Origin of the sequence: Microbispora sp. H10830 (genome assembly GCF_014161375.1) — a bacterium.
Lineage (GTDB): Bacteria > Actinomycetota > Actinomycetes > Streptosporangiales > Streptosporangiaceae > Microbispora > Microbispora catharanthi.
The window spans coordinates 57,672-114,849 of sequence record NZ_JABBWX010000019.1 but is presented as its reverse complement, the minus strand read 5'-3'; the positions used below and the strand labels follow the sequence as shown (position 1 = coordinate 114,849).

50 protein-coding genes (2 of these 50 only partly in view) are annotated in these 57,178 nt (G+C 71.2%); 26 read left to right on the top strand and 24 right to left on the bottom strand.

Going from position 1 to position 57,178, the window contains the following annotated elements; translation table 11 throughout:
- The 4 genes from HHX35_RS35975 to HHX35_RS35960 all read left to right on the top strand — a co-directional run.
- Positions 1-898 carry the 3' portion of a fumarate reductase/succinate dehydrogenase flavoprotein subunit gene (locus HHX35_RS35975; protein ID WP_182903082.1) on the top strand. It extends 1,940 nt beyond the left edge of the window, so only the last 898 of its 2,838 coding nucleotides appear in the window; its start codon lies beyond the left edge, outside the window; the stop codon is at positions 896-898.
- Positions 895-1,071: a hypothetical protein gene (locus HHX35_RS35970; RefSeq protein WP_182903081.1), complete on the top strand. Its 177-nt coding sequence runs from the start codon at positions 895-897 to the stop codon at positions 1,069-1,071. The genes HHX35_RS35975 and HHX35_RS35970 overlap by 4 nt, the downstream gene beginning before the upstream one ends.
- Before the next feature lie 79 nt (positions 1,072-1,150).
- Positions 1,151-2,497 (top strand): lanthionine synthetase LanC family protein, encoded by a 1,347-nt coding sequence (locus HHX35_RS35965; protein ID WP_182903080.1) that lies wholly within the window; start codon positions 1,151-1,153, stop codon positions 2,495-2,497.
- Between the two features lie 21 nt (positions 2,498-2,518).
- The gene (locus HHX35_RS35960) at positions 2,519-3,655 is read left to right on the top strand and encodes a sulfite oxidase (RefSeq protein WP_182903079.1); all 1,137 of its coding nucleotides are present in this window, start codon (positions 2,519-2,521) and stop codon (positions 3,653-3,655) included.
- 64 nt (positions 3,656-3,719) lie between these two features.
- Here HHX35_RS35960 and HHX35_RS35955 read toward each other — a convergent pair whose 3' ends face one another.
- A complete protein-coding gene (locus HHX35_RS35955; RefSeq protein WP_182903078.1) occupies positions 3,720-4,706 on the bottom strand; it encodes a hypothetical protein in 987 nt (328 codons plus the stop codon).
- A gap of 121 nt (positions 4,707-4,827) precedes the next feature.
- Between HHX35_RS35955 and HHX35_RS35950 the strand changes: the two genes are divergently transcribed.
- The 7 genes from HHX35_RS35950 (at position 4,828) to HHX35_RS35920 (ending at position 11,812) form a co-directional block, all read left to right on the top strand.
- The gene (locus tag HHX35_RS35950; protein WP_182903077.1) at positions 4,828-5,892 is read left to right on the top strand and encodes a sensor histidine kinase; all 1,065 of its coding nucleotides are present in this window, start codon (positions 4,828-4,830) and stop codon (positions 5,890-5,892) included.
- The gene (locus tag HHX35_RS35945) at positions 5,874-6,503 is read left to right on the top strand and encodes a response regulator transcription factor (protein WP_182903076.1); all 630 of its coding nucleotides are present in this window, start codon (positions 5,874-5,876) and stop codon (positions 6,501-6,503) included. The genes HHX35_RS35950 and HHX35_RS35945 overlap by 19 nt, the downstream gene beginning before the upstream one ends.
- Positions 6,504-6,843: 340 nt before the next feature.
- Positions 6,844-7,377 (top strand): flavin reductase family protein, encoded by a 534-nt coding sequence (locus HHX35_RS35940; RefSeq protein ID WP_182903075.1) that lies wholly within the window; start codon positions 6,844-6,846, stop codon positions 7,375-7,377.
- Positions 7,378-7,492: 115 nt separating this feature from the next.
- Positions 7,493-8,017, top strand: a complete 525-nt coding sequence (locus tag HHX35_RS35935) for an NADPH-dependent FMN reductase (protein ID WP_182903074.1) — start codon at positions 7,493-7,495, stop codon at positions 8,015-8,017.
- Positions 8,017-8,814 (top strand): glutathione S-transferase C-terminal domain-containing protein, encoded by a 798-nt coding sequence (locus HHX35_RS35930; protein WP_259405698.1) that lies wholly within the window; start codon positions 8,017-8,019, stop codon positions 8,812-8,814. Before HHX35_RS35935 ends, HHX35_RS35930 begins: the two co-directional genes overlap by 1 nt.
- 88 nt (positions 8,815-8,902) lie before the next feature.
- Positions 8,903-9,964, top strand: coding sequence for an AAA family ATPase (locus HHX35_RS35925; protein WP_182903073.1), 1,062 nt, complete (start codon positions 8,903-8,905; stop codon positions 9,962-9,964).
- Positions 9,965-9,997: 33 nt separating this feature from the next.
- Positions 9,998-11,812, top strand: a complete 1,815-nt coding sequence (locus HHX35_RS35920; RefSeq protein ID WP_310739533.1) for a DUF2201 family putative metallopeptidase — start codon at positions 9,998-10,000, stop codon at positions 11,810-11,812.
- Between the two features lie 95 nt (positions 11,813-11,907).
- Here the strand turns inward: HHX35_RS35920 and HHX35_RS35915 are convergent, their stop codons facing one another.
- From HHX35_RS35915 to HHX35_RS35900, 4 genes are all read right to left on the bottom strand, one after another.
- A complete protein-coding gene (locus HHX35_RS35915; protein ID WP_182903072.1) occupies positions 11,908-12,438 on the bottom strand; it encodes a hypothetical protein in 531 nt (176 codons plus the stop codon).
- A 31-nt stretch (positions 12,439-12,469) separates the two neighbouring features.
- Complete coding sequence (locus HHX35_RS35910; protein WP_220506273.1) at positions 12,470-18,820, bottom strand: RHS repeat-associated core domain-containing protein; 6,351 nt, start codon at positions 18,818-18,820, stop codon at positions 12,470-12,472.
- A 97-nt stretch (positions 18,821-18,917) separates the two neighbouring features.
- Positions 18,918-22,640, bottom strand: coding sequence for a LamG domain-containing protein (locus tag HHX35_RS44870; RefSeq protein ID WP_220506272.1), 3,723 nt, complete (start codon positions 22,638-22,640; stop codon positions 18,918-18,920).
- A gap of 453 nt (positions 22,641-23,093) precedes the next feature.
- Entirely contained in the window at positions 23,094-25,739 is a 2,646-nt protein-coding gene (locus tag HHX35_RS35900) for a LuxR C-terminal-related transcriptional regulator (RefSeq protein WP_182903071.1), read from the bottom strand.
- Between the two features lie 42 nt (positions 25,740-25,781).
- Here HHX35_RS35900 and HHX35_RS35895 point away from each other — a divergent pair, with 42 nt between their 5' ends.
- Positions 25,782-26,384: a dihydrofolate reductase family protein gene (locus HHX35_RS35895; protein WP_182903070.1), complete on the top strand. Its 603-nt coding sequence runs from the start codon at positions 25,782-25,784 to the stop codon at positions 26,382-26,384.
- A 101-nt stretch (positions 26,385-26,485) separates the two neighbouring features.
- Here HHX35_RS35895 and HHX35_RS35890 read toward each other — a convergent pair whose 3' ends face one another.
- Positions 26,486-27,601, bottom strand: a complete 1,116-nt coding sequence (locus HHX35_RS35890; protein WP_182903069.1) for a HAMP domain-containing sensor histidine kinase — start codon at positions 27,599-27,601, stop codon at positions 26,486-26,488.
- Positions 27,598-28,263 carry a response regulator transcription factor gene (locus HHX35_RS35885; RefSeq protein WP_182903068.1) on the bottom strand — a complete coding sequence of 222 codons (666 nt, stop codon included), beginning with the start codon at positions 28,261-28,263 and terminating at the stop codon, positions 27,598-27,600. The genes HHX35_RS35890 and HHX35_RS35885 overlap by 4 nt, the downstream gene beginning before the upstream one ends.
- A gap of 216 nt (positions 28,264-28,479) precedes the next feature.
- Here HHX35_RS35885 and HHX35_RS35880 point away from each other — a divergent pair, with 216 nt between their 5' ends.
- The 3 genes from HHX35_RS35880 to HHX35_RS35870 all read left to right on the top strand — a co-directional run bounded on the left by HHX35_RS35880 (position 28,480) and on the right by HHX35_RS35870 (position 31,141).
- Positions 28,480-29,571: a hypothetical protein gene (locus HHX35_RS35880; RefSeq protein WP_182903067.1), complete on the top strand. Its 1,092-nt coding sequence runs from the start codon at positions 28,480-28,482 to the stop codon at positions 29,569-29,571.
- 199 nt (positions 29,572-29,770) lie between these two features.
- A complete protein-coding gene (locus HHX35_RS35875; protein ID WP_182903066.1) occupies positions 29,771-30,142 on the top strand; it encodes a hypothetical protein in 372 nt (123 codons plus the stop codon).
- Between the two features lie 162 nt (positions 30,143-30,304).
- Positions 30,305-31,141 (top strand): SDR family oxidoreductase, encoded by an 837-nt coding sequence (locus HHX35_RS35870; RefSeq protein ID WP_182903065.1) that lies wholly within the window; start codon positions 30,305-30,307, stop codon positions 31,139-31,141.
- 30 nt (positions 31,142-31,171) lie between these two features.
- Here HHX35_RS35870 and HHX35_RS35865 read toward each other — a convergent pair whose 3' ends face one another.
- Positions 31,172-32,155: a hypothetical protein gene (locus HHX35_RS35865; protein ID WP_182903064.1), complete on the bottom strand. Its 984-nt coding sequence runs from the start codon at positions 32,153-32,155 to the stop codon at positions 31,172-31,174.
- Between the two features lie 185 nt (positions 32,156-32,340).
- Between HHX35_RS35865 and HHX35_RS35860 the strand changes: the two genes are divergently transcribed.
- Positions 32,341-33,063 carry a maltokinase N-terminal cap-like domain-containing protein gene (locus HHX35_RS35860; RefSeq protein ID WP_182903063.1) on the top strand — a complete coding sequence of 241 codons (723 nt, stop codon included), beginning with the start codon at positions 32,341-32,343 and terminating at the stop codon, positions 33,061-33,063.
- Between the two features lie 94 nt (positions 33,064-33,157).
- On the opposite strand, the gene HHX35_RS35855 is transcribed toward HHX35_RS35860, so the two are convergent.
- The 5 genes from HHX35_RS35855 to HHX35_RS35835 form a co-directional block, all read right to left on the bottom strand.
- Complete coding sequence (locus HHX35_RS35855; protein ID WP_259405709.1) at positions 33,158-34,786, bottom strand: FAD-dependent monooxygenase; 1,629 nt, start codon at positions 34,784-34,786, stop codon at positions 33,158-33,160.
- Between the two features lie 15 nt (positions 34,787-34,801).
- Positions 34,802-36,841: a beta-galactosidase gene (locus HHX35_RS35850; RefSeq protein WP_310739532.1), complete on the bottom strand. Its 2,040-nt coding sequence runs from the start codon at positions 36,839-36,841 to the stop codon at positions 34,802-34,804.
- A gap of 284 nt (positions 36,842-37,125) precedes the next feature.
- Positions 37,126-38,490 (bottom strand): sugar ABC transporter substrate-binding protein, encoded by a 1,365-nt coding sequence (locus HHX35_RS35845; protein ID WP_182903061.1) that lies wholly within the window; start codon positions 38,488-38,490, stop codon positions 37,126-37,128.
- Between the two features lie 93 nt (positions 38,491-38,583).
- A complete protein-coding gene (locus tag HHX35_RS35840) occupies positions 38,584-39,519 on the bottom strand; it encodes a carbohydrate ABC transporter permease (protein ID WP_182903060.1) in 936 nt (311 codons plus the stop codon).
- Between the two features lie 3 nt (positions 39,520-39,522).
- Positions 39,523-40,395 (bottom strand): carbohydrate ABC transporter permease, encoded by an 873-nt coding sequence (locus HHX35_RS35835; protein WP_240809340.1) that lies wholly within the window; start codon positions 40,393-40,395, stop codon positions 39,523-39,525.
- 309 nt (positions 40,396-40,704) lie between these two features.
- Here HHX35_RS35835 and HHX35_RS35830 point away from each other — a divergent pair, with 309 nt between their 5' ends.
- Positions 40,705-41,802, top strand: a complete 1,098-nt coding sequence (locus HHX35_RS35830; RefSeq protein ID WP_259405697.1) for a LacI family DNA-binding transcriptional regulator — start codon at positions 40,705-40,707, stop codon at positions 41,800-41,802.
- Positions 41,803-41,827: 25 nt separating this feature from the next.
- On the opposite strand, the gene HHX35_RS35825 is transcribed toward HHX35_RS35830, so the two are convergent.
- Both HHX35_RS35825 and HHX35_RS35820 read right to left on the bottom strand, forming a co-directional pair.
- Positions 41,828-42,625: a tRNA(His) guanylyltransferase Thg1 family protein gene (locus tag HHX35_RS35825; protein WP_182903059.1), complete on the bottom strand. Its 798-nt coding sequence runs from the start codon at positions 42,623-42,625 to the stop codon at positions 41,828-41,830.
- Positions 42,626-42,798: 173 nt separating this feature from the next.
- Complete coding sequence (locus HHX35_RS35820) at positions 42,799-43,458, bottom strand: TetR/AcrR family transcriptional regulator (protein WP_182903058.1); 660 nt, start codon at positions 43,456-43,458, stop codon at positions 42,799-42,801.
- Positions 43,459-43,641: 183 nt separating this feature from the next.
- Here HHX35_RS35820 and HHX35_RS35815 point away from each other — a divergent pair, with 183 nt between their 5' ends.
- The gene (locus HHX35_RS35815; RefSeq protein ID WP_182903057.1) at positions 43,642-44,901 is read left to right on the top strand and encodes a YncE family protein; all 1,260 of its coding nucleotides are present in this window, start codon (positions 43,642-43,644) and stop codon (positions 44,899-44,901) included.
- A 730-nt stretch (positions 44,902-45,631) separates the two neighbouring features.
- Here the strand turns inward: HHX35_RS35815 and HHX35_RS35810 are convergent.
- Complete coding sequence (locus HHX35_RS35810) at positions 45,632-45,835, bottom strand: ferredoxin (protein ID WP_182903056.1); 204 nt, start codon at positions 45,833-45,835, stop codon at positions 45,632-45,634.
- Positions 45,836-45,875: 40 nt separating this feature from the next.
- Entirely contained in the window at positions 45,876-47,087 is a 1,212-nt protein-coding gene (locus HHX35_RS35805) for a cytochrome P450 (protein ID WP_182903055.1), read from the bottom strand.
- A 158-nt stretch (positions 47,088-47,245) separates the two neighbouring features.
- Here HHX35_RS35805 and HHX35_RS35800 point away from each other — a divergent pair, with 158 nt between their 5' ends.
- From HHX35_RS35800 to HHX35_RS35790, 3 genes are all read left to right on the top strand, one after another.
- On the top strand, positions 47,246-47,662 hold the full coding sequence (locus HHX35_RS35800) for a hypothetical protein (protein WP_182903054.1): 417 nt from the start codon (positions 47,246-47,248) through the stop codon (positions 47,660-47,662).
- Between the two features lie 99 nt (positions 47,663-47,761).
- Positions 47,762-48,391: a DedA family protein gene (locus HHX35_RS35795; protein WP_182903053.1), complete on the top strand. Its 630-nt coding sequence runs from the start codon at positions 47,762-47,764 to the stop codon at positions 48,389-48,391.
- 98 nt (positions 48,392-48,489) lie between these two features.
- Positions 48,490-48,984 (top strand): pyridoxamine 5'-phosphate oxidase family protein, encoded by a 495-nt coding sequence (locus tag HHX35_RS35790; protein ID WP_182903052.1) that lies wholly within the window; start codon positions 48,490-48,492, stop codon positions 48,982-48,984.
- Between the two features lie 167 nt (positions 48,985-49,151).
- Here HHX35_RS35790 and HHX35_RS35785 read toward each other — a convergent pair whose 3' ends face one another.
- A complete protein-coding gene (locus HHX35_RS35785; RefSeq protein ID WP_310739531.1) occupies positions 49,152-49,715 on the bottom strand; it encodes a hemerythrin domain-containing protein in 564 nt (187 codons plus the stop codon).
- A 108-nt stretch (positions 49,716-49,823) separates the two neighbouring features.
- Between HHX35_RS35785 and HHX35_RS35780 the strand changes: the two genes are divergently transcribed.
- Positions 49,824-50,243, top strand: a complete 420-nt coding sequence (locus tag HHX35_RS35780) for a hypothetical protein (protein ID WP_182903050.1) — start codon at positions 49,824-49,826, stop codon at positions 50,241-50,243.
- 10 nt (positions 50,244-50,253) lie between these two features.
- Here the strand turns inward: HHX35_RS35780 and HHX35_RS35775 are convergent, their stop codons facing one another.
- From HHX35_RS35775 to HHX35_RS35760, 4 genes are read right to left on the bottom strand one after another with little or no spacing between them, the layout of a single operon-like run.
- Complete coding sequence (locus HHX35_RS35775) at positions 50,254-51,000, bottom strand: SDR family NAD(P)-dependent oxidoreductase (protein WP_182903049.1); 747 nt, start codon at positions 50,998-51,000, stop codon at positions 50,254-50,256.
- Positions 51,001-51,029: 29 nt separating this feature from the next.
- The gene (locus tag HHX35_RS35770; RefSeq protein WP_182903048.1) at positions 51,030-51,725 is read right to left on the bottom strand and encodes a 3-oxoacid CoA-transferase subunit B; all 696 of its coding nucleotides are present in this window, start codon (positions 51,723-51,725) and stop codon (positions 51,030-51,032) included.
- The gene (locus HHX35_RS35765; RefSeq protein ID WP_182903047.1) at positions 51,722-52,399 is read right to left on the bottom strand and encodes a 3-oxoacid CoA-transferase subunit A; all 678 of its coding nucleotides are present in this window, start codon (positions 52,397-52,399) and stop codon (positions 51,722-51,724) included. The genes HHX35_RS35770 and HHX35_RS35765 overlap by 4 nt, the downstream gene beginning before the upstream one ends.
- The gene (locus HHX35_RS35760; RefSeq protein ID WP_182903046.1) at positions 52,396-53,583 is read right to left on the bottom strand and encodes a thiolase family protein; all 1,188 of its coding nucleotides are present in this window, start codon (positions 53,581-53,583) and stop codon (positions 52,396-52,398) included. Before HHX35_RS35760 ends, HHX35_RS35765 begins: the two co-directional genes overlap by 4 nt.
- Before the next feature lie 493 nt (positions 53,584-54,076).
- Here HHX35_RS35760 and HHX35_RS35755 point away from each other — a divergent pair, with 493 nt between their 5' ends.
- Genes HHX35_RS35755 through HHX35_RS35740 form a run of 4 tightly spaced genes read left to right on the top strand, consistent with a single transcriptional unit; the run spans position 54,077 to position 55,583 of the window.
- Positions 54,077-54,385: a hypothetical protein gene (locus tag HHX35_RS35755; RefSeq protein ID WP_310739538.1), complete on the top strand. Its 309-nt coding sequence runs from the start codon at positions 54,077-54,079 to the stop codon at positions 54,383-54,385.
- Positions 54,386-54,397: 12 nt separating this feature from the next.
- Positions 54,398-54,817, top strand: a complete 420-nt coding sequence (locus HHX35_RS35750) for a hypothetical protein (RefSeq protein ID WP_182903044.1) — start codon at positions 54,398-54,400, stop codon at positions 54,815-54,817.
- Between the two features lie 22 nt (positions 54,818-54,839).
- Positions 54,840-55,025 (top strand): hypothetical protein, encoded by a 186-nt coding sequence (locus HHX35_RS35745; protein WP_182903043.1) that lies wholly within the window; start codon positions 54,840-54,842, stop codon positions 55,023-55,025.
- A gap of 45 nt (positions 55,026-55,070) precedes the next feature.
- Entirely contained in the window at positions 55,071-55,583 is a 513-nt protein-coding gene (locus tag HHX35_RS35740; protein WP_182903042.1) for a tyrosine protein phosphatase, read from the top strand.
- 726 nt (positions 55,584-56,309) lie between these two features.
- On the opposite strand, the gene HHX35_RS35735 is transcribed toward HHX35_RS35740, so the two are convergent.
- On the bottom strand, positions 56,310-56,834 hold the full coding sequence (locus HHX35_RS35735; protein WP_182903041.1) for a hypothetical protein: 525 nt from the start codon (positions 56,832-56,834) through the stop codon (positions 56,310-56,312).
- Between the two features lie 16 nt (positions 56,835-56,850).
- Positions 56,851-57,178: the end of an RHS repeat-associated core domain-containing protein gene (locus tag HHX35_RS35730; protein ID WP_182903040.1), read on the bottom strand. 5,765 nt of this gene lie beyond the right edge of the window; only the last 328 of its 6,093 coding nucleotides appear in the window; its start codon lies off the right edge, out of view; its stop codon occupies positions 56,851-56,853.

Sequence of the window (57,178 nt, the reverse complement as noted above, 5' to 3'; positions counted from 1 at the left end):
CGCGCTGACCCGGGCCCTCGCCGACCCCCACGGCACGGTGCGGCGCGCGGCCGCCACCGGCCTCCGCGAGCTCGTCGAGGTGCTGCCCGCGACCGCCGGGTTCGGCGCCTCGCTCCGCGCCGTCGCCGGCTACACGGGAGCGGGCCAGGGTGCAGCGGGCCAGGCTGGAGTGGGCCAGGGTGCAGCGGGCCAGGGTGCAGTGGGCCAGGGTGCAGCGGGCCAGGGTGGAGTGGGGGATCCGGTCGTCCGCGCGGCCGTCCTGGACGTCCTGCGTGCGCTGCACCTCGGTGACGCCGCGTTGTTCGAGGCGGCGCTCGACGACGCCGACACCCGGGTGCGGATCGAGGCGGTCAGGGGCCTGGTCGCGCTCGATGACGCGGAGCGGGTGGCGCTCGCCGCCGGCGACCGGGACCGCGAGGTACGCGTCTGGGCGGCCAGAGGGCTCGGCGTCATCGGCCTGCCGGGCGGCGCCCCCACCGTCGCGCGACTCGCCGCCGACCCCGACCCGCTCGTCCGGGCGGCGGCCCTGGAGGCGTTCTCCGGACTCGGCCAGGCCCTCCACCGGGAGCCCAGCTTCGCGGAGACGGCCGTACGGGGCCTGGCGGATCAGGCCTGGCAGGTAAGGGTGGGCGCGGCGCGGGGACTGGCCGCCGCCGACCCGGCCCTCGCGGCGGAACCGCTGGTGGCGGCGCTGGCCGACCCGCACCTCGACGTGCGCAAGGCCGCGGTCCTCTCGCTGTCCGGGTGGGCGGCGCGGCCGGAGGTCGCCGCGGCCCTGCACGGCGCTCTCGGCGACTCCGACGCCGACGTCCGTGCCTACGCCCGCAGGGCGCTGGACGCCGTACGAGCCGGGTCGGCCGAAGGTCCGAGCGCGGTCCCGGCGGGGGCCCGGGGATGAGCGCGCCCGGCCGTCTTCCGTCCGGCGCCTCGTCGTTCGCCGCAGGCGAGCCGGGCACGCCCACGGCTCCCTTCCCCGGGGACACCCACTGGTACGACCTGCCGGACGACGACGCGGCGCCGGAGGAGGACGAGGGCGGCGTGTTCGGCCGGTTCGGCCGGTGGCTCAGGTGACGTGAACCCGCACAACAGGACTGAAAGGCCCGGGCAGATAGTTGCTATTACCTACCGGGTTTGTGGGATAATGGGATCCATGGGCCCGGACCCGTTCCGCTCATCCGGTGAGCGCGCAGAGACCCCGCTGACGGCCGCCGTCATGGCGGGACGGTGGATACGTACGGCCGCCGTGGACGACGAGAGCGGCAGACGATGGCGGGCCAACCCCGACCCGCACGGCCGGCCGGCGACGCCCGGCGAGCCCGCGTCCCTTCACGCTGCGTCCCTTCACGCTGCGTCCCTTCACTCTGGGGCGGCCGGGATCGTGCTGTTCTTCCTGGAGCTCGCCGCCGGGACCGGGCACGACGGCTACCTGGAGGACGCCCGCGCCGGCGCCCGCTACCTCGCGTCGACCTGGCGGCGGCAGGCCGACGTGTCGCTCCACCACGGCCTCGCCGGTGTCGTCCTCGCGCTGACCGAGGCCGGCTGGGCGCTCGGCGAGGAGCGTTTCGAGAGCGCTGCGGTCGCGGCGGCCGACAGGATCGTCAGGAGCGCCCGCGCGTTCGACGACGGCGGCATCGGCTGGTCGGGAGATGTCACGCTGCGCGGTGACGGCGGCGTCGTGCTGGGGCTGCTGCGCGCCGCGGCCGCGCTCGGCGTGCCGGCCTACGAGGAGATGGCCGTCGAGGCGGGGCGGCGGATCGCGCGGCTGACCGCCCCCCGCGAGCGGCCCGCGGCGTGCCCCGCCCTGTCCGCGGAGGCGGCCCCGCCCGGCTTCCTGGCCGGGACGGCCGGGACGGCCTTCCTCCTCGCCCGCCTGTACGGCGCGACGGGCGAGGAGGCGTTCCTCGACGCGGCACGCCGGGGCGCGGGCCTCGTCCGGGCCGCCGGCGTCCTGACGGGGGAGAGCGCGACGGTCGGCGATCACCTGGGCTACTGCTCGGGCTCCGCCGGGATCGCGCGCATGTTCTACGAGCTGTATCGGGTCAGCGGCGACGGCGGCGACCTGGAGTGGGTGAAGCGGCTCGCCAGGGGTGTCAGGGAGTCGGGCGCGCCCTTCCGGCAGACCGCGGGGCTGTGGAACGTCGCCTGCCAATGCTGCGGCACCGCCGGGCTGATCGAGCTGTACGTGGGGCTGTGGGCGGCGACGGGGGAGCAGGAGCACCTGGAGTTCGCCCGCAGGCTCGCCGACCACCTGATCGGCCGGGCGACCGGCTACGACGGCAGGGGATACCGCTGGTATCAGGCGTACCGGCGGCACCGCCCCGGAGAGGTGTCGGCCGACACCGGCTACCTGATCGGGGCGGCGGGGATCGGGGCGGCCCTGCTGCACCTGGACGCGGCGGGACAGGCGGACCGGCCGCGCCGCGTGATCCTGCTGCCCGACAACCCCTTCCCGCCCATTCCCATGCCGGCCGTCGCCCTGCGGAGGCCGGCCGGCTGACAGCGGCAGGTGAGGAGGCACATGACTGCCATGAAGGACGGCCCTGGAGCACGGTGTGCGGCTCCGGAAACGGAAACCCCGCCCGGCATCCGCAAGCCGCTGCCGCCCCGCCTGTTCGCCGTGCACGGCACGAACGCGGAGACCCGCTGGGAGGCGCTGCGCGGCGAGGACTACCTGACGCCGGACGGCCTCTTCTTCGTCCGCAACCACACGGCGACACCGCTGATCGACGCGGCCGCCTGGCGGCTCACGATGTGGGGCGACGCCCTGCGCGGCGGGCCGGTCGCGTTCACCTACCGTGACCTCCTCGGCATGCCGGCCGAGACCGTGACCGCGTTCATCGAGTGCGCGGGCAACGGGCGCCGCCTGTACGGCGAGCAGCAGAACCAGGAGGTGTCGGGCACGCCCTGGCGGCTGGGCGCGGTGGGGGTGGCGCGCTGGCGGGGCGTGCGCCTCGCGACGCTCCTGGAGAGGGCGGGGATGAGCGACAGGGCCGTCGCGCTGATGCCGCGCGGGCTCGACGCCGAGTACGTCGAGGCGGGGGAGAACCTGGGGAGGGTGCGGCGCCCGCTTCCCGTGGCCAAGGCGCTGGACGACGTGCTGGTGGCCTACGAGATGAACGGGCGGCCGCTGCCGCCGGACCACGGCCACCCGGCGCGGCTGGTGGTGCCGGGATGGGTCGGCGCCGCCTCGATCAAATGGCTGGGGGACATCGAGGTGTCGGCGGAGCCGCTGGAGTCACCGTGGAGCACGCGGCTGTACCGGATGCACGGCCCCGGCCATCCGCACGGGGGCGGCCCGCCGCTGACGCGGGTGGGGGTGAAGAGCGCCTTCGAACTGCCCTGGCCGGCCCGTCTCGAGGCGGGGCGCGAGCATCTGCTGCACGGCCGTTCGTGGTCGGGCGGCGGACGCGTGGTCCGGGCCGAGGTCAGCGACGACGAGGGCGTGTCATGGCGGCCGGCCCGCCTGCGCGACGACCGCCACCCGCGCGGCTGGGTCCGCTGGACCTTCCCCTGGACCCCGCGCGAGGCGGGGAACCTCCGGCTGCTCGTCCGGGCCGCCGACGAGACGGGCGCCGTGCAGCCCGGCCGTGCGGCCTGCAACGCCCTCGGCTACGGCTTCGACGCGGTGGTGCGCCACCCCGTCGTCGTCACCTGACCCGGTCGCCGGCGGTGATCTGGTAGATCCTCACAGCAGCCGGCGGAGGGGAGGACGCCCGGCGTCAGGGGTGACGTGTGTCCCGCTGCGGATCCTTGCGGCGCCGGTGATAGCAGATGGTGGCGGTGGCCAGCGCGGCGCCCCACACCGGCCAGAAGCACTCCGGCAGCCAGGCGCCCCATTCGTCCGGCCTGAACCGGCCCGCGATGGACCATCGGATGTAGGTGAGCCCGGCCACGACGATGATGATCGAGACGAACCCGGCCGGGATGACCGCCAGCGGCGGCGGCACTCGCCTGCCCCGCAGCCCGGGGATCCAGCGCGGGAAGATCTCGCCCCACCGCTGGGTCAGTCCGAGGGTGAGCACGCCGCCGAACGCCCCGAAGGTCGCCAGGTAGGCGCCCAGCAGCCACAGGCCGTCCTCGCCTTCGGCCAGGAACTCCTTGCTCACGCCGAGAGGGATGCCCAGTGCCCACGCCCACCGGGTGGCGCAGTACACCAGGGGAACCGCGACCGCCACGTACACCGCGACGCGCCCGCGCTCCGGAGTGAACCAGCTCCCGCGCTTCTGGTCACGCGTGTAGGCCAGCGCCGCGACGGCCAGCAGCAGGCCGCCCAGCACGCACACGAGCTGGTTGAGCACCGGCCACGGCCAGGCGTCGGCGAAGGTGGCACCGCCCAGCCCCCAGCCGAAGAGAGGGGCGACCAGCAACAGCGGCGTGTAGGCGACGCCCATCATCAGCCGGGAGTCGGGGATCACCAGGACCAGGAACGCGGCGATCGGCCAGGCCGGCCACAACGGCGCACGGCGGCCGCTCCTGCGGGTCAGCGCCAGCGCCGTCACCGCGGTGAGCAGTGAAAAGGCGGAGATCCACCAGCCGAAGCGCGGTGTCGTGCCGGCCAGGATCGACAGCGCCCCGTCGGGGTCGGGATCGGAGGCGCCCCAGGGGAAGCCGGGCATGCCCAGTGCCCACGCGGCGCCGAGCACACCGTAGGCCAGCGCCCACAGCGCCGCCGCGTACCCCTGCCGGCCGGAAAGGAATGTCTTCATATGAGCAACCTCGCGGCGCGGCCGGGTGGCGAGCCAGATGCCGATCGGCACCCTTCGCAGGCAGAACCGGTGCCGTTCGGCACTCCCCGGGGCGGGACAGGAGGCGCGTATCGTCACCCGGATGACCGTGATGTGGGGTGTTGCCCTGGCGCCGGCGGTGGTCGCCGTCGCGGGGGCCGTGACGGGGGTGTTCCGGCCTCGGTTCCGTTCGCGTCTGTCCACGGCGGCTTCGCTGGCGGCGATCGTGTCGGTGGTCACCACGCTGGCTCAGCTGGCCGGCGTCGCACGGCCGGCGCCCGGCACCGACGTGCTGGGCATGGTCGAGAGCGCGGCGCTGATGGTGCTCGTCGCCCTGGTCATCCGATATGCGCCATCTCGGCGGGCCATGGTGTCGGCTCCGATGGCGGGTCTGGCCGCGTCCGTCTGGTTGCTGCGTGTGTTCGAGCCCGTCTCGCCTCTGGAGGGGGTCGGCGCGTGCGCGTTCTGGGGGCTGGGCGCGCTGCTGGCCGCCGCCGTCGGCGGCTACCTGCGCCTCCTCGACGTACGGCAGGAGCGTGCGGTGGCCGACGCTCGTCTGGCCCTGCGACTGCGGCTCGCCGGGGATCTGCACGATTATCTGGCGCACGACATCAGCGAGATGGTGGCGCACGCTCAGGCCGGCCGCGTCGCGGGCGATGCCCGGCAGGCGCTCGAGCGCGTCGAGGGCGCGGGCCAGCGGGCACTGTCCATGCTGGACCGGACGCTGGACATGCTGCACCACGACCGGCCCCTCGCCCCCGGCGGCGACCTGGGCGGCATCCGCGAGGCGGCGGAACGGTTCTCCGCCGCCGGTCCGGCGCGGGTCGACCTGCGCATGGATCCGGCCACGGCGGCTCCGCCGGACACCGCGGCACTGGCCTACCGGATCGTGATCGAAGGTATGACCAACATCCGGCGGCACGCCCCGCGGGCCAGACGCGTCGACCTGAGCGTCAGCGCCTCGTCCGGCATTCTGGAGGTCACGATGACCAACGACGGCCTGGTCCGCGTCCCGGGCGCCCGGCGTGGCGGCACCGGCCTGCCCGCCCTTGCCGCGCTGGTCCGGGCCCAGGGCGGTGAGCTGGTCGCGGGAACCGTACCCGAGGGGTGGTCGCTGACCGCCCGCCTGCCGCTGGCACAATCCCCGGAGTGGTCACCCGCATCCTGATCGCCGACGACCAGGAAGGCATCCGCAGCGCCTTTCGCCTGATCCTCGACGCCCAGCCCGACATGACCGTGGTGGCAGAGGCCGCCGACGGGCGCACCGCGATCGACACCGCCAAGACGGTCAGGCCTGACGTGGTGCTCGCCGACATCCGCATGCCCGGAACCGACGGCATCGAGGTCACCCGCGCCCTGGCCGGCACCGGCATCCACGTCGTGGTCGTCACCACCTTCGGGCTGGACGAATACGTCCATGCCGCGCTGCGATACGGCGCCGCCGGGTTCATACTCAAACGCTCCGGCCCCACGCTGCTCATCGAGGCCATCCGGGCCGCGATGAACGGCGATGTGCTCATCAGCCCGCAGCTCACCGTCCGGCTGCTCCGTCAGCGCGAACAGCCACGGGAGACCTCCACCGTGGTTCTCACCGAGAGAGAGGACGAGATCGTGGCCCTGGTCGCGCAGGGCAGGACCAACGGCGAGATCGCCGCGGAGCTCTTCCTGTCCCCTGGCACGGTGAAGAACCACGTCGCCTCAATCCAGCGCAAGGTCGGCGCCGGAAACCGCGTCGCGATCGCCGCGTGGGCATGGGCGACCGGCAGGGCGGAGCCCTGATGGCACTTGGGGATTTTCCTGCAAAGCTAGTAGGAAATATTGACTTTCCTGGCCGGTGATCGTACGTTCGGTGGTATGAGCCAGGGCGTTCGTCTGACCCGGCGTTCGAGCGTGGACTACGGCCACGTCGCCAGCGCGCAGTGTCGTTGATTTCGTATCTTCCGTCGTCTTCGTGCCGATGAAGGGCCGGCCGCGGCACGCGGCCGCCCTCCTCGCGAGCCGTGCGTGACCGCGTCACGCCCGGTCCCGCCTCCATCCGAATCCCTGATTCCGCGTGTCGTGGTGCCTGCGGCGGGCGGGATCGACCTTGTGAGCAGCTGCGACCTTCCGGAGGTTTGCCATGACGGAGACTCTGCTCGGCCCCGGCCTCGACGCCGACGACTACAAGCGCGCGCTGGACGCCGACGGCTACAAGCGCGCCCTCGCGGTGCACGCGGCGGGGGTCGTCGTGATCACCGCGCGGAGCGGGGGAGTGCCGGTGGGGTTGACCGCGACCTCGTTCTCCTCGGTCAGCCTGGACCCGCCCCTCGTCTCCTTCTACGTGGACCAGTCGTCGACCACCTGGCCGTCGTTGCGCGCGGCGGACCACTTCGCCGTCAACGTCCTGGCCAGCGACCAGGCCGATCTCGCCGCCCGGTTCGCCCGCAAGGGCACCGACCGCTTCGCCGAGCCCACCCGGTGGCGTCCGGGCCCGCTCGGAGCGCCCCTGCTCGAGGACGTCTCCGCGCACCTGATCTGCCTGCCCTACGAGCGGGTCGGCGTGGGCGACCACGTCCTCGTCGTGGGGCTGGTCACCCAGGCCGAGGTGCGCGGGCCGGGGCGTCCGCTGCTTTACCACCAGGGCCGCTTCGGCCGGTTCATCGCCCACCCGTGATCCCGCTCCCGCTCCGCACGAACACCCGTCCCGATCTGGAGGACCGTCTGTTGACCACTCGTACGCTCTTCGACACGGACACAGGACACGCTGCGCGGCACGAGGTGGTGGCCTCGTGAGCTCTCTCGTGGTGCTGGTCGGCAATCCGCGCGGCGGTTCCCGGACCCACCTCGCGGCCGTGGCGGCGGCCGAGGCGGTGGGGCGCCGCATCGGGTACGAGGCGCCGCCCGAGGTGGTGGACCTGTCCGGGATCGGGCCGCACCTGTTCACCCCCGGGCCTTCGCCGACCGTCGAGGTGGCGCTGGAACTGGTCGCCGGAGCGCAGGTGCTCCTGGTGGCCAGCCCTACTTACAAGGCCACCTACACCGGCCTGCTCAAGGCGTTCCTCGACCGTCTCCCCGGCGGCGCGCTGGCCGGAACGGTGGCGCTGCCGCTGCTGGTCATGGGCTCGCCCCGGCACGCGCTGGCCGTCGAGCTGCACCTGCGCCCCGTGCTGGTCGAACTGGGCGCCCTCGTGCCCACCCCCGGCCTGGCGCTGCTCGAGGCCGAGATCCCCGACCTCGACCGCATCCTCGCCGACTGGACGGATCGCGTCGCCGCCCAGGTGGCCGGGGCGCTGGAGAGGAGGGCGACCGCCTGATGACCACCCACGCTCCCGCCTACGCGAGCCCCGCCGACGTCGCCGCCTTCGGCCCGTACGGGCCGGGCAGGACCGACCGGCCGGGACCCCTCTATCCGTTCCGGGGCCGGATCACCGCCGGCGGTTCCGCGGCCACCCCGCCGAGCCCGGCCGCTACCATCTGTACGTCTCGTACGTGTGCCCGTGGGCGCAGCGGGTGGCCGGTGCTGTGGGACCGGCGGACGAACCGCATCGTGAGCAACGACTACCCCGACATCCCGGTCGACCTCGGCACCCGGTTCGCCGAGTGGGCCGACCAGGGGTTGGACCTCTATCCGGAGGACCTGCGCGACGAGATCGAGGCCCTGGACGAGGAGATCGCCCGTGATCTCGGCCAGGGCGTGCACCTGGTGGCCAGGGCCGCCACACAGGAGGAGTACGAGCGGCGGCGCGGCGAAGTGCTCGCCGCGCTGGATCGCCTCGACGCCCGCCTGGCCGACCGGCGGTACCTGTTCGGGGACCGCCTCACCGAGTCCGACGTGCAGCTCTGGGTGGTCCTGATCAGGTACGACCTGCTGCACAACCCGCTCGCCGGGATCGGTGAACGGCCGCTGACCGGCTATCCCCACCTCTGGCCCTACGCGCGCGACCTCTACCGGCTCCCGGCGTTCCGGGAGACGACCGACTTCGCCGCCTTCCGGCTCACCGCCCGCCCCGCCTTCGTGGGCGACGGGCCGGTGCGGATCGCGGTCGAGCCCCGGGAGGCCGGCTGGGACGAGCCGCACGGGCGCGGGGCGCTGACCGGACGGCACCGGTGACCACCGGGGCCTGCCGCCACTGCCGGCGTCGCGCCGGCGGGTCTTAATGAGGTGCGGCGGATAGGCGGGCTTTGCGAATCTTGGAGGCATGCAGGCGACCCTGACCGTGACTCCCGCGCAGCTTCCGGAGGTGCTGCTGCACGTCGCCGTCGTGCGCCCGGTGTTCCTGTGGGGTGCGCCGGGCATCGGCAAGAGCTCGCTCGTCCGCTCGTTCGCCGACTCCCTCGGACTCGAGTGCGTGACTCTCCTCGGCACGCAGCTGGCTCCGGAGGACCTCATCGGCGTGCCGCAGATCGTCGGGGACCGCAGCCGCTTCGCCCCGCCGGAGACGATCGCGAGGCAGGAGCCCTACTGCCTGTTCCTGGACGAGCTCAACGCCTCCTCCCCGGAGGTCCAGAAGGCGTTCTACTCGCTGATCCTCGACCGGCGCATCGGCACGTACGAGCTGCCGGCGGGGTCGGTGGTGATCGGCGCGGGAAACCGGGCGACCGACAACGCGCTCGCAAGGCCCATGCCGTCCGCGCTGGTCAACCGCATGATCCATGTCCACCTCCGGGCCTCTGCCGACGACTGGCTGAGCTGGGCGGCTACGAGCGGCATCCACCCCTGGATCGTCGACTACCTCGTCCAGCGCCCCGACCACCTGTGGAGCGCGCCGCCCAAGACGGAGGAGCCGTTCTCCACGCCGCGCGGCTGGCACATGCTGTCCGACGCCATGCACTCCTACGGTGAGCGGCTGGACGACGAGACGCTGGGACTGCTGGCCTACGGCACGCTGACCGCCTCGCACGCCTCGGCCTTCCGGGCGTACGTGAAGACGGTGCGGCACGCGTACGACCTCGACGCCGTGATCAAGGGTGACGCGGGGTGGCCGCGCCGGCCCGAGGACCGCGACCTGCTGTACTTCCTGTCCGAGACCTTCCGGGCCCGGCTGGTCAAGGAGCTGCCGCAGTCGAAGGAGCACGCCTCGCCCGCCGGCCGGCAGCTCGCCTTCCGGGCCAAGAACCTGCTCGTCGAGCTGGCGGGGGTCTCGCTCGAATGCGCGCAGCTCGTCATCGCGGCGGGCGACGACGGTGCGCCGGTGCTGCCGTCGTGGTTCCTGGTCGAGGTCGGCCGCGACCTGCCGCGCCTGGCGGCGGCCCGGAGCTGAGTTGGCCTGGAGCTGAGGTGGTGAGGAGCTGACGTGGCCCGCAGGAAGCAGAAGGCCGACCCCTGGCGCGACGCCGTGCTCAAGGGCTGGGAGGAGGTGCGCTCCCACCCGCTGTTCCGCCACCTCGGGGGCTACCTGTACGCGGCGGACGAGCACGAGCTGCCCCACGACCGGTGGGCCTACATCACGCCGGGCGGCAGCGTGTACCACCACCCCCGAAGGCGCGCCGAGGCGGGCGAGTGGGCGTGGGTGTTCGCGCACTGCCTGCTGCACGCGGGATTCGGGCACATGGACCCGCGCAACGCCCTGCCCGAGGACCTGAACAGGGAGGAGACCCCTCGGTGGGAGCAGCCGCGGCGCGCTCCCCGTCACCCCTACCTGGCCGCCTGCTGCCTGAGCGTGGACCGGTTCCTCGCCACCCTCAAGATCGGCAGGGCGCCGGAGCCGCGGCCGCCGGTCTTCCCGCCGGAGGACGAACGGACGCTGGCCGGACTGTGGCGCACGTCCGGGGTGCCCGCCGAGTTCGACGTGCCGGCCTTCCCGGACTTCTTCGCCGGCACGGTCGAGACGGCCACGGCCCGCGACTACGAGAAGGGTCTCGCGATCGGGGTCGCCGCCGCGGCGGCGATGGCGATCGAGGTGGCCGGGGGCGCGCGCGACTCCGTCCAGAGCAGGGTGAAGAAGCCGTGGGACCACGCACTCGGCTGGTTCGTGTCGTCCTACCCGCTGCTGGGGGCGCTGGCGGCGGGGATGACGATCGTGGCGGACGCGGACCTCGCCCGGGGCTGGGACATCTCGGTGGCCGCGGTCAACGCCGAAGCGGCCGAGATCTACGTCAACCCGCTGGTCTCGATGACCATCGAGGAGTGGCGGTTCGTGCTGGCCCACGAGATGCTCCACGCCGCACTGCGGCACGGTGAGCGGGCGGGCTGGCGGGAGCCGTACCTGTGGAACGTCGCCTGCGACTACGTGGTCAACGGCTGGCTGGTCGAGATGGGCGTGGGGGAGATGCCCCAAGGACTCCTCCACGATCCTGAGCTGCGGGGGCTGTCCTGCGAGGCGGTCTACGACCGGATCGCGCGCGACCTGCGTCGCCTGCGCAAGCTCGCGACGCTGCGCGGGCGCGGCCTGGGCGACATGCTCGGGCAGCCGCTGCCGCGTCCCGGCACCCCGGGACGCTATGTGGACCTGGACGACTACTACCGCAACGCCCTCGTCACCGGCCTCGCCTACCACCACAGCGGAGGCAGGGGCACCCTCCCGGCCGGCCTCGAGCAGGAGATCCGGGCCCTGGATCACCCGCCGCTGCCCTGGGACGCCGCGCTCGCGCGCTGGTTCGAGGAGCACGTCCCTGCCGTCGAACGGCGCAGGTCCTACGCCCGTGCCTCCCGTCGCCAGTCCGCGACGCCGGACATCCCCCGTCCCGGCTGGGTGCGGCCGGAGGAGGCGGTGCGCCGGGCCACGTTCGGTGTCGTGCTCGACACGTCGGGATCCATGAACACCCGGCTCCTGGGCAAGGCGCTCGGCGCCATCGCGTCGTACGCGACCGCGCGCGACGTGCCTCGCGCCCGGGTCGTGTTCTGCGACGCCGTCGCCTACGACGCGGGATACCTGCCGGTGGAGGACGTCGCGCGCAGGGTCCGCGTGCGGGGACGCGGCGGGACGATCCTCCAGCCGGGCGTGGACCTGCTCGAACGGGCCGAGGACTTCCCCCGGGACGGCCCGATCCTGGTCATCACCGACGGGGAGTGCGACGTGGTGCGGATCCGCCGCGAACACGCGTTCCTGATCCCCGAAGGCGCCTTCCTGCCGTTCGCCCCGCGCGGCCCGGTCTTCCGCATGAGCTGACGGGGCTTTCTCCGCGGTCGCTCGCGGCCTGCGGCGGTCCCGCCGCCACACCTGTCACCAAGGTGCGGCGGCGGGACCGAACCCGGCCGCCCAGGTCACGGACGGCAACGGTCCGGGTCGGCGCGCATGAAGACGTCCCGGTCCGTCTTCACGGTCTCCTCGCCTCCCGCCCACGCCAGCACCTGTCCGCGGCCGAGACCCGCCAGGTCGGCCGTGGTGAACGGCACCCTGCTCCGCAGGCTCAGCTCGCCGGCGGTGCCGTTGACGGTGGCGACGTAGGGGACGCCCTCCCGCAGCGCGGTGAGGCTGTCGCCGGTGGACCGCCAGCCTTCGGGCGGCGCCTGGAAGAGCCGGATCTCGTTCACCGACCCGGTCCAGCCGCCGTTGTGCACGCTCCAGGTGACGAGCTCGCCGTCGTCGTCGGTGTCCTGCAGCACCGAGAAGTCGCTGGCGACGTAGCCGGGGCAGCCGCCGAGCAGCAGCCTGACCCCGCCGTCCTCGGCGCGCTCGACGGCGAGGACGCCCTTGGGCGCGGGCGCGGTGGTCTCGCACGCCGCGCCGAAGAAGGCCAGAGCGGCCAGCACGACGGCGGTGCGCCCGCGCCCCGGCCTTCTTCCACGCGTCATCGTCTTCCTCTCCCTTCGCCGGTCTCCGAGCCTAGGTCCCCGGCAGGCGGTACTCGAGCGGCCGCCAGTTCGCGTAGCTGCCCCACCACAGGTTGGCCCCCACCTCGAACGTATTGGTCGCCGCGGGACTTCCGGTCTCCCGCTGGGATTTCAAGGACTGGTAGCCGTACGCCGCGATGTAGGCGGTGGCGGTGCTGTAGCTCGCCCACTGCTCCGAGTGGACCGCCTCGTGCTTTTCGAGGTTGGGCCCGTACTCGTCGGCCGTCTTCCGCCCGGCGACCCGCGCGATGTCGTCCCGGCGCTGCTTCTCGTCCCGCAGCCGGTTCTCGAAGTCCTTCTTCGAGTACGGGTAGAAGTGGACGTCCCCGACCGTCATCGGCTGGTCGCCTCCGGGGGAGCCGTTGTAGCAGACGTACTGCAGGGCGCGGCGCTCACATGATCCGTCGCTGAAGAGCGTGTGGTAGCTCAGCGCCAGCTCGTTGGCGCCATTCGTGTTGTTGCCCCAGTGGAACGGGTGGATGAGCAGCGCCCTGAACAGGTTGATCCCGTTCGAGTGGCAGAAGCATCCGCCGGGCGGCGGTATCGGCGGCGGGCCCGGAGACGGGCTCGGCGTCGGGTGGCTCTTCTTGGGCTTCTTCTTCTTGTTCTTGTACGGGTCGACCTTGCCGGTCTTGGGGTCGTACCCGACCTTCCCCTGCTCCTCCTTCGAGCAGTACTTCAGGTCGTACTGGCAGGAGTTGGGCCGCGAGCCGATCTCCTCACCCGTCGGGTCGCTGAACGTGACGGGGTTGTTGTTGCCGTAGGAGTACCCGTTGAGCGACTGGGCCTGGTCGGTGGACAGCACCGGGTCCACGCTCAGGAACCTGCCGACGACCGGGTCGTACATGCGGGCCCCGACGTAGGTGAGCCCGGTGGCGGCGTCGGCGGGCTTGCCGAGGAACCCCTTGTCGTCGGGCCAGGCGCCGCCGACCGTGTCCCCGCGCGGCGCGCCGAACGGGGTCGTGAAGCGCTTGCTGATCGCCTGACCGGCCGCGTCGACCGACAGCGAGGAGGTGCCGTGCTGGTCGCCGGCGAGGAAGGAGACCGCGTTCTTCCCGCCCTGGGTGGTGCGCACCGCGATCACCTGCGTGTCCGCGGCGTAGAAGCGGCTGGCCCAGGTCGTGACGGTGCTGCCGGTCTTCTTCGAGTGGATCTCGGAGGCGCCGAGGTAGAGCACGCTCTCCCCGTCGCCCACCGCGCGGCGGATCAACAGTCCCCCGTCGGCGTCGTACACGTGGGCCGTCTTCTGCGTGCCCTGGGTCAGGGTCGCGATGCGGCCCTGCGCGTCCCAGGTCAGCACCTGGCCGTCGCGCCCGGTCGTGTTGCCGGACTTGTCGTAGGAGTAGGTGGCGGTCGCGCCCGTGCATGAGCCCGTCACGACCGCGGTCAGGGCGTGCCGCTTGGCGGTGTCGCCGTAGCAGTACGCCGAGGTGGTGGCGGTGGAGCCGCTGTAGCGGGTCTCCGTCGCCCGCAGCCCGGAGGCGTTGTAGGTGTAGGCGGTCCGGTACGGCGCCGCGCCGCCCAGCGTCTTGTTCGTGCAGTCGTCGGTGGCCGGCGTCCACGCCTCGGTCAGCCGCCGCTGCCCGTCGTAGGCGAAGCACTGGATGTCATTTTGTCCCGCCCCGTCCTGGGTGGGGGTGTCGGCGATCTCGGTGACGTTGCCCGCGTCGTCGTAGTGGTAGGCCAGGTCCTGCGGCTTGACCGGCGTCGACTGGGTGGTGACGAAGGCCCGCTTCAGCCGGTCGGTCCCCTCCTCGTAGGTGTTGTTGAGGAAGGTCTTCTTGGCCTCCGTGGCCCCCGACAGGCCGAGGGTGAACTGCAGGGGCTGGCCGAGCGCGTTGTAATCGGCCTTCTGCAGGTAGTCGGTGGTGCCGGTCAACCCGGTCACCTGCCCGGTCGGCGTGTAGGTCAGGCTGATCTTCTCCTCGGCCAGACCGCCGACGGCGGGCTCGGTGGAGTTCTTCAGCGTGCCGTCGAGGTTGTAGTCGCTGCCGAAGGTGTAGCTGGTCTTCGCCGCCCCGGAGAGGACCATCGGGTCGTTCGGGTCGATGTCGATCTCGGTGCTCGTGGCGCGATACTGGCCGTCGTACGCGAGGACCTTCTTCGTGTACGCCTTGCCGGAGACGCCGCCGTCGTAACTGGTGGACGAGGCGAGCTGGCCCTTGGCCACCGTGTCGTAGGTCCAGGCGGCCAGCTTGTTCGCGTCGGTCCGCGACCCCGACCACAGCCCGGTCTTGCGGCCGAGCTCGTCGTAGCCGTACAGCAGGACCGTGCCGTTCGCACCGGTGACCGTGTCGGTCTTGTCGAGAGCGGTGTAGCGGAGGGTGCTCGCGCCCTTGTCGGGGTCGCTGATGGCGGTCTGCCTGGCGAACAGGTCGTAGGTGTAGGACCACTTCGCGCCGTCGGGAGCGGTGACGGTCAGTTCCTTGTCGTCGGCGCGGTAGGTGAAGGACGTGGAGGTGTACCCGCTGGAGGTCAGCGCGCCGTACTGGGTGTCGGCGGGGGAGGGCGAGTTGTACTCGCGCCGTTCGACCGTGCGGTCGAGCGCGTCGGTGATGGTCCGGACCGCGCTGCCGCCGGTCACCGCGCTGACGGCGGTGGAATCACCGGTGTAGGCCGTGGTGGTCGTCCACTTCTCCACGCCGTACGACAGGAACGTGCTGCGGGTCTGCCGGCCGGCGCCGTCGAAGACGATGTTCGTCTGCTTGGGCGCCTCGCCGTACTCCTCCCGGGTGTAGGTGGCGTTCGGCGTCTGCTTGGAGTCGAAGATGTCGGCGTAGGTCTCGTAGGCGAGGCCGCGCGAGTCGTAGCGGGTGTCGGTCAGGAGCCGGCCGCCGTTCGGGGTCGGCTTCTGCGTCTGCATCGGCCGCAGCAGCGAGTCGAAGATCTCGTACGACCAGCTGGCGGTGGTGGACGACTTGACGGTCGAGGTGCCGATCGCGGGCGCCTTGCCCCGCTCGTACACGTAGGAGTAGGCGTAGGTGGGGGTCTGCCCGCCGTCCTTGCTGCGGTCGGGCAGCCACACGCCGGTCAGCCGGCCGAGGGCGTCGTAGGTCTGCTCGGTCTTGCCGTTGTTCGGGTCGTAGGTGCGCACCGGAAGACCGCGCGTCCCGTCGAGGAACGTCGTCGCCTTCTGCTGCTTGGCGTTGGTCTCCACCTTCTTGGTGAGGACTCCGGCGCCGGTCGGCGTGTACGCCGTGGTGGTGGGGTTGCCGCCCGCGTCGGTCACGGTCAGCGGCCTGCCCAGCGTGTCGTAGGTGGTCGACTCGGTGCGCTGCCAGCCGGTCGGCGGGCGCTCGTCACCGGTGACGGCCGACGGGTAGCCGGTGGCCCGTCCCGTCCAGCTGGCCTCGCCCTTCACCGGCTTCTGGCTCGCCGACCACCCGGTCGCGGCGGTGTTGTCGTACACGGTGGCCGTGTCGGACAGCACGTCGCCCGAGGTGTCGGAGCCCGCGGGCAGCGACAGGTCGGCCTCCTTCACCGAGCAGGCGCGGCCGACCACGCGGGTGCGGGAGACCAGCGAGTTCAGGCCCTTTGCGTCGTCGCGGGCATACCAGGTGCGGGTGCAGGTCTCGTCGCCGCTCTTGGCGGTGTCGCCCGTGCTGTCCTGCTTGACCGCCATGCCGTACGAGTCGTACGTCGTGGAGGTGGTGACGGTGCGCCAGGTCTTGGGGACGGTCAGGTAGGTGTGCTCCGAGGTCTTCCCCATGCGCACGTAGTAGGCCTCGGTGTCGGCGTACGACTTGTGCTGGGTGGCGGTCTTCGCCGACCAGGGGTCGTTGACCGTCACGTCGACCGGGTCGGCCCCGTCGTAGGTGACCTCCTCGCGGGTGAAGCCGGAGTACTGCTCGGAGTCCGTGAGGTCGGGCACGTCGAGACCGGCGACGTCGAGGCCCGGCACGGTGGCGGTGCGCCGCTTGTCGGGATCGACCGTCCTCGGGTCGGCCGACTTGAGCAGCCGGTCGCCGTTCATGCCCTGCAGGTACACCTTGACCGACGTGGTGCGGGTGCCGTCGGCGTCGCCGACGTACGTCGTGACCTTCTGGTAGCCGCGCCACAGCGACCAGGTGCGCTCGTCGGCCGGGGTGAACGGGCTGTCGTTGTAGCGCCAGCCGGGCGCGGTGTACTCGTAGGCGTACTCGACCAGCGGGTTGTGGCCTGCCGGGTCGGCGATGTTCAGCGCGAGCACGCGGTATTTGTTGAACCAGTCGATGGAGGCGTCGGTGGCGCCGTTGATGTGCCAGAACTGCGGATAGCAGGACAGCGCGTTGTCGTCCTCGGCCTTCGGCATCTTCGAGCCGCGCACGCATTCCGGCTCGTTGTAGCTGACCGTGATGATCGCGCCGGTCTCCGAGGTGACCGTCTCGATGCGCGGCTTGGTCAGCGGCAGGATGTTGCCGCCTCCCGGCTGGGTGCCGCCCGCCACCCGGTTGGTCCGCATGGCGTAGGTGAACGAGACGGGGTCGAGCGTCAGCGGCGTGTCACCGGCCGAGCCCGTCCGCACGATCGACATCAGTGACAGCGTCTGGTCGGCGGAGCTGCCGATGTCGCCGCCGTCCAGGTACTTCTGCGTGAACGCCCACGAGTCGACCGGCTTGTACGCGGTGCCGGACAGGACACTCGTCTCGATCTTCACGAGGCGCTTGCGGCTGAAGAAGGCCGGGCTCTCGGCGTGGCAGTCGTCCTTGTCGGCGTCCTTCTTGCAGATGGCGTCGAAGGGGACGTCGGGCCAGTTCTCCGCGGTGTCCTTGGTGAGGCTGCCGCAGTCGGAGGCCGTGCAGCGCTCGGCGTAGGAGAAGGCGACCTTGTAGGGCGCGTCCACCGTGAACAGCGTGTCGGACCGCTGCCCGTAGAGGATCTTGTCGAGGTAGCCGCCGCGGACGTAGGAGGTGGTGGCGGTGGCGGACTTGTTCTTCCGGTAGTAGTTGGTCTCCGCCGTGTACCAGTACGTCATGGCGTTGCCGTGGGTGTCCTCGGCGTAGTCGAGGTTCCACCGCCACGCCTGGGTGACGGATCGGTCGGCGAAGGCGTCGCCCTTGGTGTAGCCGGGCTCGCCCGAGTCGTCGCCGTACACCGGGACCGTGAACACCGAGTTGGTCCGCTGGCTGCCCGCGCCGCTCAGCTTGTTCAGGCCGAAGACGTACTTCGTGCCCTCGCCGGTGACGACGGTCCAGTACTCGCCGTCGTCGTCGCCGTTGTCGGCGCCCGTGGAGTGGGTGACCGTGGAGGCGTCGTCGTTCTTCAGCCGCCACTTGCCGCTGGTGTCGTCCTTGACGAGCTCGGTGGACTTGCCGTTGAGGACGAGCGAGGCGTTGTCGTACTTCCAGCACAGGTCGTACTGCTTGTCGTGGCCGTCCTCGTCGCAGCTGCCGAACTGGCGGTCGATGTAGGAGGTGGCGGCGGTGTCGAAGCCCTCGCCGATCGAGGTGCCCTGGTTGTTGGTGGTGGAGGTGCGCCCGTCCACGCTGCCCGAGTCGTACGACAGGTCCAGCGCGGGCGCGGGTCCCGCCGCCGGCTCCACCGGGGCGATCGGGTAGGACCAGGTGAAGGAGCCGGAGTTGCCGCCCGCCTCCCACGTGGACGACGCGGCGAGCGGGGTGGCGGCGTAGTTGCCGCTGCCGTCCGCCGCCTCGCCTCCCTCACCCGGGGTGTCGGCGGTCAGGGCCAGCACGGCCGGGGCGGCGTCGAACGTGACCGGCGCGGAGAGGGTCTGCGCCGTGGCCGAGTTGTCGGTGTCAAGCGGGGTCCGCGTGCGGCACTCCTCCCGTTCGGGGGTGGTCGCGGCGCAGGCGGGCAGCCGGACCAGACGCAGCCGGCCGCTCCACCCGCCGCCGTACGCGGAGGCGAAGGCGGCGTAGCCGACGCTCAGCGTCGCGGTGCCCGGGGTCTGCGCCGACGCGGCCAGCAGCACCCCGTCCACCCCGGCCGCCTCGGCGGCGGCGCGGTCGAGCACCCGCACGCGGGCCGTCTGCGAACCGGCGGTGCCGGGGGTGTCGGCCGGGGCGGCGGCTTTCAGGCTCACCGGGAGCCCGCCCACGCTGACGCTCCGCTCGCCGCCGATCGGCACGTCGGCCTCGCCGGCGCTCGGCCACCGGGCGGCCTCGCGCTCCTTCGCGGCCCGGTCGGCGGCGGCGTCGTTGCGTGCCCTGGACGCGGCGACCCGCTCCCTGGCCTCCTTCGCCCCGCTCGCGTCCATGGCCCTGACCTTGCTGGACCGTTGTTTCTGCACGGGTGGGGCGCCGGGCGGTCCCTCCGCGGCCGAGGCCGCCGTCACCCCGACGGGTAACGAGATCACCACCGCCAACGCGGCCACCAGGGCAGCACGAATTCCGGGCCGACGCATGACCCAACCTCCTCGAGAGGAAAAGAGAGAACCCGCGGATCAACCGGGGGAAGATGCGGGAGGTGCGGGGACCGGTGAGCCGGTCCCCGCACCGCCGTCAGTCGCCGATGACGGCGTCCATCTGGTCGGAATCGGCCATGGCGCCCGCCCACAGCCGCAGATCGGTGATCCTCGCGGGGAGGAAGTGACCCCAGGAGGTCGCGCTGAAGCCCTTGCCGGCCGCGAAGTCGCCCGACCCGGGCACGGCGGTGTAGGCCATGTCGAGGTCGTTCTGCTCGTGGCCGACGTAGAGCCGCACCACTCGCCCGTTCGCCGCGAGGGCGTCGTACACGCCGGTCAGGCGGACCGGGCTGTCCAGGCTGGCCGAGGCGTCGGAGCTCACCCAGGTCTTCGTGCCGTCCTTGTTGACCCGGCCGAAGCGCCAGAAGCCGACCGGGACGCTGACCTCGTTGCCGTCGTCGTCGAGCTGCGTCTCCTTGCCGGTCAGCTCGAACCACAGGCCCCACGACGACCCGTCGGCCGTGCGCTGCCCGGCCACCTGGCCGACGGTCCCGATCGGCTTCGCCAGGATCTTGTCCCGGTCGAGCTCGACCTTCACGGTCACCGTGAACGAGCCGGTGTCGTCCACGACCGGCCCCGCGGTGGTGGCGGCGTCGTCCACGCCGTCGAGCACCAGGCCCTCGCCGTCCGGCGACGCCCCGCCGGCCAGCGCCAGCGCCCGGCCGTAGCCGGACAGCGAGTCGGGCACCTGCGTCCCGGCGGCGCCCGCCGGGTCCCAGTCGGCCACCAGCTCCACGTCGTTGCGTCCGGACGCCGGGGACTCCGACCGCGCCTCCGTCGCGACCTCCTCCGGGGTCAGGACCCGCTGCCAGGCGGCGACCTCGTCGATCGAGCCGGGGAAGTAGAACTGGAAGACGTTGGCCCACTTGTAGCGGCCGATCTCGAACGGTCCGGTGGCCGACCACACGCCGGAGACGGTGGCGGTGCCCTGCGGCACGCCGTTGACGTAGAAGCTCAGCTTCTGCGTCGCCGGGTCGTAGGTGCCGGCCAGGTGGGTCCAGACGTTCGCCCTGGACGTGCCGTTCTTCGAGCAGACCCCGTAGTAGGCCTTGCCGGTCGCCTCGTCCTTGTCCTTCACGCCGAAGCAGAAGGCGCCGTAGTCCTTCTCGTGCCAGAGCAGGAAGGGGCTGTAGCCGCCCGAGCCGTCCTGCGACAGCACGATGCCGTCGTCGCTCACCTTGTCCAGCCGCACCCAGGCGGAGACCGTATAGGCCGACCGGGTCTCCAGCACCGGCCCCGACGTCGCCGCGTACGCCGACGTGCCGTTCAGGCCCAGCCCCTTGTCGACCTTCGGGGTGTCCAGTGCCGTGCCCGCGTCGTCATACCAGACCTCGCCGCGGCGTCCCCGGGTGTCCCGTACGGCGCCGCCGGAGAGCGTGGCGTCGTGGTGTCCGCTGCCCCGGTCGACGGCGGCGCCGGAGTCCTCGTCGAAGTGCCACCTGCCGGCCGGGCCCGCGCCCGCGGCGACCAGGAAGTCGACGACCGTGGTCGCGCCATACCTGCCGACGTTGTCCTTGGCCCGGACGTACAGGCTGTACGTGCCGGCGGCAGGGGGAGTGATCAGGGCCTTCGCCGTGGCGCCCGTGACGTCGGACGACCAGGTCGAGCTGGTGGACGCGCGGTACTGGTAGGCGACGTTGTTGGCGTCGCCGGACGCCGGGCCGAAGGTGACGGTCGTGCTCTGCCCCGGCCCGCCGGCCGGCGCGCAGCTCGTGGCGGTGCAGGCGGTGTACGGCGCGCCGAGCGTGACCACCGGCGCCTTCGGCGCGGTCGGGTCGACCTTGAAGTAGCACCAGCCGGCGCTCAGGTAGCTGCTGGTCCCGGCCAGCCACTTGGTGTAGTTGCTGTAGTAGGAGCGCGTCCACGAGTCGTAGCGGTAGAGCACGCCCTCCGACAGCGTCGGCGCGTCGGCGGTCACCTTCACGTTGTCGCCCACGTGTCCGGTCGTCGGCCGCTCGATGGTGGAGAAGGCCTGCGTCCAGGTGCCGTCGGCGTTCTTCTTCTGGACGTAGAACGCCCCCCGCAGCATCGCGCCGGACTCGCCGCCCGCGAGGGTCTGCGGGGTGGTCGCCATGGTGGGCGTGGGGTCGGAGAGGATCGCGGGCGCCGACTCCTTGGTCTCGCAGACGGTGCCCGAGCCGGTGACGAGGCCGACCCCGGTCGGCACCCCGGGCATACCCACGTAGTCGACGACGAGCACGGCGTCGTTCCTGAACCGCTTCCAGGCGGAGGTGTCGCCCTCGTCGTGTGCCCGCAGCTCCAGCGTGAGCTTGGAGAACTTGCCCGCCGCGAAGTCCTTCACGGTCGGGGTCAGGTTCTCGTTCGTCTCGTCGGGGTTGTCCTTGAACTCGATCGGTGCGGTCGGCTCGTCGGGATCGCACGCCGAGCCGCGCCCCGCCGACACATACCGGTCCACCATCCAGTCGAGCTCCTTGGGACGGCCCGACCAGGTGGTGGACGACGTGAAGTTGTTCGTACGGACGAGGTCGACCCACCGGGGGTCGCACTGGAACGCCCAGGGCTCGGTGACGCGGAACGCCGCGCTCAGCACCTGCTTGCCCTTGAGGCTCGCGGGGGAGAACTGGAAGTACAGCCGCTGGGTGTAGCCGGGCCCGCAGTAGTAGCCGTTCCAGGTCCCGCAGTGGCCGACGCCCTCACCCTGGTTGTTGCTGCCGTTGCCCCAGTTGTACGACTTGTAGCCGTCCGAGCGCAGCAGCGTCCTGTCGGTCTCCCCCCAGGTCACGGTCGGGTCGATGTAGACGGGGTAGGCCGACTCGTCCTTCTGCCGCAGCAGGCCGGCGTCGGGGACGAGCGTGAGCGTGTCCTTGCCGACCTCGATCGGCAGCTCGGCGTGCCCCGCCCCGGGGGCGGGGCCGTCGGCGGCCTGCCCCTCGTCCGAAGGGGCGCTCGTCTCCGTCGCCTGCGGTGTCGTGTCCGATGTCGCATTCGGGGCCGGTGAGCCGTCCCCGGCGGGCGCACCCTGGGGAGCGCCGCCCTTCGCGGACGGGGCGGAGGCGGCGGAAGGGGCCGGGGAGGACGGCGCGGCGGGGGCGTCGGCCGTCCCTGCCTGCCCGGCGGCGGGGTTCCCGGTGGAGTCCCACATCGCGGCCGGAGGCGAGGTGAAGACCTCGGTGGCGTTGCCGTCGGTCGCGGACATGCCGCCGTCCGCGGTCTCCTCCACCTTGAGCCCGGACGACTTGACGGCGTACTGGATCCGCCCGAGCGCGGGGTTGTTCGCCGCCTCCGGTGTCTTGACGATCAGGACCTGGCGGAAGCCCTCGGTCGTCGCGGTCATCCTGAGGTCCACGTCCGGCAGTACGTTCTGGTACGTGGCGTTCGGGCCGTCGAGCACCGGCGCGGGCAGGGTTCCCGGCCAGCCCAGCGCGAGGGTCCTGCCGTCCCGGTTCATCGTGACGAGGTTCCCGCCGTCGCCGCCCCCGGAGAAGGAGATGCCCACGGCCGCGGCGGCCGGTCCGACGCTTCCGTCGGCGCGCCGCTGCAGCGTCGCGTCGGGTGACATCCACGTCCCGTCCGGTCCCTTGACCCGGACGGGGGTGGTCGACTGCTCCAGCCGGAACGACTCGCCGTCCGGATTGGCGTATGTGGTGGTGAACTCGGTCCGGGCCTCGGTCACCTCGACCGGTTCCCGGATCTCGGCAGCGCGCTTCAGCGCCTGCTGCCAGCCGCTGAGCCGGCTCGCGTCGGATCCCGTCCGACTTTCCTGTGCCGCCATCGCGGCCGGGGGTGTCCCGGTTCCCACCAGTACACCCGCCACGACCACGGCAGTGAGCGAACGCCAACTCCGCAGTCCGGGAAACCTAAACATGGGTTATCTCCCGTACGAAATCTGCAAGATCGCACACATTAAACGTTTACTGTCACCCCATGTCAATAAATTCTTTTCGCCCATAAAGGATCCGAGTAATGTTATCAACATAAAGAGCAAATAAAGTGATATTAGGTCGGTAAGTCAGACAAATTGACACGGCGATGCACGGGGCGTACGTCGCCGTGCGAGACCTCCGCCGCGGATGTCGCGTCACGGAGACCGGGCATTCACGGCGGGTGATCGACGGCGTCCATGAAGTAGGCGGCGCACAGGGGGTCGCCCAGGGCAGGAGACAGGGCAGGCGACAGGGCGGGCCGCGCCGTCAGGAGGTGGGGCCGCTCGCGGTAGAGCGTGTCTGACCCCGGGTCGGAGCCGGCCGGTGTCTCAGCGGTCGTGTTCGCGGTGTAGCGCCGCCAGCTCGGTGCGGTTGGCCACGCCGAGCTTCGCGTACACGTGCGCCAGGTGTGTCTTGACCGTGCTGCGGCTCATGAACAGCCGGCCGGCGATCTCCGGGTTGGACAGGCCCGCCACGGCCAGCCGTACGACCTCCTGCTCCGCGGGGGTGAGGCTGGCCCAGCCGGTGGCGGGACGTCGGCGTCCGCCATGAGCGCGGCCGGTGAAGGCGATGGCCTCCTCCAGCTCCATCCGGCGGCCTTCGGGAGCGGCCGGGACGCTCGGCCGGTGCGGCCTGGGGTAGCCGAGCTCCTCCCGGGCCCGATCGCACGCGCCCATGATCCGGGCGCCGGTGGTGGCGTCGGCCAGTGCTGCCAGAGCCTCGAGGCTGTCCACGCAGGCCAGGCGGAGGCCGTTGGCGGCGCGCAGGCGCAGGGCCTCCAGGTGCAGAGCGACGGCGCGCGCCTCGTCGAGGAACGCCTGCTGCTCAAGAGCTTCGGCGATCAGGCGCGGCATTCCCAGGGCCCGGGCGGCGTCGAGGCCGGCGGCGCAGGCGCGGGCCGCGCCCTCCGGGTCGCCGGCCTGTCGCAGCGCCGCCGCCAGGGCGATGCGGGTCTCCGGGGTCAGCAGCTCGTCCGGCTGCTCGCCGCCGCGCCAGGCCGTCTCACTCCTGAACCACTCGGCCGCCCGCACCGGCTCGCGCCTGCTCAGGCAGAGCCGCCCGATCGTCAACGCGAGCCTCGGCACGAAGGGAGCCGAGGGCGCCTGGTCCACCAGCCGGATGACCGGGTCGAGGGCGAGTTCTGCGGCCTTGTCGTCGCCTTGCAGGTGGCACACGTGGGCGAGGATGGCGCGCGCCGTACCGGCACGGTGGTAGTCGGCGAGAGGGGTGGCGACCTCGACCGCCTGCTCCGCCCACGTTCTGGCCCGGGGCAGCTCGCCCAGATAGGCGCTGCCGAGGGCCATCAGGCCGAGCGCCAGCGCCGCCACACCGCGGTCGCCTCGCCGCAGCAGGCCGCTTACCGGCGTCTCCATCTCCGCCAGCGCCTGGCGATGTTCCTCCCTCATGTGGTGGACCAGGCCGATGAGGACCTGCGCGGCGTCGGCCACGAAGGCGTCGCCGGCCGTGACGGCCTCCTCGCGGACCGCGGCGGCTCTGACCCGCGCCTCGTCCGGAGAGGTGAGCAGCATGCCGATGGCGCTGAGCGACCCCGCCAGGCAGGCGGTCCGCAGATCGCCGTGGTCGAGCGCCATGACACGGGCGGCGTGGGCCGCGTCGAACTCCAGCCCGGCCGGATGCGTGGTGTCGGCGACGAGCGCGAGGCCGGTGAGGACCCGGGCCTGCAGCGCGCTGTGCTCGCCGGCGCCCCGTTCGGCCGCCAGCCGCAGCAGCCCCAGGCCCTCGCCGAGCCGGCCTTCCAGGTGCCACAGCCAGGCCAGCTCGGCCGCCAGGCGGCGAGCCTTGTCCGGGCGGTCGCCGGTGAGACCCCATTCGAGTGCCGTGCGCAGGTTGGGGTACTCCTCGCGCATCCTGGCCCGCCAGGTGTCCTTGTCGCTGTCCAGCAGCGGGGCGGCCTCCCGGACCAGGGCCAGGCAGACGGCCAGGTGCCGGTCGCGTACGGTGGCCAGCTCGCCCGCTTCGGCGAGCCGCTCCCACGCGTACCGCCTGACCGAGGACAGCATCCGGTAGCGGGTGACGCCCTTGCGGGTCTCGGCCAGCAGCAGCGACTTGTCGATCAGCCGGCGCAGGCCTGTGAGCAGCTCCACACGGCCATGGCCGTCCAGCACGCCCTGGGCGGCGGCGAGGGTGAAGCCCGGCTCGAACACGCCCAGCCGGCGGAACAGCACCTGATCGCGCTCCTGAAGCAGGTCGTGGCTCCAGGCCATGGACGCCGCCAGCGTGCGGTGCCGCGGCGGAGCCCCCTGGTTGCCGGTGACCAGGATCGAGAACCGGTCGTCCAGCTCGGCGTCGATCTCCTGAGGCGTCAGCGTGCCGGTCCAGGCGGCGGCCAGCTCCAGCGCGAGAGGGATGCCGTCCAGCCGGGCACAGATGCGGCGCACCGCGGTCAGGGCCTCCTCGGTGCGCGGCACGTCGTGGCCCCGGTCGAGGAAAAGGGCGACTCCGTCGTGCGCGTCCAGGGGTGGGACCCGCCAGACCAGCTCGCCGGGCAGGCCGAGCGGTTCCCGGCTGGTGGCCAGGACGGTGACGTGCGGACAGTGGCGCAACAGTCCCGACACCACGTCGGCGACGCCGCCCAGCAGGTGCTCGCAGTTGTCCAGCACCAGAAGCAGCTCGCGCTCGCGCAGCTGCCTGGACAGGGCGGCGGTCCCGTCCGAGTCGCCGGCCAGGAGCACCCGCAGGACCGTCGCGACGAGGCGCGGCACCGCCGCCGGGTCGGTCTCCTGCGCGAGATCCACCCACCACACGCCGTCGCGCGGCAGGCGCGCCGGCCGTCTGGCGAGCCGGGCCGCCAGACGGGTCTTGCCGCAGCCTCCCGCACCGGCCAGGGTGACCAGCGGGGCCTCGCCCAGGGCGGCTCCGATCATGTGCAGCTCGGCCCGGCGGCCGACGAACGAGGTCAGCTCCGGCGGAGGAGCGCCGTTGTCGGCCATGTCCGAATCTGGCATATCAGCCATCTGGCCGATGTTAGTCACTCTCGCACCGAGAAGACTTGCCTCATGACAACGAACCGCACCGTAATCGGCAACATCACCCTCTCCCTCGACGGCCGGATCCACGGCCCCGGCGGCGAGTACGACATGGGCTGGATCGTCCCCCACGCCGTCAGCGACGTGGCCCGCGACCACATGGTCGAGGTGACCACCGGGGCCACCACCGCGCTGTTGGGCCGCAAGAACTACCAGGGCTTCGGTGGCTTCTGGCCCTCGGTGGCCGAGGACGAGTCGGCCGACCCCCGCGACCGGGCCTTCGCCCAGTGGCTGAACACCGTCGAGAAAGTCGTCTTCTCCACCACGCTCACCGAGGCCCCGTGGCAGAACTCCCGCATCGTCGCCGCCGGCCCCGCCGAGGTCGTGAAGGAGCTGCGACAGCAGGACGGCGGCGACATCGTCGTGCTGGCCAGTACCAGCGTCATCCAGGCCCTGCTGCGGGCCGGAGAGCTCGACCGGCTGAGCATCACGCTCGCGCCCGAGCTGGTCGGCGACGGGCCCCGCCTGTTCGCCGACGGCCTTCCCGCCACCGGCTGGCGCGCTGTCTCCGTCGCGCAGGCCGAGAGCGGGGCACTGTGCCTGCTGTACGACAAGGTCCGCGACAGCGACTGAGCCCGCCGGGCGTCCACGAAGGGGGCGGCGCACAGGGTGTCGCCCGGGCAGCGGCGTGTCGTCCCCGGCCGTCAGAGGCAGGAGGCGCCGGCCGGGTGGAATCAGCCGAACAGTATTGTCACGTCCAAGCCGCCCCCGGGGCGGGGGCGGGCCGTCAGCTGTGCGCCGTGTGCTTCGGCGACGGCCTGCACGATGACCAGGCCCAGTCCGTGGCCGTCGGCGGTGTGGGTTCGCTGGGTACCGAGTCGCTGGAACGGTTGGAAAAGCCGTCGTAGGTCCTGCGATCGGATCGTTGGGCCGGTGTTGCCGACCGACAGGCGGGCGCGACCATTCGCGAGTTCGGTGGCGATGGTGACATGTCCGTCGGGGACGTTGTGGTGGAGTGCGTTGTCGACCAGGTTGCCGATCATGCTGGCGATCAGGTCGGGGTCACCGCTGATCGGTGCTGGGTCCAGCGATGCCTGGACCGTGATGGTTCGCCGGACGGCCTCCGCACGGCGCGACAGCATCAGCCCCTCGGTGACATCAGCCAGGTCGACCACTTCCCAGTGCTCGATGCCCTTCTGTCCTTCCGCCAGCGTGAGCAGGGCGTCGATCAACCGTTCCTGCCGTTCGCCGAGACCGAGTGCTTCCTCGCACGCGGCTCGCAGGCTGGCCTCGCTCGCGTCGGGGTCGGCGAGCGCGACCTGGAGTACGGCGCGCTGACCGGCCAGCGGGGTGCGCAGCTCATGCGAGGCGTTGGCCACGAAGTGGCGCTGCGCCGCGAACGAGGAGTCCAACCGCTCGAACAGGTCGTCGAGGGTGCGCCCCAGCTTGGTCAGCTCGTCGTCCGGGCCGCGCAGGCCGAGCCGCCGGTTGAGGTTGGTGGCTGAAATCTCCTGGGCGGTCACCGTCATGGCGCGCAGCGGGCGGAGGAAGCGCCCGGCCAGCCACCACGCGATCGGCACGGTGAGGACCACGACGGTGATGGCGGTGATCGCGAGCGCGGCATCGACCTGCTGGGTGGCCGTGTCGGGCGGAGGGACGGCGTCCCCGGCCCGGACGCGGATCTGGTCTCGCCCGAAGAGGAAGCCGGCGAGCAGCAGCATCGGGACGACGACGGCCAGAACCAGGCCGGCGTACAGCGTCGTGAGCTGCGCGCGCAGGGAGGGCCGGCGCAGGTGGTGCCGGGCGCGGCCGGCACGGCCGGTCACCGTTGGGTCCGATGCGGGATTCATCGCGGGACTCCGATCCGGTAGCCGCCCTCACGGACGGTTTCGATCACCGGCGGTTCGCCGAGTTTGGCCCGCAACCGGCGCACCGTCGTCTTGACGGCCGTGGTGAACGGGTTGGCGGCCTCGTCCCAGACCCGCTCCAGCAACTCCTCCGAGGACACAACCCGGTCACCGGCAGCGAGCAGGCATTCCAGCAGGGCGAACTCCTTCGGGGTGAGCTCCAAGCGCCGTCCGCCACGAAAGGCCACCCGCCGGCTCGGGTCCAGGGTCAGATCTTCCGCCTGGAGGATCGGAGGCACGGCGGGCGCCGAACGGCGCCCCAGCGCGCGCACGCGGGCCACGAGTTCGGTGAAGTCGAACGGCTTGGGCAGGTAGTCGTCGGCGCCCAAACCCAGGCCCTCGACCCTGTCTCGCACGGTGCCCGCGGCGGTGAGCATCAGCACCCGCGACCCGGCGCCACCGGCGGCGATGTCACGGCACACGTCGTCGCCGGGTGTGCCGGGCAGGTCGCGGTCCAGCACCACCACGTCGTATCGGGTGCAGGCCAGGTGGGCCAGAGCGTCGTCGCCGTCGAGAACGACGTCCACCGCCATGCCCTCGCGGCGCAATCCGGTCCCGATCGCCCTCGCCAGAACCTCGAAGTCTTCGACGACCAGAACTCGCACGACCGTCCTCCTTCTCGTTGATGGTGCCGCGTTCGGTAGGCGTGACCGCACTGCTCACGATGTCAGGGATCCGGTGTCGGCCGGGTGTCGGCCGCTGACACCCGGCCGACACCGGCCGTGCCGTACAACCATCCCGGAAAGGCGTCCACGAGAGGCGCGACCCGTGAGCACGGTGCCCGTCACACGAGCGAAATCGCCATTCGGAAAGGACCAGACGTGAGAGATCCACGGTTGACGCGGCGTAGGTTCCTCGCCGTCACCGGTGCCGGTACGGCAGCCGGCGGACTGCTGACGACCAGTTCGGCGGGCAGGGCCGGCGGGCAGCTGACGACCGGCTCGGCGGGCAGGGGCGACGCGGCCACACGGGACCTCAACCAGGCGGTGCTCGCGGCCTTCGAGCGCCACCGGCTCGTGGCGATCGGTGAGTCACACGGCCAGCAGGAACACGGTGACGCGCAGCAGATGCTGCTCGCAGATCCGCGGTTGCCGCAGGTGGTCGACGACATCGTCGTCGAGTTCGGCAACGCGCTGTACCAGCCGATCGTCGACCGGTTCGTCGCCGGGGCGGCTGTCGACGACCACGTGTTGCGGCAGGTCTGGCGGAACACCACGCAGTCGCCCGGTGCCACCGGCGACCAGCCGATCCGTGAACAGTTCTTCCGGACGGTCCGCGCCGTCAACTGGACGCTGCCTGCGGAGCGAAGGATCCGGGTGCTGCTCGGGGATCCGCCGATCGACTGGTCCCACATCACCACCCAAGACCAAGTGGATGTCTTTCTCGCCCAACGTGACGCCCACATGGCGTCAGTGGTGAAACGGGAAGTGCTCGCCAAGAAACGCCGGGCACTGATCTGCTACGGCAGCGGGCACGTGATGCACTCGCCGGAGCCGGGACAGAACGCCGACCACGGAGTCCCGCTGATCGAGGAACAGACCGGCCAGCACGTCTACGTGATCGTGGCCGGTAGCCATCCCCGCCTGGTGACCTGTCCACGGCGCACCGTGATCCCGTGCTCAGGCACCTGGCTGGAATCCACCGACGCGGGACAGTTCATGGACGCGCCGCGGCTGTGCGGCGTCCCCTTGGGAAAGCTGGCCGACGCTGTGCTGTACCTGGGCCAACTGACGGACCTGACGCAGTCGCTGTGGAACCCCGCGATCTTCCTCGACCCGGTGTACTGGGCGGAACTCCAGAGGCGCGACGCGATCAACGGGAACCTCATCGACCTGGAACAGTACCGGCAGCAGCAGCCGATCACCCTGCCCGCGCCACCTCCCGGGAGCTGCGCCGCCAACCGCGGTCACTGACAGCGAGAAGCACGGATTCACCCCAGGGGCGGCCCGGGTTGGATCTGCCTGTCGGCCGGGTTCTCCGGTTGCGTAGGGTTCGTGGTAATTTCTTGATCGTAAGGTGCAGCGCTCGTTCACGAGCGCGTCGGGACATCCGGCCGGCACGACAGCCTCAGTACAGGCTGTCTGGATCTCTCAGTGGAGAGTCTGCCTCGCCATGTCCTCAAACCTTTCTCCACGCGCGTGGGCGATCTTCCTGCTGGTGGTCGCCGCCGACGTGCTCGATCTGCTGAGCATCACGGTGACCAACGCGGCCGCCCCCACCATCGTGCGGGACCTCGGCGCCTCCTGGTCGCCGGCTCCCCGGCTCGTGACCTTCCGTATCGGACAGGGGGCGTTCGGCGGCCTGCTCATCCCTCAGGGGTTCGTCCTGCTGGAGCGGTCGCTGTTCGGCAACCGCGGCTTCGTGGCCGGTCTGGTCTTCGGCGCGCTGCTCTTCAGCACGGTCACAGCGGCCGCATCGCCTCCCACTTGCGCGTCGTCGTCTCGATCGGCGTGCTGCTGTTCGCCGTGGGAATCGTCGGTATGAGCGGAGTTCTGCCCTGCCTGCTCCTCACCCTGGCCGTCACCGCGGCATGCGCGATGAGCATCGCGCTGCTTCCGCGCCGGGGAGCGCCTGCCCACTGAGCCTTCCACGCATCCGCCGGAAGGCATTCGCATTCACATCCGTACCGATCACCGGAGTATTTCCATGATTCTCGTCACCGGAGGCCGCGGCGCGGTCGCCACCCACCTGCTGACCCTGCTGCTCGAGGCCGGCCGCCCCGTACGCGTGGGCTCCAGCAACCCCGGACAGCTACGGGTCCCCGACGGCGTCACGGCCGTCACCTGCAACCTGCGGGATCCCGCCACCTTCCCGGCCGCTCTCGCCGGCGTCACCGAGGTCTTCCTGTACGCCGAGGCTTCGCACATCGCCGAGTTCGTCGACGCCGCCGTCACGGCCGGGGTCGAGCACGTCGTCCTGCTGTCCTCCGCCAGCGTGCTGGACCCCGGCGCGGCCGGCAACCCGCTGGCCGCGTCCCACCTCGACGTCGAGACCGCACTGCTCGCCGCACCGCTCACCACCACGATCCTGCGCCCCGGCTCCTTCGCCGGCAACGCGGGCGCCTGGGCCTGGCCCGTCAGGGCCGGCCGCCCGGTGAGCCTGCCCTACCCGGGCTCCCACACCGACCCCGTCCACGAACAGGACCTCGCCGAAGTGGCTTTCACCGTGCTCACCGACCCGCGCCACCGGGGCCGGTGCCTCCACCTGACCGGCCCGGAGAGCCTCACGTTCAGCGATCAGATCGAGCGACTCGCCGAGATCACCGGCCGGCCGATCACCGTCAACCACGTCACCCCCGAGGAATGGAGGCAGGAGATGGCCGATTACATCCCCGGTCCTTACGCGGACGCCCTGCTCGACTACTGGCAGGCCAATGACGGCCGCCCCGTGCCCCTGACCGACACCGTCGAACAGGTCACCGGCCACGCTCCCCGCACCTTCGCCACTTGGGCCCGCGACCACGTCACGGACTTCGTCGGGTAGCACCTCCACAGCGGGCCGCCGGGGCGTGGGTCACCCGACCTCGCTCCGGCGCGTTCGCGCGGCCTTGAGCGTCACCGCCAGCATCACGATTCCGGCGGTGACGCCCAGCCCGTGCTGGACGACGGAAACGGCCGGATATTCGACGGCCGCGTAGCCGCCCGGCCGGAGGAGGGCCCACGGAAGCTTCCACGCCGCCCAGGCGAACAGCGAACCCGACGACGTGAAGGCCAACGCCATGGGGATCCACAGGGGCATCCTCGGCCGTCCCGCGGCGAGCGTCCGGATCGCGGCGGCGCCTATGACGGCCCAGAGCGCGGAGTTGCCGGCGAGCAGCCGTCCGTTGACGTCCATCAGGTCGCGGTGCGCGGGGGCGAGGCCGAGCGTTCCGCCCGCCGTCCAATACGTCCATAGGAGGGCCAGCGCCGCGACCAGGATGTACAGAGCTCGCAGACCGTATCGGCCGAGGGGCGAGGGAGGGCGGTCACCGACGCGTCCGAGGAACGCGGCCGGCCACCGTTCCCGCATGTAGATGGGGAGCGCTATGGCCAGCCCCAGGGCCATGCCCGCGAATCCGATACCGATGAAGACCAGTTCCCACGATGGGGCGGCATCCCCGCCGCCGGAGTCGCCGCCTCCCGCGCTGCCTCCGAGGACGGCGCTGAACAGCATGTAGGGGATCATCGGTATGAGGAATCCCGCTCCCATCCAGGCGAAGAAGACCAGCGGCGGCGCCGGGACGCGGCGGCCCCATCGTTGCGCGAGGACCAGCCCCAAAGCGATGCCGACGACCGACATGGTGACGGTGACCGCGTTCAGCAGGACCCAGTCGCCGTCGGTGAAGGTGGACGGCGCGTGCCCGAGCAGCGCCGCCACCACCCAGACGACCTTCACTGTGAGATAGAGCGACAGCGACAGTGCGGCGCCGTAGCCGGCCACCACGCGCGCCGCGGTCCATCCGGCTCCGACCTGGTCCGTCCCGACCGGTGTCGCGGTGCCCTTCACCGTTGTGTCCAACCCGTGTGCATGGTCGAGATCCTTCCGGCGAGCGCCGGCGCCGGCCTCCCCCGCGGGAACCACTCGGCTCCCCCGCATGGGGGAGCAGGTGAAGAGCCGCCGCGGGCCGTGTGAGACGATGATCGGCCCCGGGCGGTCGCGCCGGGGAGAACGGTGACGGGACGCCGACGAAGGGGCTCCACGGTATGGCTGTCATCCATCACACCACGCTGACGCCCAGCAAACTGGAGCTGCTCACGTCGTGGCTTCCCACCCAGCCCTGGTACGAAGGCGACGGGCGGCGGCCGGAGCTGGCGAAGGCCGGGGGCTTCCGGCTCGACGACCCGCGGGGCGAGGTCGGCATGGAGTTCATGGTGGTCACCGACGTGTCCGGTGACCGTCCCGTCTCCTATCACGTGCCGCTCACCTACCGAGGGGCGCCGCTGGAGGGGGCCGATCGCGCTCTCATCGGGACGACGGAACACGGCGTCCTGGGACGCCGGTGGATCTATGACGGCACCCACGATCCGGTCCTCGCCGCACAACTCCACGCCCTGTTCGTGGGGGACGTCGAGGCGCAGGATCAGAACGAGAGCGACACCCCCGACCCGTCGGTCACCAGAAGCTTCACGGGAGCCGCCGCGCCGGGCCCGATCCGGCCGACCGCCGTGGCCGACGCGCCGCACGCCACCGACATCGTCGCGGACGTCGCCACAGTGGACGGCACAGCGGACGCCACAGCGGACGCCACAGTGGACGGCGGCCGGGGCGGACGGCTGACCATGCGGGTGACCCGCGTCCTGCGGCCCGGCGAAGCGGACATCGCGGAGGTCTCCGGCGTCCTGGGTCACGTCGCGGCCGGTTGGCGGCTGCCGGACGGAGCCGAGGTCCGCGGCGTGTTCGCCGTCATCACGGACGCGCCCCGCTGATCCTGACCTCCGACGAGCCGTCTGGCCGCCGGGTGAGGCCTTCGGTGCTGGTGTCGTCGCCGTCGTGACAACCGGCCGCCGCGGGGGGAGGCGGTCAGGAACCCGGCGTCCTGACGCGTGTCGTGGCGGCGAGGGCCGTGGCCGCCGCGGACCGCAGGGCTGCGTCGTCGTCCTCCTCCGAGGCCCAGGCGACGTGCCCGTCCGGACGGATCAGTGCGGCGCGGACCCGCCGCCATCCGGCCCGGGACTCGACCGGCTCGTCCGCGCACACAGTGAGTCCCGGCGGCGTGGGCGGTTCCGGGGACGCGGTCACCCGGCCGGGCAGGGCGCGGCCCGCCCCCGTGAGGTCGAGGAACACGTAGCGCCCGGGGACGAGCAGCGCGAACAGCCCCGGCCCGCCGGACAGCCGCAGGTCCGGAGCCCGTGTCCCCACGAGCGGGTGATCATCGGCGCCCCGTCCGTACGACACGCCGATGCCGGACACCTGCTCCGCCAGGAAGCGGGAGAACTCCGGCACCCGCGCGATGGCGTCGTCCAGGACCGACCGCAGGGCGAGGGTCTCGGGCGCGAACGTCGTCATGAGCGCGGTCTGCCCCCGGGTCAGGCGCAGCGTGGCCGCGCCGACCGGATGCCGTTCCGCGTGGTAGCTGTCCAGCAGCCCGTCGGGAGCCCATCCCCGCACCGTGGCGGCCAGCTTCCAGCCGAGGTTCCACGCGTCCTGCACGCCGACGTTCAGGCCCATGCCCCCGGCCGGGTACAGGCGGTGCGCGGCGTCTCCGGCCAGGAGGACGCGGCCGCTGCGGTATCGGTCGGCGAGGCACGAGGCGGATCCCGTGCCGGACACCCAGACGGGGTCGTGCAGGCCGAAGTCGGTGCCGGCGACGGCCACGAGCCAGGCGCGCAGTTCCTTCTCCGCCGGCTGTCCCTCGGACCCGAGGACGCCTGCGCCGTCGACGCCCGCCACCCGGTGGAGGCCGGGGCCGATGGGCACGACCAGGACCTGACCGGCCTCGTTGGTCTTCTGGAAGTACGGCACCGCCGGGGGATCGTCGAGCGTCACGTCGGCGACCCAGGCGTACGCGGTGGAGCCGGTTCCCGGGAAGCCGATCCCGGCGGCCGAGCGGACCGCGCTGCCCGCTCCGTCACAGCCGACCAGGAACGCCGTCTCCATGGTGGAGGGCCCTCCCGGGCCCTCGGCCCGCACCACGACCCTGTTTGTCTCCTGGGTCGACGCGGTGAAGGCGTGCCCGCGCCGGACGTCCACCCCCAGGTCGCGGGCGTAGCCCTCCATCAGCTCCTCGACCTTCGGCTGCGCGAGCAGAAGGACGTACGGGAAAGGGGTGTCGAGCGTCCCGTAGTCCATCCGGTGGTCGAGGAGGCCGAAATGCGAGTCCGGCACCCGCCTGCCCTGCGTGACGAACGAATCGCCGACGCCGCGCGACGCCCACAGCTCCATCGTGCGGGGGTGGATCGTGAAGCCCTTGGAGTGCGGGTCGCGCTCCGCCCGCCTCTCCAGGACCGTGACCTCGACGCCCGCGAGACGTAACTCCGCCGCGAGCCACAGCCCGGTGGGGCCGCCTCCGACGATGACGACTTCTCCCATGTGCCTCTCCCGAGAACGATCCGCTGACCGTGATCTTCGGTGCGAGGACGGTGGACCGCGCGTGCAGCGCCCGACCCTCGTCGCCCCGTCATCCTCTCCCGGCGGAGGGGACGGCGCCAGCCGGCGAGGGCCCCGCTATCGGCGGGGCCGTCGCAGGACGCGGACCTGCCGGGGGGCCAGGGTCGTGTCCCGGGCCAGGGCGGGGCCGTGGAGGGGGTCGCCGGGGATCGCGGACAGGTCGACGTGCCGGTCCGTACGGTTGATCAGGAACCAGTAGTCGTCCGTTCCGTCGGTGCGGACGGCGACGTCGACCAGGCCGCGGGCCTCGGGCGGCAGCTCCGAGGTGACCTCGGCGGCGTCCAGCAGGTGAGGAAGGACGACCCCCAGACCCTCCGGGCCGAGCCGGGTGGAGACGTACGACGCCGAGCCCGCTCCCGTACGGCGCGTCGTGACGGCGGGGCGGCCCGCGTGGTCGCCGGTCTTGTACGTCGCCACGACCTCGGTCGCCGGGCCGGTGAGGTCGATCCGGTCGGTCCACAGGGTGCCGGTCACGCCGAGATCGAGGTCGACGGCCTCGCCGGCCGGCAGGGGGCCGAACTCCTCGATGCGGATGCCGAGCAGGTCGCGCAGGGCCCCGGGGTAGCCGCCGAGCCACACGTGATCGTCCTCGTCGACGACGCCGGAGAAGTAGGTGGTGACGAGGTGCCCGCCGGAGGCGACGTGGTCCTCCAGCCGCCGGGCCAGAGCGGCGGGCACGACGTGCAGGATCGGGGCCACGAGCAGCCGGTAGCCGCTGAGGTCGTCGTCCACGTGGACCACGTCCGCCCGGACCCCCGCGTCGAGGAACGCGGTGTACCAGTCGAGGGCCTCCTGGCGGTAGCGCAGCAGCGAGGTGGGATGGGAGTCGAGCTCTGCGGCCCACCAGGAGTCCCAGTCGAACACCACCGCCACGGGGGCGCGCAGCCGCCGGGTGCCCGCGACGGGCGCGAGGGCGGCCAGTGTGGCGCCCAGGTCGGCGACCGACCGGAACACGTCGCTGTCGGTGCCCGCGTGGGGGACCATCGCCGAGTGGTACTTCTCGGCTCCGCCCGCCGACTGCCGCCACTGGAAGAAGCAGACGGCGTCGGCGCCGTAGGCGACGTGGGTGAGCGAGTCACGGGCCATGCCGCCGGGCTTCTTGGCCAGGTTGACCGGCTGCCAGTTGACCGCGCTGGTGGAGTGCTCCATCAGGTACCACGGCCGGCCGCCGGCGAGCGAGCCGGTGAGGTTCGCCGAGAAGGACAGCTCGTCCTGGGCCTGGGGACCGGTCAGCAGGTAGTGGTCGTTGGAGACGAAGTCCACCTCGGCGGCCCAGTCGGCGTAGTCCATGCCCTTGGTCTCGCCCATGACCATGAAGTTCGTGGTCACGGGGATGTCCGGGGTCAGCTCGCGCAGGACGTCGCGTTCCGCGCGCAGGTAGTCCTTCAGCGCGTCGGAGGAGAAGCGCTTGAAGTCCAGCTGCTGCGTGGGGTTGGGGTAGGAGGCCGCCAGGCGCGGCGGCAGGATCTGCGCCCAGTCGCTGTAGCGCTGGGACCAGAACGAGGTCGCCCAGGCGCGGTTCAGCTCGTCCAGCGTGCCGTACCGTGCCCGCAGCCACTCACGGAAGGCGGCCGCGGCGTCGTCGGAGAAGTCGTAGACGTTGTGGCAGCCGAGTTCGTTGGAGATGTGCCAGGCGGCGAGGGCGGGGTGGCCGCCGTAGCGCTCGGCGAGGGCCCGGGTCAGCCGCAGCGCGTGCCGGCGGAAGACCGGCGAGGTCGGCCGCCAGTGCTGCCGCGCCCCCGGCCACACCGTGCGGCCCTGCTGGTCCACGGGGAGGATCTCCGGGTGATTCGCGCTCAGCCACGGCGGCGGCGAGGCCGTGGCCGTGGCCAGGTCGACCGCGATGCCATGGGCGTGCAGCAGGTCCATCGCCTCGTCGAGCCAGTCGAAGTCCCAGACGTCCTCGCTCGGCTGGATCCGCGCCCACGAGAAGATCGCCAAGGAGACGATGTTCACCCCGGCCGCCCGCATCGCGCGCATGTCCTCGTCCCAGACCTCCCGGGGCCACTGCTCGGGGTTGTAGTCGGCCCCGAACCCCAGGCGGGCCCGTCCGGGGTCGGACGGCCAGCGCACCCAACGGTGTCGGTCAGCGTTCACAACGGCTCCTTCCGATGATGGTTACGTGGTCTTCCATTGCTGGTCGGCGCCGCCGTCGCAGTCGTGGATCGTCGCCTGGGTCCCGTTGGTCCGGGAGTGGTGCGGTGGTGCGGCGCGGTGGAATCGGCGCGGTGGAATCGGCGCGGTGGAATCGGCGCGTGGCGCCGGGAACACGCGGGCCGACTCTGGGGCCGATGGTTTGGGACCGATGGCGTGGGGCTCGTCCTGCCGCCGCGCTCCCCGCGGAACGGCGGCAGCGATGGCGCCGGTGACCACGGTGACCGCTACTTGACGGTGAAGCCCTGCTCCTCGCCGTACTTGAGGGAGGCGTCCTGCCAGGCCTTCAGGCCGTCCTGCAGGGTGGTGGAGGAGGTGTACGCCTTGCCGACCGTGTCGTTGAAGATGCTGTTGGCGTAGACCTGGAAGGGCAGGTAGGACCAGCCGCTGACGACCTGCGAGGCGGACTCGGCGAGCACCTGGTTGACCTTCTGGCCGCCGAAGTAGGGGAACTCCTTGTCCTGGAACTTCGGGTCCTGCAGCTGGGCGGTGGTGGCGGGGAAGGCGCCGCCGTCGACCCGGGTCTGCACCCCCTCGTCGACGTTCGCGTACTTCAGGAAGGCGTAGGCGAGGTTCTTGCTGGCGCTGGCCTCGGGGATCGCCAGCGAGCTGCCGCCGTTCTCGGCGGTGGCCCTGCCTCCGGCCTCCCACTGCGGCATGGGCGCGACCTGCCACTTGCCCTCCCCGGCCTTGACCCCGGACTCGAGGTTGGCGGGCATCCAGGCGCCGATGACCAGGGTGGCGATGGTGCCGTCGCCCAGGCCCTTGTACCAGGCGTCGCTCCAGCTCGTGGCCGGCGCGAGCAGCTTGCCGTCGACCAGCTTCTGCCAGAGGGCGGTGAACTTCTGCGTGCCCGGCTCGGCGAAGTCGATCCCGACCGTGGTGCCGTCGACGGTGTACGGCTTGCCGCCCGCCTGCCAGATCATGCTGGTGGTGAAGCCCGCGTCACCGGTGTCGTTGGTGATGTACGCCTTCGGGTTCGCCTTGTGCAGCTTCTCGGCGTCGGCCGCGAACTCGTCCCAGGTGGTGGGCACCTTGAGGTCGTACTTGTCGAAGACCTCCTTGTTGTAGAACAGCGCCATCGGGCCGGAGTCCATGGGCAGGCCGTAGATGCCGTTGCCGACGTGCACGGAGCTCCACGGGCCGGGGGTGAAGGTGCCGTCCAGCTTGCCCGCGCCCAGGGCGCCGAGGTCGGCGACCGACTTGGCGAGGGCGAACTGCGGCAGGGCGTAGTACTCCACCTGGGCGACGTCCGGGACCCCCGAGCCGGCCTTGATCGCGTTCTGCAGGGCGGTGTACTGGTCGTTGCCGGTGCCGGCGTTGACGAGGTTGACCTTGACCTTCGGATACTTGGCCTGGAAGTCCGCGACGACCTGCTTGAGCGTCGGCTCCCACGCCCAGACGGTGATGGAGCCGCCCGTGTCGAGCGCCTTCTGGATGTCGGCGTCGGAGACGGCCGCGGACGCCGCGGGTGCGGCGGCCGCGTCGGCGCCCGAGGAGGAGCCGTCGTCTCCGGAGCCGCAGGCGCCGGCGGTGAGCGACACGGTCAGGGCCGTGCCCAGCAGGAGGGCGCGACGGCGGGTTATCGCCATGGGATGTGCCTTTCTGGGTTATCGGGGGAGACAGACGTCGGTGGGAGCGGCCATGCCGTGCCGGTCATGCCGTGCCGGATGTTCCTTGGCCGGTCATTCCTTGACGCTTCCGGCGGCCAGGCCCGACTGCCAGTAGCGCTGCAGCAGCAGGAACGCCGCGATCAGCGGGACGACGGTGAGCAGCGATCCGGTGATCACGAGGTTGAAGACGGCCTCGCCGCCCGCCGTGAGAGCCTGCTGGTTCCATTCCTTGAGGCCGACGGTGAGCGGATACCAGTCGGGGTCCTTCAGCATGATCAGCGGCAGGAAGTAGTTGTTCCAGGTCGCGACCACGTTGAAGAGCAGGACCGTGACCAGGCCGGGCGCGAGCAGCGGCAGGCTGATGCGGAAGAAGGTGCGGAACTCGCCCGAGCCGTCCACCCGCGCCGACTCGAGGATCTCCTTCGGGACGGCGTCGGTGGCGAAGGTCCACATCAGATACAGGCCGAACGGCGAGACCAGCGAAGGGATGAGGATCGCCCAGGGGGTGTCGGTCAGGCCCATCTTGGCGAACATCAGGAACGTGGGGACGGCGAGCGCGGTGCCGGGCACCGCCACCGCCCCGATCACCACGGCGAACACCGCCTTCTTGCCGGGGAAGTCGAACTTCGCCAGCCCGTAGCCGGCGAGCGTCGCCAGCAGGGTCGCGCCGCCCGCCCCGACGACCACGTACAGCAGGGTGTTGAGCAGCCAGCGGACGAAGATCCCGTCCTTGTAGGTGAAGGTCGTGCCGATGTTGTCGAACAGGGCGAAGTCGCCGTCGAACCACAGGCCGAAGGAGCCCAGCAGCCCCTCCTGGGTCTTGGTGGCGTTGATCACCAGCCACACCAGGGGGAGCAGCGTGTAGACGAGCATGAGCGCGGTCAGCACGGTCAGCGTCGCGCTGCGGCGGCCGGGCGCGGACCGGCGCCGCCGGACGACCAGGGGGCCCCGGGCCGCGACGGTCTTCGGGCGAGGCGCTCGGTCGGCGGTGGGGGTGGAGGTCGCCATGGCTCAGACCGCCTTCCGCATGCCGCGCAGCTGGACCAGGTAGGCGACGATCATCGTGATGATCCCCATGACGATGGCGACCGTCGCCGAGTAGTTGAACTGCTGGCCCGCGAAGGACAGCGAGTAGGCGTAGTAGTTCGGCGTGAAGTAGGTGGTGACCGAGTTCGGCGCGATCGTCTTGAGGATGCTCGGCTCGTTGAACAGCTGGAAGCTGCCGATGATCGAGAAGATCGTGGCGATCAGCAGCGCGCCGCGCAGGGCGGGCAGCTTGATCGCCCAGATGATCCGGAGCTGGCCGGCGCCGTCGAGCGCGGCGGCCTCGTACAGCGAGGGGTTCACCACCTTCAGCGCCGAGTAGAGGATCAGCATGTTGTAGCCCACGAACTCCCAGGTCACGATGTTGCCGATGGAGGCGAGGACCAGGTCGGGCGACAGCGGGTCGGGCAGCGAGAGCCCGAACGCCTCGTTGATGTTGCCGACCAGGCCGAACCTGGTGCCGTACATGAAGCCCCACATCAGCGCGGCGACGACCGCGGGCACCGCGTACGGCAGGAACACCGAGATCCGGAAGAACGCCGACCCGTACAGCCTGCCGCTGTCGATCGCGAGCGCGACCAGCAGCGCGAGGAACAACATGATCGGCACCTGGACGACCAGGAAGAGCGCGACGCGCCCGAACGCCGACCAGAACTGCGGGTCCTGCAGGACCTTGAGGTAGTTGTCGGCGCCGACGAAGGCGGTCCCGCCGATGAGCCGGGTGCGGAACAGGCTCAGGTAGATCGAGTACGCGATCGGGGCCAGGAAGACCAGCGCGAAGACCGCCATGAACGGCCCGACGAACTGCCAGCCCACCCATGACCGGCGTCTGGCGGCCAAGACCCCCCGAGCATCCGAATACCCTTCCGAGACCACCGGCTCGCTCCTCTCCGCGGCGTGGTTACCGGCCGTGACTCTCCCGCTCACGTGAACCTCACGATCATGTTTACGTGAACATCGCGAGCGAACGAGCGTGGCTCAGTTGTTGCGGAGGGTGATCTCTCGAGTCGCCGAGGTTATGTTTACGTAAACTTCTGCTGCGGTATGGTGGCACCCGTCCTACGAGAGGTCAAGGGCCCCCACGTCACGCGGTCGGATCGCGGCGTACGATCTCCGGCGACGGGGCGAGCAGGCGGGAGCGACACAGGAATGGATCCGGACGGCCCGGCCCGGCAGGTCCCGGCGCCGATGGGCGGCGCGCAGCGGGGTGGCTCGGGCATCCCGGGCGGGCGCCGCAAGCAGCGGGTCTCCATGGCCGACGTGGCCAGGCTCGCGGGCGTCTCGTCCCAGACCGTCTCCAGGGTCGCCAACGGCCACCCCGGCGTGGTCGGCGCGACCCGCGAGCAGGTGCTCGCGGCGATGCGGGAGCTGGGCTACCGCCCCAACAGCGCCGCCCGGGCGCTGCGCTACGGGCAGTTCAACACGATCGGCGTGATCCTCTTCGGGCTGGCCTCGACCGGCAACAGCCGCACCGTGGAGGCGATCGCCACCCACGCCGCGGCCGAGGGCTACGCGATCACGCTGATCCCCATCGGCATCCCCACCCAGGACAACGTGCTGGGCGCCTTCACCCGGATGGGTGAGCTGGCAGTCGACGCCGTCATCGTCATCATCGAGATCCACCTGCTCGACGCGGGCACGGTGACGCTTCCTCCCGGAGTCCACGTCGTCGTCGTGGACTCCGACGCCGGAGACCGCTACAGCGTCGTCGACACCGACCAGGCCGAAGGCGCCCGGCTCGCCGTACGCCACCTCCTCGACCTGGGGCACGAGACGGTCTGGCACGTCACCGGCCCGAAGGCGTCCTTCGCCGGCCAGCGCCGCGCGCAGGCGTGGCGCCTGGCCCTGGAGGAGGCGGGGCGTCCTGTGCCCCCGCCGCTGCACGGCGACTGGTCGGCCGAGTCGGGCTACGCCGCCGGGCTGGAGCTCGCGGGCGAACCCGGCTGCACGGCGGTGTTCGCCTCCAACGACCAGATGGCCCTCGGCCTGCTGCGCGCCTTCCACGAGCGGGGGCGGGCGGTCCCCGCCGACATCAGCGTGGTCGGCTTCGACGACATCCCCGACGCCTCCTGCTTCGTGCCTCCGCTGACGACCGTCCACCAGGACTTCGCCGAGGTCGGCAGGCGCTGTGTCCAGGGGGTCCTGCGGCAGATCCGCGAGGGCGGCGCATCCCAGCCCGGCACCGAGCTCGTCCCCACCCGCCTGGTCGTCCGCGAGAGCACGGCGCCGCCGCGCACCCGGCCGTGAGGCGGCATCCCGGGCAGGCCGAGCGTCATGTGGCCCTCCCGGCGGTCAGCGACGGCATGGCGGGGATCACGGCGGCGAGCCATCCGGCGGGGTCCGCGGTGAAGCGCGGCGCCGCCTGCGCCTCCCACCACGACCGCGCGGCGAGGATCGTCTCCGTCTGCCCCGTCCGGCCGTCCCGGTAGGCGACCTCGCGTTGCCCGGTCTCCCGGACGACGACGCGGCCCCGCTTCGCACCGGCCTCGTAGTCGTTCCAGTTGATGCCGTGGCCGGCCCACAGCATCTCCTGCATCTGGCCGGTGGACCTGCCGTGGAGCTCCCGGTGGGAGAACTTCGCCTGGGCGGCCATGGTGATGCTGTTGCGCACGCAGTCGTTCTGCCGCCACAGGAAATAGTTCGCGACTTCGAAAGGGTCGGCGAGGGTGAACGCGCGGGCGTCGAACATGGCACGCCGGCCGCCGCCGGTGACGTACGCCTTGTCGAACGTGATCGTCGCGATGCTCGCCGCCACGCTGACGATCTTTTGTGTCACGCCGCCGAACCACGGCTGCGAGGACGGGGTGGCGAAGTCGGTCATGAGGACGCTGCACTCGTCCGACTGGACGTACGCGAACACGCTGCCGGTGATCTCCTCGCACAAGGCCCTGCCGACCTCGTTCATGGCGTCCATGACCGCGCGGTCGAACGGCCGCCGGGCGTCGCGGAGGAAGGTGTGGAACGCCCGCCCGTCCACGCGGAGGATCGTGTACGCCCGGCGCGGCAGCACACTCCTGGTGACGTACTCGTACGCCTTCATGCGGTCGCCGAGCGCGGTCCTGTCGCTCATGCCGGTCTCTCCTTGGCCTCCGCCGCCTGCCCGGTCCCGGGGTGGGGTAGGGCATGCAGGATCTCACGCCACGGGGGAGGGGCCGCCACCGCTTATCGCCACCGAGGACGGAGGCCGGCATCCTTGAGGCCGGTGGGTCGGGAGGCGGCGCACCGGCCTCGCCGTCGGCCTGTTCAGCCGTCTACCTCTTCATCGGGGACCTGGAGCCTGCCCAGGAGCATGAGCAGGAGCTCGTCCACGATCTGGTCGCGGGTGGCGTCGACCCAGCCGACGGCCCAGTCGTGCATGAGCCCGTTGATCGCTCCGATGAACGCGGCGGCCGTGACGCGGAAGTCGCGCGGGGGAATCTCGCCGCGGCCGGCGGCGTCGTCCAGCTGCTCGCACAGGAAGTCGATCCATCGGGCGCGGCGGTCCAGGCGCTGGCGGTCGAGCCGGGGGCTGACGCCGATGATCTCCACGAACGCGATGCGGGTGTGGCGGGGGTCGGCGGTGGCCCCGGCGGCGTACGCGCGGAACAGCCGGGTGCAGCGGTCGATGGGCTCCAGGTGCCGCACCTGGGGCAGGACGTCGAGGACGGCCTGTTGGGCGGCGTCGTTGACGTACAGGTGCAGCTCGGCCAGCAGGTCCTCCAGGGTGTGGAACTCCTCGTAGAACTGGCGGCTGGACAGGCCCGCGGCCCGGCACACGTCCGTGATCCTCGTGGCGCGGTAGCCGGGGCCGGCGCCGAACAGGTCGAGGCCCGCCTTCAAGAAGCGCCCGCGACGCTCGGCCTGCCGCTCTGCCGCCGACCTGCCGCCGTACCGGCCCGCCGCCGGAGTGATCCTGCCCGCCACCGCGTCCTCCGCATCCGTAATGCATGAATTTTGGGCCTTGTCGCGGGCGTCAGACGTGCCTACTATCCAGTAACAAGTCTGAATATCGAAATGTTCAGACTTGCGGGGTCCGCGCGAAGGCGTGCGGACCCTTGGCCGGCCATGCTCGATCTCCGCCCACCTCCCACCCCCCGGAGGAAGAACATGCACGCTTCGGCCCTCGCACGCCTGCGCAGATCCCTGCTCGCCGCCGCCGTGGCGGTCGCCGGCGCCGTCGTCTGCGGCGTTCCCGCCGGTCCCGCGAGCGCCGCCGACGGACTGCGCGAGGTGATGTTCGTCGGCAACAACTGGGACGGCACCGCGGACGTCATCGAGTCGAGCGGGAGCTTCGCCAGGATCGGCCGGATCAACGTCATCCCCGACAAGGCCCGGCGGCTGGCCGAGATCTACCTCAACCCCATCAAGCTGGCCTTCTTCCTGGGCATCCGGCAGGGACCCGGCGAAGGGCACGACCAGTTCGTCGACGACATGTACGCCACCCCGGACGGCACCGCCATGGTCGTCTCCCGCCCGAGCTTCGCCGACGTGGTGTCGATCGACCTGGCCACTGGCGCTCTCAGATGGCGGTTCCCCGTCTCCGGCTTCCGCGCCGACCACATGGCCGTGTCGCCCGACGGCACCCGGGTCGCGGTGTCGGCCTCCACCTCCAACACCGTGCACGTCCTGGACATCAACACCGGCAGGCAGCTCGGCTCGTTCGGCACGGGGGACAAGCCGCACGAGAACATCTTCACCGGCGGCGGCAAATACATCTGGAACATGTCGATCGGCGAGGTCAACAACGACTTCGACAGCCCGTCGCAGGACTGGCTGAAGGGCGACCGCCACATCACGATCGCGGACGCCTCGACGTACAAGGTCGTCAGGACCATCGACATGCGCGACCGGCTGAACGCCTTCGGCCGCGGTGACCTGTCGGACGCGGTGCGGCCCGCCGTCTTCACCCCTGACGAGTCGAAGCTGTACTTCCAGCTCTCGTTCTTCAACGGCTTCGCCGAGTACGACACGGCCACCGACAAGATCACGCGGATCAAGACCCTGCCGAAGAACCCGGCCACCAGCGAGGACCGCACCACCTGGGTGAACGATTCCCGGCACCACGGGCTGTCGATCAACCCCGCCGGCGACAGGCTCTGCGTCGCCGCGACGATGGACGACTACGCCACCGTCGTCGACCGGGCCACGCTGCAGGAGGGTCCGCTGGTGAGCGCGTCCAAGCCCTATTGGGCCACCGTCAGCGGCGACGGACGGGCCTGCGTCATCTCCGAGAGCGGCGCCGATCGGGTCACCGCCATCGACTTCGCGACCGGGCAGAAGATCACCTCGGTGCCGGTCGGCGACCATCCGCAACGTGTCCGCATCGCCCGCATCCCGGCCGGTTGGACTCCTCCGGCCGCCGGCTGAACCCCCGGGAGTGCCGGGACGGGCCGCCCCGTCCCGGCATCACCGGACGCGCTCGCCCGGCCTTCGGATCCGTACCCGCTCGTCAGCCGGACGGCGACCACGACGGCCACCACGAGCGCGATCGCGACCACGACCGCGACCACCGAGGTCCGGCCGCCTACGAGCAGCGCGGCGGCCAGTGCGAAGGGGACCCCGGCCACGACCGCGGTGACCGCGGCGGGCGGGTGCAGCGGGCCCAATTGGGTGGAGTACGTCCCCCCTGCCGCGATCCAGCAGCCCACTCCCGCGATGACGACGAGGATGCCCCAGCCGATGCACCGGCCGGGTGTGGCGGTCATCGGCGACGCGTCCGCGGTCGACCGGGCCACCCCGGCCAGCACGCCGGCCGCGACGACCACGAGCAGAGGGACGGACAGCACGAGGCCGATCTCCCCCAGGATGAGCGTGCTGAGGATCCAGACAGGGGTCACGCACACGAGCAGCAGCGATCCGACGATCCACGCACCCGCGATCTGCGTCACCCGCATCGTCACGAGCAACGGCGGCTTGGGCGCGCCGGCCGGCGCCGATTCCGCATCCATGGTCATGTGACGACGATGCGGTCCTGATCACGAGCTGTCCAGCATGGGGGAGATCCTGCTGGTTCGGCCGACCGCCGTCCGGGTGCCCCTGCGGGAGCGCGCCCGCCTCAGGAGATGCGGGCACGCTCCATGGGGACTTCCGTGGAGACTCAGGCGTCGTCGTCCTCCAGTCGAATGGCCGCGGCAGGGCAGACGGCGGCGGCCTCGCGGACCGCGGTGTGCTGCTCCTCGGCGGGCTCGGCCTCCAGCAGGACGACGATGCCGTCCTCGTCGCGCTGGTCGAACACCTCCGGTGCGATCAGCACGCACTGCCCGGCGCCGCAGCACTTCGCCTCGTCGACGATGGCCTTCATGCCCATGTCCTCCTTGCCGATCGAGCCTTGTCTCCAGGGGTCACCAGCGGACCGGGACCTCGCGCAGGCCGCCGACGGCCAGCCCCTCCACGCGTTCCAGCTTCTCCACCGGCACGGCCAGCTCCAGCGTCGGCAGCCTGCGCAGCAGCACCTCCAGGACGACCTGCAGCTCGGTGCGGGCCAGCGCCTGCCCCAGGCAGGAGTGTGCGCCGGAGCCGAAGGCCAGGTGGGGGTTCGGGCTGCGGGTCAGGTCCATCTCGCCGGCGTTCTCGAACGCGGCCTCGTCACGGTTGGCGGCGGCCATGCTGCACACCACGGTCGTGCCGCGGGGCAGGACCGCGCCGCTGACCTCGGTCTCCACGTTGAGGTAGCGGGGCAGGCCGAAACCGGAGTTGGCGTCGAATCGGAGCGACTCCTCCACCGTGGTGCGGATCAGCGACGGGTCGGCCAGCAGCCGCTCCCACCGGGAGCGGTCGGCCAGCAGCATGGAGACCAGCTTTCCGATCATGTTGGCGGTGGTCTCGTGCCCGGCGACCAGCAGCGCCATGCCGGTGACCAGGATCTGGATGTCGGACAGCCCGCCGTCTTCCGGGCCGCCGGCCGTGATGAGCTCGCTCAGCAGGTCGTCGCCGGGCTCGGCGCGCTTGCCGGCGACGAGGTCGGACATGTACTGGAAGAACTCGGCCTGGGCGGCCTCGATTTCGGCCTTGCCGTAGCGGGTGAGGTTGAGCAGCGTGTCGGACCAGTAGGAGAACCGGTCCCGGTCGGAGGCGGGCACGCCGAGCATGTCGCAGATCACGTAGACCGGTAGGGGAAAGCCGAGGCCGGCCCTGAGGTCGCCCGGGGCGTCGCGCTTGACCATGTCGTCGATGAGATCCTCGGCGATCCGGATCATGGCGGGCCGCATGGCGTTCATGCGCTTGGCGGTGAACCACTTGCCGACCAGGCGCCGCCAGCGCTGGTGCTCCTCGCCGCTGTCGGGGATGATCGTCGCCATCTCGCCGCTGAACACCCCGCCGCCGTCCGCCGACAGCCGGGCCGCGTCGGGCGCGTTGAGCCGGCGGGTGAAGCGTGGGTCGGCCAGCACCTGCTTGACGTCCTCGTAGCGGGTCAGTAGCGTCGCCCGGTCGCCGCTGGGCAGCGTGACGTGGGCCACCGGGCATCGGGCACGCAACTCGGCCCACTCCGCGGGCGGGTCCAGCGCCGCGTCGTTCGGGATCGGGTAGCTCAGGACCTGCTCGTTGACACTCATTCGGCATCTCCTCTTATGGATGGTCGGTCGCCGTGCACCCCAGATCGGAAGGACGGCAGATCGGAAGGACGGCGCCCATCACGTATGCCCGGATTGGCGTGAAGGCCGGTCGTGCCGGTGCCCGTCTGCATGCAAACTCCCGGGCGTCTCAGGGGCGGATGCACTTCCCCGACCGCACCAGCCTCGCCCTGGCCGTGTTCGAGGACGGCGTCGCCGAGCTGGAGGCGCTGGCCGCCGAGCCCGGTGCGACGCTCGACGACCTGCTGACCCTGATCACGGAGCAGACCATCGCCTCGACCGCGTTCATCGAGATGGTCAGCGCGTACGGCGACGACCTGCGGATCATCGCCGTACGCGACCGCGTGGCCAAGGTGCTCGACGGCAAGCTCGCCGAGGCCCGAGGCCCGAGGCCCGAGGCCCGGCGCGCGGGACACGTCCGCGCGGACCTCACCACCGAGGACCTGATCCTGGCCGTCGGCATGTTCGCCGCGGTCCTCACCATGAGACCGGCGCCGGCCAGGCGCGTCGCCGCGGCACGGGCGTGGGCCCTGCTGCGCAAGGGCATGGACGCCTGACCGGGCGGTCCGGCGAGAACCGAGCGAACCCCACTCGGCCGCGCGGCGCGTAAGCGCATCTCCTAGGGACACGACAACGGGGAGGCGCATGGAGGACGGGTGGACTCGATCATCAACTGGCTCTGGGGCCTCTCGGGCACGGTGCTCTACGCGGTCGTGGCGGCGCTGGTCTTCGCTGAGGACGCGCTGTTCGTGGGGTTCGTCGTGCCGGGGGAGACGGCCGCCGTGCTGGGCGGCGTGCTCGCCGCCCAGGGCAGGCTGTCGGTGTACTGGCTGGGGCTCGTGGTGACGCTTGCCGCGATAGCCGGCGACAGCGCGGGCTACTTCATCGGCCGCCGCCTCGGCCCCGGCGTCCTCGACGTACGGGTTCTGCGCCGCCGCCGCGACCGCGTGGAGAGGGCCCAGGCGCTGATCCGCCGGTGGGGCCCTCAGGCGGTGTTCTTCGCTCGGTTCGCCGCGTTCCTCCGCGCATTGATGCCGACTCTGGCCGGGGTCTCGCGCATGAGCTACCGGCGGTTCTTCCTGTTCAACGTCCTGGGCGGGGTGCTCTGGGGAGTCGGTTACACCCTTCTGGGCTTCTTCGCCGGGGCGGCGTACGAGCAGGTGCGGTCGGCCGTCGGCGGTGTGGTCGCGGCCGTTCTCGCCGCGGTCGTCGTGACCGCCCTGGTCGTGTGGCGCGTCCGGCGGCACCGCAGGGGCTCCTGCGAGCACGGGAAGTCCGGCCACTGAGCCCCTGGCCGGGGGACCTACGGGCGGCGGCGCGGCTGATTGTCGGTGCCGTCTGACAGTCTGGCTCGCTCATCCGTGATCGCGTGAAGGGGGATCGCATGGCCGACTGGCGTGACGTCGCCGAATCGGCGCCGGAGTTCGCCGCCCTGGTCCGGGAGTCGTTCGAGTCGCACAAGCACAAGACCATCGCGACACTGCGTAAGGACGGTTCTCCGCGGGTCAGCGGCATCGAGGCCTACGTCGTCGGTGACGACCTGTGGTTCGGATCGATGCCTGGTGCCTTGAAGGCCCGCGACCTGCGGCGTGATCCGCGCTTCGCGCTGCACGGTCCTCCGGTTCTCCTCGGCGCCGGCGATTCCGCAGGCTCATCGGGAGGTGACACGAAGCTGTCCGGATATGCGGTCGAGGTCACCGACCGAGACCGGATCGCGCCGATGCTGGCCGCGCGCGGCTTCGGTCCCGATGCTTTCGGCGAGTCCCATTTCTTCACGGCCGACATCCGCGAGGTCGTGCTGACGCGGATCGAGGGGTCTGCCATGGTCATGGACCTCTGGCGGCCCGGGCAGGGACTCCGCCGCCTCGAGCGCGTCTAGCCAGGTGAGGAGGCGGGCGCCCGCCAGGCCGCCAGACGGGTTGCGTAGGCGGGTGCGGGCCCGTCCGGCGGACGGGCCCGCACGTGCCGCGGATTCCGGCTTTCGCACTCAGGCCGGAGCGATCTCATGGCCGAGCCGCTCTCGTGCCGGACCGAGAGGGGCTGGGGTCAGTCCTTGTTCGACTGCCGCCAGTCCCGTACGGCGTCGCAGATCTTGTCGAACACGGCCACCGGCGGGCCGACCAGCATGTTCGCGGTCGCGGACTCTCCGGCGCCCGGGTGGGGCCTGGTGGGCGAGATCGCCTCGGCGGCCCGGACCGCGCCGGCCATCCGGCGCAACCGCTCCGGGGACGTCTCCTGACGCAGCCGGGGGAACTCCTCCTGCTCCTCGTGCGTGGCGTGGTCGACGACCGCCTTCTCCAGGGCGGCGAGCCGGGTGTCGAACTCGGGGTGGTCGACGCCGAGGTCGTACAGGTCGGACAGGGCGTGCTTCGCCTCGTCCTCCTCGTGCAGCCGGGCCTCGACGACCTCGTCTCCCGCCTTCGACCGCGCCGACGGGTGCACGACCTGCTCCTCGGCGGCCTCGTGCACCGCCAGCAGCCGTACGAGGTCGTTGAACAGCTCACGCCTGCGCTCGCCCCGCGCGGCGGCGACCTCCGCGAACATGGTCTTGATCTGGTTGTGCTGCGCCAGCAGCAGGTCGATGACGTCCTGTTCTGTAGCAGTGGTCACTTTCGTCACCTTTCGACTCGGAGACTTCGACCGCCTGCCCGGCATCGGCTGCCCTACACCCGGACGTTCTCGTTGAGCCGAAGGGCGCCGTGATGCGTCATAGAGAGCATGAGGATTACGCGTATCGCGCTGCTGCCGCTGGCGGCCCTGTCCGTGCTGGCCGTCACCGCTCCCGCCGAGGCGGCCACGGCGCACAGGAAACTGCTGGTGGAGTTGCGGGAGGAGGGCGGATTCGCCGGGCTGCACAACCGGGTGGCCGTGTACACGGACGGCTGCGCCGTGCTGAGCCGTCGCACCGGACCCACGGTCCGCAAATGCCTGACCGCCGCGGAGTGGCGCGGCCTGCGCGGCTCGCTGAAGCACTTGCGGCTCGGGCGCTCCGAGTCCCAGCCGCCGGGGGCCGACTTCATCGCCTACCGATTGGCCTACAAGGGGCACCGGGCGACCCGGTACACCCTGCCCCCGACCTGGCAACCGGTCGTGAGCAGGATGGAGAAGGTCCTGGTCAAATACTGGGCGCCCAACTGACCATCTCGGCTCAGCTGCGCAGGTAGGAGGCGCCGTTCAGGTCGACGATCGTGCCGCTGGCCCACTCGGCGTCCGGTGACGCCAGGTAAAGGACGGCGGCCGCGATCTCCTCGGGCCTCGCCACTCGCCCGAACGGGCTCTGGGCGCGGATCTCGTCGCCGCGTGGCGCCTTGAGATGCTCGTCGGTCATGTCGGTCTCGACGAAGCCGGGCGCCACGGTCGCCACGGCGATGCCGAGAGGCGCCAGGGCGATGGCGAGCGACTGGCCCAGCGCGTTCAGGCCCGCCTTGCTGGCCCCATAGGCGGGACTGTCCGGTTCCCCGCGGAAGGCGCCGCGCGACGAGACGTTGACGATCCTGCCGCCCGGAGCCATGTGCCGTACGGCGTTCCAGATGACGTTGGCCGGTCCGACGAGATTGACGGCCAGCGTCTCGCGCCACACCGTCTGCCACTCCTCGTATGAGGTCTCCGTGATCGGGTGGTGCACGAAGACCCCGGCGTTGTTGACCAGCACGTCGATGCCCCCGAGTGCGGCCGCGGCCTCCTCGACCATGCGCCGCGCGTCGGCGGGATCGGCGACGTCGGCCTGGACGACGGCGTGGCCCTCTCCCGGCAGTTCGGCACGGACCCGTTCGGCCAGGTCGGGGGAGCCGCGGTGATGGATCGCGACGCGGTCGCCGGCGGCGGCGAAGGCCGCCGCGATCGCCCGTCCGATCCCGCGCGACGCGCCGGTGACGAGGACTGCTCGCTCACTCACAGGGGGAGACTATCGTCCCTTTCGTCCGGTCACGGCTCCTGGCCGAGGGTGCGTACGGCGACCTCGAGCCGGGAGGCGAGCTCGGCCACGCTGGTGCCGTACGTCTCGACCACGGTGACGCCCCCGCGGTCGATGTGGAAGACGGCCAGGTCGGTGTAGAGGCGGCTCACGCAGGCCAGCCCAGTGAGCGGGTAGGTGCATTCGGGAACGAGCTTGGGCGTGCCGTCCTTGGTGAACAGCGTCATCATGACGAACACCTGCTTGGCGCCGGTGGCCAGGTCCATGGCGCCGCCGACGGCGGGGATGGCGTCGGGAGCGCCGGTGTGCCAGTTGGCCAGGTCGCCGCGTTCGGAGACCTGGAAGGCGCCGAGCACGCACACGTCGAGGTGGCCGCCGCGCATCATCGCGAAGGAGTCGGCGTGGTGGAAGTAGGAGGCGCCCGGCAGCTCGGTGACGGGCATCTTGCCGGCGTTGGTCAGATCAGGGTCGATCTCGTCGCCGTGGGCGGCGGGCCCCATGCCGAGCATGCCGTTCTCGGTGTGCAGGACGACCCCGGAGCCGGCCGGGAGGTGGTCGGCGACCGTCGTCGGCTGGCCGATGCCGAGGTTCACGAAGGCACCGGGCGGGATGTCCCGGGCGACGAGGGCGGCGAGTTCGTCGCGGCCGAGCGGGCCGCGGCCGAGATGTTCGACGGTCTTCGCAGTGGTTGTCGCAGTGGTTTTCACGACGTCGCCTCCGTCGCGCTCAGGTCCAGGATCCGGTCGACGTAGATGCAGGGGGTGACCACGGCCTCGGGGTCCAGTTCGCCGGTCTCGACGACGTGGTGCACCTGCGCGATCGTCAGCGTCGCGGCGGTCGCCATGACGGGCCCGAAGTTGCGCGCGGTCTTGCGGTAAACGAGGTTGCCCATCCGATCGCCGACGTGGGCGCTGATGAGGGCGACGTCGCCCTTGATCGGATATTCCAGCACATGGTCGCGGCCGTCGATGGTGCGCGTCTCCTTGCCCTCGGCCAGCGGCGTGCCGACTCCGGTGGGGCAGTAGAAGGCGCCGATGCCGGCCCCGGCCGCGCGCATGCGCTCGGCCAGGGTGCCCTGCGGGACGACCTCCAGCTCGATCTTCCCCGCACGGTAGAGGCCGTCGAAGACCCACGAGTCGCTCTGGCGGGGAAACGAGCAGATCATCTTGCGTACCCGCCCGGCGGCGAGCAGCGCCGCCAGGCCGGTGTCGCCGTTGCCCGCGTTGTTGCTGACCACCGTCAGGTCGGTCGCGCCCTGCCGGATCAGCGCGTCGATGAGCCGTACGGGCATGCCGGCCATCCCGAAGCCGCCGATCAGGACGGTGGAGCCGTCCGTAATGCCCGCGACCGCCTCGCCGGGGTCGGTGAACACGGCGGTCATGACGCGCTCACGTTCTCGAGCACGACGGCCAGCCCCTGGCCGACGCCGATGCAGATCGCGGCCACGCCCCACCGCTGGCGCCGTTCGCGCAGCACGTGGGCGAGCGTGCCGAGGACGCGGCCGCCGGAGGCGCCCAGGGGATGGCCGATGGCGATGGCGCCGCCCCTGGTGTTGACGATCGCGGGATCGATCTTCCAGGCGTCGAGGCATACCAGCGACTGGACGGCGAACGCCTCGTTCAGCTCGACGGCGCCGACGTCGTCCCAGCCGATGCCGGCCCGGCGCAGCGCCTGGTTGGCGGCCTCGACCGGCGCGTAGCCGAACATCTGGGGTTCGAGCGCGCAGGCCCCGCGACCGGCGACACGGGCGATCGGGTCGGCGCCGATCCGGTCCGCGGCGGCCTGCGAGCCGAGCACGACCGCGGAGGCGCCGTCGTTCAGCGGGGAGGCGTTGCCGGCCGTGATGGTGCCGTCGGGGCGGAAGGCCGGTTTCAGCCCGGCGAGGATCTCCGGTGTCGAGCCGGGCCTGATGCCCTCGTCCCGCGCCAGGCCGGCGTCCTCGACCGGGACGACCAGGTCGTCGTAGAAGCCGTCGTTCCAGGCCGCGTCGGCCAGCACGTGGGACCGCGCGGCGAAGGCGTCCTGCCGCTCGCGCGAGACGCCGAACCTCTCGCCGAGCTGCTCGTTGGCCTCGCCGAGGGAGACCGTCCACTCCTTCGGCATGCGCGGGTTCACCAGCCGCCAGCCGAGGGTGGTGGAGACCGCGGTCACGTCCCCGGCGGGGAAGGCCCGGGAGGGTTTGGGCAGCACCCACGGGGCCCGCGTCATCGACTCCGCGCCACCGATGACGACGACGTCGGCGTCGCCGCTCTCGACGGTCCGCGAGCCGATCATGGCGGCGTCCAGGCTCGACCCGCACAGCCGGTTCACCGTGGTGGCCGGCACGGTCACCGGCAGCCCGGCCAGCAGCACGGCCATCCGGCCCACGTTGCGGTTGTCCTCACCCGCGCCGTTGGCGTTGCCCCACACCACGTCGCCGATCTCCGCCGGGTCCAGCCGGGGGAGCTTTGCCAGGACGCCGCGCAACGCGGTGGCCGCCAGGTCGTCCGGACGGACGCCCGCGAGCGCGCCGTTGAACCTGCCGAACGGCGTACGCGCCGCGGCGTAGACGAAGGCCGAGCCCATGACGTTCCCTTCTTGTTCGCTATGCGAACGTAGGTTCATTTTGCGAACACGATGAGCATAGTCCATACCGTCGACGCGCGGCCGGTGCGTCCGCGGCCGGACCGGCGGCGGTCAGGGCTCCGGACAGTGCGGACGCCCCGGAAGTTCGCCGTGGGCGCGGCCGTCGCACTGACCGTGCTGATCGCGCAGCCGTCGATCGCCCAGCCCGCCGATGCCGCGACGACCTACAGCAGTCCGTGCCAGGGGATCCGCGGTTGCCTGGGAGAGATGCAGAGCGGCGAGGGATGGATGATCGAGACCCCTGTGAAGAACTGGAACCGGGTGGCCTACCAGTTCAAGCACCTGAAGAAGAGCGAGAAGAGGGTGCGCGCTCACGAGTACCCGCGCCTGACCATGTGGATCAATGATCCGAACAGCAAAGCTGCGGCTGCGGACCGGCTGCTGGAGAGCGAGGTCACCTCGGCGGCCTTCCGCTTAGGCCTACCGGCACCGCCTGGGCAGGGACGAGACCGCGCGCGACGCCTTCGATCAGGCGCGGGCCCGGCAGGCGGCAAGAGAGGAGGCAATGGGCGCCGGGGTGTGCCTGCTCGGGATGTTCGTAACCATCACCGTGCTCGACGCCACGAACCTGCCACAGGCCGTAGCCGCGACCGAGGCGGCCGCCGAGTCGTCCAAGGTCCGCCTGCGGCTGCTGATCGGGATCCCAGGCCGCAGGCTTCGCTGCGACTTTGCCCTGTGGCATCTGTCCACCCATCCTGGTCCGGCGCTGATGGTGTGCACGCGGCGGCGTGGACGTCCATGACACCATGACGGGGTGATCTCCGCTGACGAGCTCGTCGGCCGGCGGCTTGAGCAGGTGACGCTGTCGTTGCACGCGCACTCGATCGCTGACGAGCCCTCGCTGGTGCACATGTGGCTTCACATGGGCGGCCTGGGCCCCGTCCGCTTCCATACAGCGCCGGACGACTCGATCGAACTGGCCCTTGATCAACCATACGGTGACTACGACATGGACGAGTACGGCCGGGTCGTCGTCGCTCCCGCCCCGTCGGCCTTCCTGATAAGCGGTTTCCTTGGCCAATCGATCCGAGCGGTGAGGCACATCGTGGATCGACACCTCGATGCGGAAATCGGACTTCTGCTGGAGTTCGATCGCGGCCGGGTGCGCGTCCTCAACCTTGCGGACGAGTTGGTCGTCACCGATGCTCTGCCGGACGGAGTCAGCGCCCGCTGACACAGCGATCGCAATAGCGGCCGTGGAGGCGAAGGACAACCTGCAGCGCATGCTGGTGAGCATCCCGCTAACTGACAACGAGCGCGGCGCAGTGGAGGACGGCAAGATGGCTTTCGATCAGCTCCTTCAGCGCCTCGCGGACGTCGCCACTCCCGCCGCTCAACCGCCCGTGAGCTCCGCGCCGCGCCTGGCAGATCGCTGCTGCTGATCGTCACATCATTCCCTGGACGACCCGATCGAAAGTCCTGCTGACATGCGCCCCACCCTCTACACCCTTGACAGCCCAGATCTCGGGCGGTTGAGCATCATGGCCAAACCCCGCGGCGGAGATTGGCTACACGATGAGATGACCGCGCTGAGATCCGAGGGCGTCGACGTCTTGGTCTGCGCGCTCACCCCGCCCGAACTTCAGGAAACCGGCCTCGGCGCAGAGGCGCAGGCTGCCCGTGAGGCCGGTCTGCACTTCGTCGCGATGCCCGTCCCCGACCGCGATGTCCCCGATCTGCCCACGGTCCTGCCCGCTCTCCGGGAACTCGCCGAACGGCTGCATGTCGGCGCCCATGTCGTCACGCACTGCCGCTTCGGCATCGGCCGCGCCTCCCTGCTCGCTGCAGCCCTCCTGATCCTCAACGGCGTCACCCCGGACACGGCATGGCAGCAGCTCCAGCACGCTCGAGGACTTCCCGTCCCCGACACGGTCGAGCAACGGGAGTGGACCACCGCGCTGCTCAAGCACCCCCCGCTTGGCAGATCAGATTCCACATGATGACGTCATTGACGTGCCCTTCGACCTTCCCGGAGCTGTGAGGCAAGGTCAGGCCGGCTTTGGCGGCGTCGAAAGCGCGCGCAGCCCTGTGACAACCTCCCGCTCGGTGACTCCATCCAAGGTTCGCCGAGGTTACCGAGGCAGAGCCGGCTCACGTCACGATCCGAGCAACCCTCCTTTGACGCAGTGCAGGCATCGACCCGATGCGGAGGCATGTCGTGTCCCGCCTCCTCGATGCCGCCCAAGCTGGCCGTCGGCGGCGGGAGTTCGCGGTGAGGGCGAAGCTGTATCACGGTAGCTGGAGGAGTACGCCGCCCAGACTGGAGCCGCCGACGAGGCGCTGCTGCAGTGGGAGACGGCGCGCCGGCTGTCGGAACGCAGTGAGGCCTACCAGGAGCTCCTCGCCCGGACCGTCAGGGACGAACTGGCCGTCGCCCAGATCGCCGGGCTGACAGAGGAGGCGCGCAGGGTGGAGGAGGTGCTGCGCGCCAGCGTGCGCCGTGCGCGCAGAGTGAGGCTCGCCCTGGCTCCGGAATCCACGGCCAACGGGCTGGCGGAGGCGAGCTGATGCCGTGGGGTGAGCGAGGGGCTGGCCGCCGTCGCGGACCGGATGGCTCGGTATCTCCCTTCTCGTTTGGCGCCAACGGGCTTCGTTTGCGCTCGTGCTCCCCAGCACGAGACGGACAACGGGTACTGCGTCATGCGCCCGCTGCCGGAACAGATTCTTCAGAGCTGAAGGAGCGACGGGATGGCGTAGAGGAGGAACCAGGCCAGGGCGGCGATCCAGGGGAACTTCATGTAGGTCTTCTTCTCGCGCGCCTCGTGTTCGCCGTTGTCCTTGTAGCCGGCGAGGGCATCCTGCAGACGTCGTAGAGATCGCCGGTAGGAGGGGTAGCCGGTGATCATGCCGAGAACGGATCCACCGAAGTGAAGAGAGCCGATCACTTCATCGTCGTCCAGTACGACGACGATTCCGCTGCCTAGAACGATGTCTTTGACGTGGGACCAGGGGATCTCATGCACGATGAGAAAATTGTCGACGAATAAGGCCGCCGGCGTCGCCCGGATCTTTGAGTGCCATGCGATCAACCAGACCACAAATGTGCAGGCCCCCAAGACGAAGGAGAAGAAGAGCGCACTTGCGAGGTCATGTATGACGGCGCCGCTCATTATCACGGCGAGGCCCGCCAACAGCAGGGCTCCCCCGACAACGCCCATCAGGATGATTGCGGTCGGTTTCCTCGCGACCACCTGCCCACTTCGACTTTCACTCATTGAGCCAGCTCTCTCCCAGGTATTGGGTTCCGGTCGACGGCGCTGCCGTCTCGGCGTTGATGAGGAGGTTTTCGGCAGTGATACCGAGAGCCAGTCGGGAGCCGTGGGCCGGGCCGGCCTGCCTCGCGGCGCCGTTCGCTCCCATGCCGACCCTGGTCCACGGACTGGCGAACCACCCCTTGGTGGGACTCCACCCTTCTCGCACGCCTACCCGGCGCCCCGCCGTCGTCACCTTCCAGCCAGCGGTCAGGCCCTTTCCGACATAGCCGAGGCCGACAGAGGTGGCGACATCCCATGCGAGGGTCTTTACCGCGTGGCTG

What these genes read in the sequence shown, in the direction of transcription:
- HHX35_RS35870 (WP_182903065.1), top strand. Translation starts at nt 30,305, where the DNA reads ATGATTCTCGTCACCGGAGGCCGCGGCGCGGTCGCCACCCACCTGCTG.
- HHX35_RS35910 (WP_220506273.1), bottom strand. Translation starts at nt 18,820, where the DNA reads ATGCGTCGGCCCGGAATTCGTGCTGCCCTGGTGGCCGCGTTGGCGGTG.
- HHX35_RS35890 (WP_182903069.1), bottom strand. Translation starts at nt 27,601, where the DNA reads ATGAATCCCGCATCGGACCCAACGGTGACCGGCCGTGCCGGCCGCGCC.
- HHX35_RS35940 (WP_182903075.1), top strand. Translation starts at nt 6,844, where the DNA reads ATGACGGAGACTCTGCTCGGCCCCGGCCTCGACGCCGACGACTACAAG.
- HHX35_RS35875 (WP_182903066.1), top strand. Translation starts at nt 29,771, where the DNA reads ATGTCCTCAAACCTTTCTCCACGCGCGTGGGCGATCTTCCTGCTGGTG.
- HHX35_RS35960 (WP_182903079.1), top strand. Translation starts at nt 2,519, where the DNA reads ATGACTGCCATGAAGGACGGCCCTGGAGCACGGTGTGCGGCTCCGGAA.
- HHX35_RS35840 (WP_182903060.1), bottom strand. Translation starts at nt 39,519, where the DNA reads ATGGCGACCTCCACCCCCACCGCCGACCGAGCGCCTCGCCCGAAGACC.
- HHX35_RS35895 (WP_182903070.1), top strand. Translation starts at nt 25,782, where the DNA reads ATGACAACGAACCGCACCGTAATCGGCAACATCACCCTCTCCCTCGAC.
- HHX35_RS35810 (WP_182903056.1), bottom strand. Translation starts at nt 45,835, where the DNA reads ATGAAGGCCATCGTCGACGAGGCGAAGTGCTGCGGCGCCGGGCAGTGC.
- HHX35_RS35930 (WP_259405698.1), top strand. Translation starts at nt 8,017, where the DNA reads ATGACCACCCACGCTCCCGCCTACGCGAGCCCCGCCGACGTCGCCGCC.
- HHX35_RS35845 (WP_182903061.1), bottom strand. Translation starts at nt 38,490, where the DNA reads ATGGCGATAACCCGCCGTCGCGCCCTCCTGCTGGGCACGGCCCTGACC.
- HHX35_RS35830 (WP_259405697.1), top strand. Translation starts at nt 40,705, where the DNA reads ATGGATCCGGACGGCCCGGCCCGGCAGGTCCCGGCGCCGATGGGCGGC.
- HHX35_RS35970 (WP_182903081.1), top strand. Translation starts at nt 895, where the DNA reads ATGAGCGCGCCCGGCCGTCTTCCGTCCGGCGCCTCGTCGTTCGCCGCA.
- HHX35_RS35950 (WP_182903077.1), top strand. Translation starts at nt 4,828, where the DNA reads ATGACCGTGATGTGGGGTGTTGCCCTGGCGCCGGCGGTGGTCGCCGTC.
- HHX35_RS35860 (WP_182903063.1), top strand. Translation starts at nt 32,341, where the DNA reads ATGGCTGTCATCCATCACACCACGCTGACGCCCAGCAAACTGGAGCTG.
- HHX35_RS35825 (WP_182903059.1), bottom strand. Translation starts at nt 42,625, where the DNA reads ATGAGCGACAGGACCGCGCTCGGCGACCGCATGAAGGCGTACGAGTAC.
- HHX35_RS35780 (WP_182903050.1), top strand. Translation starts at nt 49,824, where the DNA reads ATGAGGATTACGCGTATCGCGCTGCTGCCGCTGGCGGCCCTGTCCGTG.
- HHX35_RS35900 (WP_182903071.1), bottom strand. Translation starts at nt 25,739, where the DNA reads ATGGCTGATATGCCAGATTCGGACATGGCCGACAACGGCGCTCCTCCG.
- HHX35_RS35925 (WP_182903073.1), top strand. Translation starts at nt 8,903, where the DNA reads ATGCAGGCGACCCTGACCGTGACTCCCGCGCAGCTTCCGGAGGTGCTG.
- HHX35_RS35805 (WP_182903055.1), bottom strand. Translation starts at nt 47,087, where the DNA reads ATGAGTGTCAACGAGCAGGTCCTGAGCTACCCGATCCCGAACGACGCG.
- HHX35_RS35815 (WP_182903057.1), top strand. Translation starts at nt 43,642, where the DNA reads ATGCACGCTTCGGCCCTCGCACGCCTGCGCAGATCCCTGCTCGCCGCC.
- HHX35_RS35765 (WP_182903047.1), bottom strand. Translation starts at nt 52,399, where the DNA reads ATGACCGCCGTGTTCACCGACCCCGGCGAGGCGGTCGCGGGCATTACG.
- HHX35_RS35915 (WP_182903072.1), bottom strand. Translation starts at nt 12,438, where the DNA reads ATGACGCGTGGAAGAAGGCCGGGGCGCGGGCGCACCGCCGTCGTGCTG.
- HHX35_RS35790 (WP_182903052.1), top strand. Translation starts at nt 48,490, where the DNA reads ATGGCCGACTGGCGTGACGTCGCCGAATCGGCGCCGGAGTTCGCCGCC.
- HHX35_RS35800 (WP_182903054.1), top strand. Translation starts at nt 47,246, where the DNA reads ATGCACTTCCCCGACCGCACCAGCCTCGCCCTGGCCGTGTTCGAGGAC.
- HHX35_RS35740 (WP_182903042.1), top strand. Translation starts at nt 55,071, where the DNA reads ATGCGCCCCACCCTCTACACCCTTGACAGCCCAGATCTCGGGCGGTTG.
- HHX35_RS35760 (WP_182903046.1), bottom strand. Translation starts at nt 53,583, where the DNA reads ATGGGCTCGGCCTTCGTCTACGCCGCGGCGCGTACGCCGTTCGGCAGG.
- HHX35_RS35955 (WP_182903078.1), bottom strand. Translation starts at nt 4,706, where the DNA reads ATGAAGACATTCCTTTCCGGCCGGCAGGGGTACGCGGCGGCGCTGTGG.
- HHX35_RS35965 (WP_182903080.1), top strand. Translation starts at nt 1,151, where the DNA reads ATGGGCCCGGACCCGTTCCGCTCATCCGGTGAGCGCGCAGAGACCCCG.